Source organism: Rhodococcus sp. NPDC004095 (assembly GCF_053604015.1).
On record NZ_JBSGGS010000001.1, the window covers coordinates 1 to 57,671 of the forward strand.

General features: G+C 70.8%; 45 protein-coding genes and 1 pseudogene (1 of these 46 running past the window's edge). 22 read left to right on the forward strand and 24 right to left on the reverse strand.

Features of this window, described 5'->3' with window-relative positions; translation table 11 throughout:
* Positions 1 to 303: 303 nt before the first annotated feature.
* Positions 304 to 915, reverse strand: coding sequence for a hypothetical protein (locus tag ACWEPG_RS00005; protein ID WP_452593568.1), 612 nt, complete (start codon positions 913 to 915; stop codon positions 304 to 306).
* Positions 916 to 1,519: 604 nt separating this feature from the next.
* Here ACWEPG_RS00005 and ACWEPG_RS00010 point away from each other — a divergent pair.
* Positions 1,520 to 1,723 carry a cold-shock protein gene (locus tag ACWEPG_RS00010; RefSeq protein ID WP_050063916.1) on the forward strand — a complete coding sequence of 68 codons (204 nt, stop codon included), beginning with the start codon at positions 1,520 to 1,522 and terminating at the stop codon, positions 1,721 to 1,723.
* 159 nt (positions 1,724 to 1,882) lie between these two features.
* Positions 1,883 to 5,413: a protein kinase domain-containing protein gene (locus ACWEPG_RS00015; RefSeq protein ID WP_452593569.1), complete on the forward strand. Its 3,531-nt coding sequence runs from the start codon at positions 1,883 to 1,885 to the stop codon at positions 5,411 to 5,413.
* Positions 5,414 to 5,488: 75 nt separating this feature from the next.
* Here ACWEPG_RS00015 and ACWEPG_RS00020 read toward each other — a convergent pair whose 3' ends face one another.
* Entirely contained in the window at positions 5,489 to 6,505 is a 1,017-nt protein-coding gene (locus ACWEPG_RS00020) for a beta-ketoacyl-ACP synthase III (protein ID WP_450112035.1), read from the reverse strand.
* A 400-nt stretch (positions 6,506 to 6,905) separates the two neighbouring features.
* Between ACWEPG_RS00020 and ACWEPG_RS00025 the strand changes: the two genes are divergently transcribed.
* From ACWEPG_RS00025 to ACWEPG_RS00035, 3 genes are all read left to right on the forward strand, one after another.
* Positions 6,906 to 8,045, forward strand: a complete 1,140-nt coding sequence (locus ACWEPG_RS00025; protein ID WP_450112034.1) for a DUF4185 domain-containing protein — start codon at positions 6,906 to 6,908, stop codon at positions 8,043 to 8,045.
* Between the two features lie 40 nt (positions 8,046 to 8,085).
* Positions 8,086 to 8,703 carry a class I SAM-dependent methyltransferase gene (locus tag ACWEPG_RS00030; protein WP_452593570.1) on the forward strand — a complete coding sequence of 206 codons (618 nt, stop codon included), beginning with the start codon at positions 8,086 to 8,088 and terminating at the stop codon, positions 8,701 to 8,703.
* A 132-nt stretch (positions 8,704 to 8,835) separates the two neighbouring features.
* Positions 8,836 to 10,671 carry an acyl-CoA dehydrogenase gene (locus ACWEPG_RS00035; RefSeq protein WP_452593571.1) on the forward strand — a complete coding sequence of 612 codons (1,836 nt, stop codon included), beginning with the start codon at positions 8,836 to 8,838 and terminating at the stop codon, positions 10,669 to 10,671.
* 110 nt (positions 10,672 to 10,781) lie between these two features.
* Here the strand turns inward: ACWEPG_RS00035 and ACWEPG_RS00040 are convergent, their stop codons facing one another.
* Positions 10,782 to 11,102, reverse strand: coding sequence for a GYD domain-containing protein (locus ACWEPG_RS00040; RefSeq protein ID WP_450112031.1), 321 nt, complete (start codon positions 11,100 to 11,102; stop codon positions 10,782 to 10,784).
* A 90-nt stretch (positions 11,103 to 11,192) separates the two neighbouring features.
* Here ACWEPG_RS00040 and ACWEPG_RS00045 point away from each other — a divergent pair, with 90 nt between their 5' ends.
* Entirely contained in the window at positions 11,193 to 12,008 is an 816-nt protein-coding gene (locus ACWEPG_RS00045) for a DUF72 domain-containing protein (protein WP_452593572.1), read from the forward strand.
* Between the two features lie 60 nt (positions 12,009 to 12,068).
* A complete protein-coding gene (locus ACWEPG_RS00050; RefSeq protein ID WP_452593573.1) occupies positions 12,069 to 13,277 on the forward strand; it encodes an oxygenase MpaB family protein in 1,209 nt (402 codons plus the stop codon).
* 40 nt (positions 13,278 to 13,317) lie between these two features.
* On the opposite strand, the gene ACWEPG_RS00055 is transcribed toward ACWEPG_RS00050, so the two are convergent.
* The 8 genes from ACWEPG_RS00055 to ACWEPG_RS00090 all read right to left on the reverse strand — a co-directional run bounded on the left by ACWEPG_RS00055 (position 13,318) and on the right by ACWEPG_RS00090 (position 24,710).
* On the reverse strand, positions 13,318 to 16,002 hold the full coding sequence (locus ACWEPG_RS00055) for a VanW family protein (RefSeq protein ID WP_452593574.1): 2,685 nt from the start codon (positions 16,000 to 16,002) through the stop codon (positions 13,318 to 13,320).
* A gap of 359 nt (positions 16,003 to 16,361) precedes the next feature.
* A complete protein-coding gene (locus ACWEPG_RS00060; protein ID WP_452593575.1) occupies positions 16,362 to 18,077 on the reverse strand; it encodes a GMC oxidoreductase in 1,716 nt (571 codons plus the stop codon).
* The gene (locus ACWEPG_RS00065; protein WP_450112026.1) at positions 18,074 to 19,585 is read right to left on the reverse strand and encodes a flavin-containing monooxygenase; all 1,512 of its coding nucleotides are present in this window, start codon (positions 19,583 to 19,585) and stop codon (positions 18,074 to 18,076) included. The genes ACWEPG_RS00060 and ACWEPG_RS00065 overlap by 4 nt, the downstream gene beginning before the upstream one ends.
* The gene (locus ACWEPG_RS00070; protein WP_450112025.1) at positions 19,582 to 20,160 is read right to left on the reverse strand and encodes a TetR/AcrR family transcriptional regulator; all 579 of its coding nucleotides are present in this window, start codon (positions 20,158 to 20,160) and stop codon (positions 19,582 to 19,584) included. The genes ACWEPG_RS00065 and ACWEPG_RS00070 overlap by 4 nt, the downstream gene beginning before the upstream one ends.
* A gap of 63 nt (positions 20,161 to 20,223) precedes the next feature.
* Positions 20,224 to 21,165, reverse strand: coding sequence for a glycoside hydrolase family 19 protein (locus tag ACWEPG_RS00075; RefSeq protein WP_450112024.1), 942 nt, complete (start codon positions 21,163 to 21,165; stop codon positions 20,224 to 20,226).
* 614 nt (positions 21,166 to 21,779) lie between these two features.
* Positions 21,780 to 22,775: an aldo/keto reductase gene (locus ACWEPG_RS00080; RefSeq protein ID WP_452593576.1), complete on the reverse strand. Its 996-nt coding sequence runs from the start codon at positions 22,773 to 22,775 to the stop codon at positions 21,780 to 21,782.
* 79 nt (positions 22,776 to 22,854) lie between these two features.
* Positions 22,855 to 23,283, reverse strand: coding sequence for a nitroreductase family deazaflavin-dependent oxidoreductase (locus ACWEPG_RS00085; protein WP_452593577.1), 429 nt, complete (start codon positions 23,281 to 23,283; stop codon positions 22,855 to 22,857).
* 95 nt (positions 23,284 to 23,378) lie between these two features.
* Positions 23,379 to 24,710 carry an acetyl-CoA C-acetyltransferase gene (locus ACWEPG_RS00090; protein ID WP_452593578.1) on the reverse strand — a complete coding sequence of 444 codons (1,332 nt, stop codon included), beginning with the start codon at positions 24,708 to 24,710 and terminating at the stop codon, positions 23,379 to 23,381.
* Between the two features lie 130 nt (positions 24,711 to 24,840).
* Between ACWEPG_RS00090 and ACWEPG_RS00095 the strand changes: the two genes are divergently transcribed.
* Both ACWEPG_RS00095 and ACWEPG_RS00100 read left to right on the forward strand, forming a co-directional pair.
* Positions 24,841 to 26,187, forward strand: coding sequence for a 3-oxoacyl-ACP reductase (locus ACWEPG_RS00095; RefSeq protein WP_452593579.1), 1,347 nt, complete (start codon positions 24,841 to 24,843; stop codon positions 26,185 to 26,187).
* Positions 26,187 to 27,071, forward strand: coding sequence for a MaoC/PaaZ C-terminal domain-containing protein (locus tag ACWEPG_RS00100; protein WP_452593580.1), 885 nt, complete (start codon positions 26,187 to 26,189; stop codon positions 27,069 to 27,071). Before ACWEPG_RS00095 ends, ACWEPG_RS00100 begins: the two co-directional genes overlap by 1 nt.
* Before the next feature lie 91 nt (positions 27,072 to 27,162).
* Here ACWEPG_RS00100 and ACWEPG_RS00105 read toward each other — a convergent pair whose 3' ends face one another.
* Positions 27,163 to 27,756, reverse strand: coding sequence for a TetR/AcrR family transcriptional regulator (locus tag ACWEPG_RS00105; RefSeq protein WP_450112018.1), 594 nt, complete (start codon positions 27,754 to 27,756; stop codon positions 27,163 to 27,165).
* 129 nt (positions 27,757 to 27,885) lie between these two features.
* Positions 27,886 to 29,079 (reverse strand): glycoside hydrolase family 3 N-terminal domain-containing protein, encoded by a 1,194-nt coding sequence (locus ACWEPG_RS00110; protein ID WP_450112017.1) that lies wholly within the window; start codon positions 29,077 to 29,079, stop codon positions 27,886 to 27,888.
* A 275-nt stretch (positions 29,080 to 29,354) separates the two neighbouring features.
* On the opposite strand from ACWEPG_RS00110, the gene ACWEPG_RS00115 reads away from it, so the two are divergent.
* From ACWEPG_RS00115 to ACWEPG_RS00130, 4 genes are all read left to right on the forward strand, one after another.
* Positions 29,355 to 29,822 carry a universal stress protein gene (locus ACWEPG_RS00115; RefSeq protein WP_450112016.1) on the forward strand — a complete coding sequence of 156 codons (468 nt, stop codon included), beginning with the start codon at positions 29,355 to 29,357 and terminating at the stop codon, positions 29,820 to 29,822.
* Positions 29,823 to 29,834: 12 nt separating this feature from the next.
* Positions 29,835 to 30,917: an isochorismate synthase gene (locus ACWEPG_RS00120; RefSeq protein WP_452593581.1), complete on the forward strand. Its 1,083-nt coding sequence runs from the start codon at positions 29,835 to 29,837 to the stop codon at positions 30,915 to 30,917.
* Positions 30,918 to 31,003: 86 nt separating this feature from the next.
* Positions 31,004 to 31,174 (forward strand): DUF2613 domain-containing protein, encoded by a 171-nt coding sequence (locus ACWEPG_RS00125; protein WP_450112014.1) that lies wholly within the window; start codon positions 31,004 to 31,006, stop codon positions 31,172 to 31,174.
* Between the two features lie 43 nt (positions 31,175 to 31,217).
* Positions 31,218 to 35,627 carry an alpha-(1->3)-arabinofuranosyltransferase gene (locus tag ACWEPG_RS00130; RefSeq protein WP_452593856.1) on the forward strand — a complete coding sequence of 1,470 codons (4,410 nt, stop codon included), beginning with the start codon at positions 31,218 to 31,220 and terminating at the stop codon, positions 35,625 to 35,627.
* A 23-nt stretch (positions 35,628 to 35,650) separates the two neighbouring features.
* Here ACWEPG_RS00130 and ACWEPG_RS00135 read toward each other — a convergent pair.
* Positions 35,651 to 36,712, reverse strand: a pseudogene (locus ACWEPG_RS00135) (acyltransferase family protein); the annotation flags it as partial.
* Between the two features lie 225 nt (positions 36,713 to 36,937).
* Here ACWEPG_RS00135 and ACWEPG_RS00140 point away from each other — a divergent pair.
* Together ACWEPG_RS00140 and ACWEPG_RS00145 are read left to right on the forward strand one after the other, a co-directional pair.
* On the forward strand, positions 36,938 to 38,119 hold the full coding sequence (locus tag ACWEPG_RS00140; protein ID WP_450112013.1) for a DUF3068 domain-containing protein: 1,182 nt from the start codon (positions 36,938 to 36,940) through the stop codon (positions 38,117 to 38,119).
* A 151-nt stretch (positions 38,120 to 38,270) separates the two neighbouring features.
* Positions 38,271 to 39,026, forward strand: a complete 756-nt coding sequence (locus ACWEPG_RS00145) for a Mut7-C RNAse domain-containing protein (protein ID WP_452593582.1) — start codon at positions 38,271 to 38,273, stop codon at positions 39,024 to 39,026.
* Between the two features lie 33 nt (positions 39,027 to 39,059).
* Here the strand turns inward: ACWEPG_RS00145 and ACWEPG_RS00150 are convergent, their stop codons facing one another.
* On the reverse strand, positions 39,060 to 40,286 hold the full coding sequence (locus tag ACWEPG_RS00150) for a polysaccharide biosynthesis protein (RefSeq protein WP_450133364.1): 1,227 nt from the start codon (positions 40,284 to 40,286) through the stop codon (positions 39,060 to 39,062).
* A gap of 80 nt (positions 40,287 to 40,366) precedes the next feature.
* Here ACWEPG_RS00150 and ACWEPG_RS00155 point away from each other — a divergent pair, with 80 nt between their 5' ends.
* Positions 40,367 to 42,208: a hypothetical protein gene (locus ACWEPG_RS00155; RefSeq protein WP_452593583.1), complete on the forward strand. Its 1,842-nt coding sequence runs from the start codon at positions 40,367 to 40,369 to the stop codon at positions 42,206 to 42,208.
* Here the strand turns inward: ACWEPG_RS00155 and ACWEPG_RS00160 are convergent.
* Entirely contained in the window at positions 42,137 to 43,381 is a 1,245-nt protein-coding gene (locus tag ACWEPG_RS00160) for a glycosyltransferase family 4 protein (RefSeq protein ID WP_450112009.1), read from the reverse strand. The genes ACWEPG_RS00155 and ACWEPG_RS00160 overlap by 72 nt on opposite strands.
* Positions 43,382 to 43,519: 138 nt before the next feature.
* Between ACWEPG_RS00160 and ACWEPG_RS00165 the strand changes: the two genes are divergently transcribed.
* The 4 genes from ACWEPG_RS00165 to ACWEPG_RS00180 all read left to right on the forward strand — a co-directional run bounded on the left by ACWEPG_RS00165 (position 43,520) and on the right by ACWEPG_RS00180 (position 48,046).
* Positions 43,520 to 44,275 (forward strand): class I SAM-dependent methyltransferase, encoded by a 756-nt coding sequence (locus ACWEPG_RS00165; protein WP_450112060.1) that lies wholly within the window; start codon positions 43,520 to 43,522, stop codon positions 44,273 to 44,275.
* Positions 44,276 to 44,294: 19 nt separating this feature from the next.
* A complete protein-coding gene (locus tag ACWEPG_RS00170) occupies positions 44,295 to 45,182 on the forward strand; it encodes an ROK family protein (protein WP_450112008.1) in 888 nt (295 codons plus the stop codon).
* A gap of 150 nt (positions 45,183 to 45,332) precedes the next feature.
* Positions 45,333 to 46,505, forward strand: a complete 1,173-nt coding sequence (locus tag ACWEPG_RS00175) for a phosphotransferase family protein (RefSeq protein WP_452593584.1) — start codon at positions 45,333 to 45,335, stop codon at positions 46,503 to 46,505.
* Between the two features lie 92 nt (positions 46,506 to 46,597).
* Positions 46,598 to 48,046: an aldehyde dehydrogenase gene (locus ACWEPG_RS00180; RefSeq protein ID WP_450112006.1), complete on the forward strand. Its 1,449-nt coding sequence runs from the start codon at positions 46,598 to 46,600 to the stop codon at positions 48,044 to 48,046.
* A 64-nt stretch (positions 48,047 to 48,110) separates the two neighbouring features.
* On the opposite strand, the gene ACWEPG_RS00185 is transcribed toward ACWEPG_RS00180, so the two are convergent.
* Positions 48,111 to 48,683 carry a hypothetical protein gene (locus ACWEPG_RS00185; protein ID WP_450112005.1) on the reverse strand — a complete coding sequence of 191 codons (573 nt, stop codon included), beginning with the start codon at positions 48,681 to 48,683 and terminating at the stop codon, positions 48,111 to 48,113.
* Positions 48,684 to 48,881: 198 nt separating this feature from the next.
* On the opposite strand from ACWEPG_RS00185, the gene ACWEPG_RS00190 reads away from it, so the two are divergent.
* Positions 48,882 to 49,844: a cation diffusion facilitator family transporter gene (locus tag ACWEPG_RS00190; RefSeq protein ID WP_452593585.1), complete on the forward strand. Its 963-nt coding sequence runs from the start codon at positions 48,882 to 48,884 to the stop codon at positions 49,842 to 49,844.
* A 79-nt stretch (positions 49,845 to 49,923) separates the two neighbouring features.
* On the opposite strand, the gene epsC is transcribed toward ACWEPG_RS00190, so the two are convergent.
* From epsC to ACWEPG_RS00225, 7 genes are all read right to left on the reverse strand, one after another.
* Positions 49,924 to 50,508, reverse strand: a complete 585-nt coding sequence (epsC, locus tag ACWEPG_RS00195; RefSeq protein ID WP_450112003.1) for a serine O-acetyltransferase EpsC — start codon at positions 50,506 to 50,508, stop codon at positions 49,924 to 49,926.
* Between the two features lie 5 nt (positions 50,509 to 50,513).
* Positions 50,514 to 51,449 carry a cysteine synthase A gene (gene cysK / locus ACWEPG_RS00200; protein WP_450112002.1) on the reverse strand — a complete coding sequence of 312 codons (936 nt, stop codon included), beginning with the start codon at positions 51,447 to 51,449 and terminating at the stop codon, positions 50,514 to 50,516.
* Positions 51,450 to 51,611: 162 nt separating this feature from the next.
* Entirely contained in the window at positions 51,612 to 53,438 is a 1,827-nt protein-coding gene (locus tag ACWEPG_RS00205) for a phosphoenolpyruvate carboxykinase (GTP) (protein WP_450112001.1), read from the reverse strand.
* Between the two features lie 317 nt (positions 53,439 to 53,755).
* Positions 53,756 to 54,475: a hypothetical protein gene (locus ACWEPG_RS00210; RefSeq protein ID WP_450112000.1), complete on the reverse strand. Its 720-nt coding sequence runs from the start codon at positions 54,473 to 54,475 to the stop codon at positions 53,756 to 53,758.
* Between the two features lie 184 nt (positions 54,476 to 54,659).
* Entirely contained in the window at positions 54,660 to 54,962 is a 303-nt protein-coding gene (locus ACWEPG_RS00215) for a DUF6802 family protein (protein WP_452593586.1), read from the reverse strand.
* A 45-nt stretch (positions 54,963 to 55,007) separates the two neighbouring features.
* Positions 55,008 to 56,390: a hypothetical protein gene (locus ACWEPG_RS00220; RefSeq protein WP_452593587.1), complete on the reverse strand. Its 1,383-nt coding sequence runs from the start codon at positions 56,388 to 56,390 to the stop codon at positions 55,008 to 55,010.
* Positions 56,383 to 57,129 (reverse strand): hypothetical protein, encoded by a 747-nt coding sequence (locus tag ACWEPG_RS00225; RefSeq protein WP_452593588.1) that lies wholly within the window; start codon positions 57,127 to 57,129, stop codon positions 56,383 to 56,385. Before ACWEPG_RS00225 ends, ACWEPG_RS00220 begins: the two co-directional genes overlap by 8 nt.
* 211 nt (positions 57,130 to 57,340) lie before the next feature.
* Here ACWEPG_RS00225 and trmB point away from each other — a divergent pair, with 211 nt between their 5' ends.
* Positions 57,341 to 57,671, forward strand: partial view of a tRNA (guanosine(46)-N7)-methyltransferase TrmB gene (gene trmB / locus ACWEPG_RS00230; RefSeq protein ID WP_450112059.1) — the 5' end (the start) only. 449 nt of this gene lie beyond the right edge of the window; 331 of the gene's 780 nt are visible here — the first part of the coding sequence; it begins with the start codon at positions 57,341 to 57,343; its stop codon lies off the right edge, out of view.

Here is a 57,671-nt window from a genome sequence, read left to right on the forward strand (position 1 = left end):
CTGACGGCGATGCAGATCCGCGAGCTTCCCCGCGGTCGTGTGGATATCGGGGACATTCGACGCCGCGGTGGCGGCGGACTCCTGGACGCTGGTCACAGTGAAGTACCTCTCGGCTTCGCTCGGGTGTGGTGACGCGATCGAAGGGTCACGATACCTCAGGTCTCATAGTTAACTAAGTGAGATTTGTAATCGGATGAGGGGTAGCGTTCCCTGCGGAAACGCAATCATGCACGCAACAAACGACCCCGGCACACCGTTTCCGGAATACCGGGGCCGCCGGCCGGCCCGTCCGTCGGGCGGGTGTCACCCCTTCCGCGCGGACATCAACATCGGCTCGCGCAAGTCGTAGTACGAGACCTCCCCCATCAGTTCGGTTTCCTCCTCGAACAGCGAGCGCAGGTCGTCCGGAACCTCGACGTTCTCGTGCAGGCGCGCCTCCGACTCGGAGGTGAAGTAGACGGCCTCCACGTACCCGTCCTTGCCGTCGCTGCAGAGCGTGCCGCCGATGATCTCGGGTCGCATGTCGTGCACCCGGTCACCGACCTGCGACATCAGATCCACCATCCGGTGCGCGTCACTGGTGTGACCCTCCATCACCTGTACGAACCCGGCACTGTCGGATCCGCCGCCCATCCACTCGGTGACCTCCACGCAGTCCGTGAACGTCACCGGGCCGTCGAAGCAGCGCTCGGTCTCGGCCCACCAGGCGCCCTGCTCGGGGCGTTCGCTGTTGCGCCGGGCCGCGTCCTGCGACTCGAACCGGACCATGCAGATGAAGGTGCCGTCGGCGCACGTACCGCTCGTCGAGCCCAGGTACCCGGTCGCGCCCGCGGCCAACTCGTCGTTCCACCGGTCCAGGCACCGCAACAGGCCGGCCTCGTCGCCGACCTTGCCCTGAATCACTTGAATGAACATCGCCCTCTCCTCACGCGGGCGAGTCACCCGCCGCGAGTACACCGCCGGTGGCCGGCGAACGAGGTCCACCGCCGAAGCCGGGGCGCCCGCCGCTCACGTTCCGGCGGCCCGCGACCGCGACCACTGCGTACCCAATTTTTCGCGTACGGGAAGGGGGATGCAAGGCCGCCGTGCGAAGCGATCGGGCGACTGCCAGGCCGGTCGGCGGCGCCCGACCCGTGTGCGCCAGTCCGTTCTGCGGCCGGGTGTACCCACCACCCTGCATCGTGATTCGGCAGTCCCTGTGCGACGAACCCCTCGATCGCCGCCGTCGGTCGTGGTGCCGGGCTGCGGGACCACGACGTCCCTACGTGCCCACCTCCGAGTGCGCGGTGGTGCTCCCCATCAGCCGATTCTGTGCGTCCCCTCGGGCGCCGACGCGAGTAGTCCACTACCCGATTCGCGCGATCCGGGTCCACGCGACCCCACCGGGCCTCGCCCTCGCGACGCGCCGATGGACCGCGAAGTATAGACCCGCCGTCGACACGCACGGCTTCAGCTGGCAGTCTGTACACGAGACCAGCCCTCGTCCTGAGGGCCGGCTCGCAGTAACAGGAGCAATAACGTGGCACAAGGCACCGTCAAGTGGTTCAACGCGGAAAAGGGATTCGGCTTCATCGAGCAGGACGGTGACGGGCCCGACGTGTTCGTTCACTACTCCGAGATCCAGACGAACGGCTTCAAGACCCTCGACGAGGGCGCGCGCGTGGAGTTCGAGATCGGCCAGGGCCAGAAGGGCCCGCAGGCCACCGGAGTCCGCACCATCTAAGCGACTTCCTTACACCGAGGGGCGTCTCCGCATCGCGGAGGCGCCCTTCGGCGTTTCTCCGGGCACGCAGGGGGATTATCCTGGGGTTCTCGACCGCACCGCGAGGTGACCACATGACGAGAACGTGCCCGCCGAGCGGTGCGGGGACATGAGCGTGCGATGCCCGATCCCGACCCACCCCTCACCGAACGTGTGACTCCCTCCGGCGTCGCCGCCGAACTCGCTGCTGCCGGTTTCACCGACGGCGAGGAGATCGGCCGTGGCGGCTTCGGGGTGGTCTACCGGTGCACCCAACCCAGCCTCGACCGGACGGTGGCCGTCAAGGTGCTCAGCGGTGAGCTCGACGACGACAGCCGCGAGCGGTTCCTACGCGAGCAGCGCGCGATGGGGGCGGTCTCCGGGCATCCGAACATCTGCAACATCCTGCAGGTCGGGACGACCCGATCGGGACGGCCCTTCATCGTGATGCCGTACCATCGCCACGGCTCACTGCAGGAACTGATCCGTCGCGACGGCCCCCTCGACTGGCCCGAGGTGCTGCGGATCGGCGCGAAAATGTCCGGCGCCCTCGAGACCGCGCACCGGGCAGGCACCCTGCATCGCGATGTGAAACCGGCGAACATCCTGCTCACCGAGTACGGCGAGCCCCAACTGACCGACTTCGGTATCGCCCGCACCAGGGGTGGGTTCGAGACCGCCACCGGACAGATCACCGGCTCCCCCGCCTACACCGCCCCAGAGGTTCTCGAGGGCCGCTCGCCCAGCGTCCGATCCGACGTCTACAGTCTCGGCGCGACCCTGTTCTGCGCGGCCACCGGCCACGCAGCCTTCGAGCGGCGGGACGGAGAGCAGGTCGTCGCGCAGTTCCTCCGGGTCACCCAGAGCCCCATCCCGGACCTGCACGGCGAGGACATCCCCGCCGACGTGTGCGAGGCGCTCGAGTCGGCGATGGCGTCGGACCCGGACGACCGCCCGGCGAGCGCTGCCGAATTCGGAATGATCCTGCAGGACCTCACCATCGCGCACGGGTTCAGCGCGGTAGAGATTGCACTACCCGATGCAGCCGACGGGTCGGGGCCCGCCGAGATCTCCCCATTCCCCGGGCTCCCCACGGGCACCCAGCGACGCACCGGCACGCAGCGGATGACGGGCCGCGTCGGCCGGACCGGCACCCGCAGATCGACCACGACCACACCGCCCGCTCCCGCCACCCGGTTCCGCCCCCCGGTCACCGGGCGCGCACTCGTTGCGCGCGACCGGCTCGTCGACCGACTGTGGGCCGGCCAGCGCCGTCGTCTGGCCGTGATCCACGCACCCGCCGGATTCGGCAAGAGCACCCTCGCCGCCCAGTGGAGCGCAGCGCTCGTCGCGGACGGCGTCACCGTCGCATGGCTGTCCGTCGCCCCCGACGACGACAACGTCGTGTGGTTCCTCTCCCACCTGGTCGAGTCCGTCAGCCGGGTCGCTCCCGAACTCGCGGATGAACTCGGACAGGCACTCGAAGACCACGGCAAGGACGCGCAGGCCTACGTACTGACCACGCTGATCAACCGGATCCACACCGCCAAACGTCGCGTCGCCATCGTCATCGACGACTGGCATCGGGTGAGCAGCCCCGAATCACTCGAGGCCCTGGACTACCTGCTCGACAACGGGTGCCACCACATCCAGGTCATCGTGACCAGCCGGACCAACACCGGCCTGCCACTGGCACGGATGCGGGTACTCGACGAGCTCATCGAAATCGACTCGGCAGCACTGCGATTCGAAGAGGCGGAGTCACAGGAACTGCTCGTCGGACTCGGCGGCCTGCACCTGACGGACACCGACGTCGCGAGACTGTGCCGATCCACCGAGGGCTGGGCGGCCGCGCTGAAGCTCGCCTCGCTGTCGCTGCGGGGGCGTGAGAGCCCCACCGAACTGATCGAGCATCTGGCCGAGCACCAGGCGATCGGCGAGTTCCTCGCCGAGAACGTCCTCGACCTCCTGGAGCCCGACCTGCTCGACTTCCTGCTTGCCACGTCCGTCACCGAACGACTCACCGGATCCCTGGCCTCGGCACTGGCCGGCGTCCGCAACGGTCAGGCGCGGCTCGAGGAGGTCGCCGCCCGGGATCTGTTCCTGCTCCGGCTCAGCGACAGCGACAGCGAGGGGCCGACCTCGGCACCGAGCGAGACCTGGTACCGGTACCACCACCTGTTCGCCAAGTACCTGCGCCGTCGGCTCAACCGCGATCATTCCGAGCGGGTGCCGGAACTGCACCGCACCGCGTCCGCCTGGTTCGCCGAACACCACCTGCTGAGTGAGGCGGTCGACCACGCACTGCGCGCCGGGGATCCGGATGCAGCGGTGGCCCTCGTCGAACGGGACGGCACCTACCTGATCGAACACTCCCGGATGGTCACCCTGCTGGGACTGGTGGACAAACTGCCACCGACCGCTGTGGTCGGCCGGCCACGGCTACAGCTGATGCTGGCCTGGGCCAACGTCCTGCTGCAGCGGACCGGGGCCTGCCGGCGCATTCTGGCACTGGCCCGCAGCGCGCTCGAGGCCACACCGGATGCCGACCTGTCGGCGGAGGCCGATCTGCTCGAAGGAGTGGTCGCCGCATTCGCCGATCACCCGGCCGGTGTCGAACGGTTCACCGAGGGGTGCCTGAGCCGGCCTCAGAAGCACCGGCCGTGGGTGGTGACCGCCGTCGCCAACGTCCAGATCTTCGCGGCCCTGTACCGGTTCGACTTCGATGCCGCGTTCCGCTGGGTGGAGTGGGCGGCCCCGTACCACGAGGCGATGAGCGGCTCGTTCAACACCATGTACGGCTACTGCATGGTCGGGATGGCGGCGAACGAGCAGCTTGCCGTCGAGTCGGCCGAGGACTGGTTCCGTCGGGCGCTGCGCGTGGCGAGGGAATCGTCCGGTCCGCGTTCGCATTCGGCGCGGCTGGCCGCCGCAATCCTCGGCGAGCTGCTGTACGAGCAGAACCGGCTCGACGAGGCGGAACGGCTCCTCGACGAGGGATTCGAGCTCGGCGGCGAGGGCGGCATCGTCGAGCTGATGATCGCCCGCTACGTGACCGGCGCCCGGATCAAGGTGCGCCGCGGCGAGCCGGAAGCGGCTGCCGAGCGGCTGATGGAGGGGGCCCGTTGCGCAGATGCCCTCGACCTTCCGCGGCTGCGGGCACGCATCGACAACGAGCGCATCCGCCTTGGCTTTCCTGTCACCGCCCGCACCCGCACGCCGCGGTACCCGACGCTGCCGCCGGTCGATGCCGTGGTCGACGGCAGCGCGGAGATCACCGCGCAATTGGAGGACGCGACGACCGCCCGGATTCTGTTGCGCACCGGGGCGGCAGCGAACACCGCGCTCGCCTGTGAGATCGCCCAGGCCTGGGTGGACCGTCTCGCCGACACCCGCCGGACCCGAGCCCGGCTGCAGGCGGACCGACTGCTCGTTGCGTGCCTGTTCGCCGCCGGTCGCGACCAGGAGGCACTGGCCGTGCTCGCGAGCGTCGCGGCGAGCTGTGCCCGGCACTCGATGATCCTGTACCTGCTCGACGGTGGTCCGACCATTCGCCCCGGGCTCGAGAAGCTGCGGACCGCGACGGCCACAGGCGACTGGGATCCGACCTGGCCGGTGGTGCCGATCGAATTCCTCGACGACGCCCTCACGATCGCCACGGTTGAGCCGTGAACAGAGGGACACCGGAACGACCGAAGGCGCCGCCCGGTGGGGCGGCGCCTTCGGTGCGTTGTTCGGGGATGCGGGTCAGCTGGCGAGCACCGGCATCTTCACGACCTGGCCGGCGTACGCGAGACCGGCGCCGAACGCGAGGAGGAGGGTGGTGTCGCCGGGCTTGGCCTTACCGGTGCGCAGCATCTCCTCCATCGCCAGCGGGATGGAGGCGGCGGAGGTGTTGCCGGTCTCGGCGATGTCGTTCGACACCGCGACCGTCTCCGGCAGGTTCATGCTCCGGGCGATCACCTCGGTGATGCGGGCGTTGGCCTGGTGGGGAACGAACGCGTCGATGTCGTCGACGGTCAGGCCCGTCTTGTCGAGGGTCTGCTGGGCGATCTTGCCCATCTCGAACGCGGCCCAGCGGAACACGGAGGTGCCCTCCATGATGATCCACGGCCGCTTCTGCTCCGGGTTGGTGGCGAAGTCGACCCAGTCGGGCTCCTGGCGGATGGCACGCCCCTGGGCACCGTCCGAACCCCAGACGACCGGGCCGATACCGGTCTCCTCGCCGCGTCCGACGACGACGGCGCCGGCGCCGTCACCGAAAATGAAGCGCACCGAGCGGTCGGTGGGCTCGGTGGAGTCACTCATCCGCTCGACACCGATCACCAGCACGCGCTCCTCGGTTCCGGCCCGGACCAGGTCGGAGGCGACGCCGAGGGCGTAGCAGAACCCGGCGCATCCGGCGGCGATGTCGATCGCGCCTGCGCCGCCGGTGCCGAGCTCCTCGGCGACGAGCGCCGAGCAGGCGGGCGTCTGCACGGGGTAGGTCGAGGAGGCGACGATGACCGTTCCGATCTGCTCGCCGGTCAGGCCGGCCGCCTCGAGCGCCTTGCGGCCGGCTGCGATGGACATCTGCAGCACGCTCTCGTCGGGGCCGGCGAAACGGCGGGTCCTGATCCCGGACCGGGACTGGATCCACTCGTCGGTCGAGTCGATCTGCTGGCAGATCTCCTCGTTGGTCACGACCCGCTCGGGCCGGTACACGCCGAGCCCGAGAATTGCGGAATGACGAAGCTCAGTGGTGTTCGCGATCGCTGCACCCATCGACCTTTTTCTCCTTTTCTGACAATCGGATGCTCGGGCGAAACCACGAACTCCTCGTCTGACACCGTACTGTGCCCACTTCACGCATCGTGAGGCTCCGTTGGCGGACTGGACGGTCCACCATTTCGGCACAGGCGGTTCTTATCACCGCGGTGACCGGCCGTGGCACGAAAACGATCAATGCGGCATCGAAATCACCACATGCGCAACACACGTTTACATCCGTCCCACTCCTCCCGGAAATATGCGCGTGCGGTCACTACGATCGTCACCCGACATCCCTTACGCCATACGGGACCGTCACGGGTGCGAGACCTTCCCCGTGCTCCACGGCACGCCGGCTCTCGCCCCACTGTTTCCGCGGCACAGGACACGACAACAGTCGAAGGGTGAACGCGCCATGGGTGGACATGTACCGGGAAGACGCCGACCGGGGGTGGGCACCGCCGTGCGGACCTGCGCTCTCGCCGCGGCGACCGCGCTCGCGGTTGCCGCACCGGCTGCCGCGAATCCCAACGCGGTCAATCCGATTCCGGGACTGAATGGCACCAACGGCCTTCCCGACCTGCGCGGACGCACCAATGCGGTCGCCCAGGCCACCGGCCTGCTCAGCGCCAACCGCACCCAGGACACCAACGTGCTCGGCACGGACCTGGGCATAATGTGGGACAACGGCAACGGCGAGGTCCTCACCGCCTTCGGCGACTCGGCCGGTCTCGGCCTGCCGAACCTGCTCAACGGCAGCCTGTGGTCGTGGCGCAGCAACACGCTCTACCGCAGTGCCGACCACAATCTCGCCGACGGCATGGCCTTCGACAGCACCCCGCGCGACTTCCTGGGCCAGTCGAAGGAGCTGGTGCCCAGCCCGAAGATTCCGTACGTCGAGATCAGCCGGATCCCCACGGCGGGGGTCGCGGTCGACGGCGTCCAGTACATGTCGCTGATGTCGGTGAACCACTGGGGTGAACCCGGCAAGTGGGAAACCAACAACTCGACGCTCGCCTTCTCCACCGACAACGGCGAGAACTGGACGGTCGCGCCCGAAACGACCCGCCCGAACGTCGACGGCAACCGGAACTTCCAGATGAGCGCGTTCCTGAAGGACGGCGGCTACGTCTACCAGTACGGAACCCCGCCGGGGCGTGGCACGCTCGCCTACATCGCGCGGGTGCCCGAGAAGCAGATCAAGGATCTCGGGGCGTACGAGTACTGGAACGGCACCGAGTGGAAGAAGGGGGACGTGAACGCCGCCGCGCCGATCGTCTTCGGCGGCGTCGGCGAGATCTCCGTCCAGTACAACGAGTTCCTCGGCCAGTACCTGATGCTTACGACCGACAACTTCAACTCGGTGGTGATGCGTCGTTCCCCGTCCCCGACCGGACCGTGGGGGCCACCGGAGGTCCTGCTCGACACCCGGGAGCTGCCGACCGCCTACGGCGCGTACATCCACCCCTGGTCGAGCGGCCCGGACCTGTATTTCCTGACGACCGTGCACTCGAACTACAACGTGCTGCTGCTGCGCACCACGCTCAGCCACTGACGTCCACCGCGCCGCCACGACAGCGCCGTACGGTCACCGCATGGACGCACGCGACTGGGACCGCCGGTACACCGGGGAAGCACTGCTGTGGGGGTCGGCCCCGGACGCGGCGGTCGTCGAGTTCGTCGCGACACTGCCTGCGGGCCGGGCCCTGGACCTCGGCTGCGGCGAGGGCCGGAATGCGCTGTGGCTGGCGTTGCGCGCGTGGCAGGTGACCGCCGTGGACTTCTCGACGGTGGCGTTGACGAAGGCGGTCCATGCGTCCGCACCACTGCCCCGGGCGACGCGTGAGCGGCTGACCTGGGTGAACGCGGATGTGACCGAGATCGAGTATCGGCCGGAACATGACCTGGTCCTGTGCTGCCATCTGCAACTGTCGCCGGAATCACGCCGCCGCTTCCTCCGCCGCGCCGCCGGCGCGCTGCGCCCCGGCGGCACCCTGCTCGTCCTCGAACACGGCCCCGCAGGAGAGGAGATCGACAACGATCAGTTCCCTTGCACACCAGACGAACTCGCGGATGACGTGACCGGGGCCCTGACGGTGACCACGGCGCGGTGGATCGACGGCGACACCGCGGGCGCCGGCACCGGCCAGGCCACCGGCGAGCACCGCCGCGAGGCCCTGGTTGTCGGTTTTCGCGGTTCTGTTGGCACCTAACTGAATCACGAGTAACATCGGCTAAGTTACTGACGAGTAGCCGCTAGGGCGGTACCTCGACGCAGACTGGACAAGGCCAGAACGTGGGCATTACCAGGGGCTGGACCGCACCATCTCAGGGAGACAGAAGACATGGGGCATTACAAGAGCAACGTTCGTGACCTGGAGTTCAACCTCTTCGAGGTACTCGACCTCGAGAAGCCGCTGAGCGAGGGCACCTGGGGCGACCTGGACGTCGACACCATCAAGAACATGCTCAGCGAGGTCGCGCGACTGGCCGAGGGCCCGCTGGGCGAGGCCTACGCCGACGCCGACCGCAACCCGCCGGTCTTCGACCCGGAAACCCACGAGGCGACCCTGCCCGAGTCCTTCAAGAAGTCCTTCAAGGCGATGTGGGACGCCGAGTGGTACCGCATGGGCCTCGACGAGGAGATCGGCGGCGTGCCGGTCCCCCGCGCGCTGGTGTGGGCGATCGCCGAGATGATGCTCGGCGCGCAGCCGGCCGCCTTCATGTACCAGGCGGGCCCGTCGTTCGCGAACGTCCTGTTCAACAACGGCACCGACGAGCAGAAGCAGTGGGCCGCCACCTGCGTCGAGCGTGGCTGGGGCGCCACCATGGTGCTGACCGAGCCGGACGCCGGCTCGGACGTTGGCGCCGGCCGCACCAAGGCCATCAAGCAGGACGACGGCACCTGGCACATCGAGGGCGTCAAGCGGTTCATCACCTCCGCCACCTCCGACGACCTGTTCGAGAACATCTTCCACCTGGTGCTGGCCCGTCCCGAGGGCGCAGGCCCCGGCACCAAGGGTCTGTCGCTGTTCTTCGTGCCGAAGTTCCACTTCGACTTCGAGAAGAACGAACTCGGCGAGCGCAACGGCGCCTTCGTCACCAACGTCGAGCACAAGATGGGCCTGAAGGCCTCCGCCACCTGTGAGCTCACCTTCGGTGGCCACGGCGTCCCGGCCGTCGGCTGGCTGGTCGGCGAGGTGCACAACGGCATCGCGCAGATGTTCGACGTCATCGAGCACGCCCGCATGATGGTCGGCACCAAGGCCATCTCGACCCTGTCGACCGGCTACCTGAACGCGCTCGACTACGCCAAGCAGCGCGTCCAGGGCGCCGACCTGACCCAGATGACCGACAAGGCCGCCCCGCGCGTGACCATCACCCACCACCCGGACGTGCGCCGGGCGCTGGCGATGCAGAAGGCCTACGCGGAGGGCATGCGCGCGGTGTACCTGTACACCGCCGCACACCAGGACGTCGAGGTGGCCAAGTACGTCTCCGGCGCCGAGGGCGACCTCGTGCACCGCGTCAACGACCTGCTGCTTCCGATCGTCAAGGGCGTCGGCTCGGAGCGCGCGTACCAGTACCTGACCGACTCGCTGCAGACGCTCGGCGGCTCCGGCTTCCTGCAGGACTACCCGATCGAGCAGTACATCCGCGACGCCAAGATCGACTCCCTGTACGAGGGCACCACCGCGATCCAGGCGCAGGACTTCTTCTTCCGCAAGATCGCCCGTGACCGCGGCGTCGCCCTGGCGCACGTGGCCGGCGAGGTCAAGAAGTTCATCGACCGCGACGACGCCGACAACCGCCTCAAGTCGGAGCGGGCCCTGCTCGCCACCGCGCTCGAGGACGTGCAGGCGATGGTCGCGACGCTGACCGGATTCCTGATGGGCGCCCAGGAGCAGCCGACGGAGCTGTACAAGGTCGGCCTCGGCTCGGTCCGCTTCCTGATGGCGGTCGGCGACCTGCTGGTCGGCTGGAAGCTGCTCGAGGCGGCGGAGATCGCGCTCGGCAAGCTCGACGCCGGCGCCTCCGACAAGGACAAGCCGTTCTACGAGGGCAAGGTCGCGACCGCGTCCTTCTTCGCCAAGAACGTGCTCCCCGAGCTGACCGCGTCGCGCGGGATCGTCGCGAACGTCGACAACGACATCATGGAGATGGAAGAGGCCGCGTTCTAGGACTGCGACACGATTCGGGCGGAACCGCCCAGATCAGGACAACGGCGATGCCGCACACCGGGTTTCGGTGCGCGGCATCGCCGTTTTCGCCGGGGCGTCGACGCGAGGGGTCAGCGACCCGGGGGCCGGTAGTCGGCGGGGCGTTTCACGGCCTCGTCGATCTGCTCGGGCGTGAGCAGTGCGACCGTGTTCGTCCTCGCCGCGCCCGCGGCGGCGGTGCGAATGCTCATCGACGCCGCCGCGACCTCGTCGGGGACCTCGCCAATGACGTAGAGGTCGTCACCGCCGAACGCGAAGTGGCAGCTTTCCATGGTGCCGCCGACGCTCTCGATCGCGGTGCGGATCGCGTCGCGCCGCGCCGATCCCCCTTCGGCGAGCAGGCCGCCCGCGCCGTCCGTCGTGTAGCCGACCCGCCACAGATACTTGGGCATGATCCTCGTCCCTCGTTTCGGTCCGCCAGATGCATCCATCGTCCTCCGGCTCACCCGCGGGCGGGCCGGTTCCGGGGATAGCCTCGAAAGGTGGCACGGATCCGGGTCGGGATCTCCGGCTGGGTGTATCCCGGATGGCGCGGCGACTTCTATCCGAGTGGGCTGGCGCATCGACGCGAACTGGAGTTCGCCGCGGCCCGCATGTCGTCCATCGAGATCAACGCGTCCTTCTACGCCCTGCAGCAGCCACGAACCTACGCGCGGTGGCGGGACGAGACGCCGGCGAACTTCGTGTTCGCGGTCAAGGGCAGCCGGTACATCACGCACATGAAGCGGCTCACCGACGTGGGTGCCCCGCTCGCGAACTTCCTCGCCTCCGGTGTCCTCGCCCTGGAGTCGAAGCTGGGCCCGTTCCTGTGGCAGCTGCCCGCGACGCTGCCCTTCGACGCCGACCGCTTCGACGACTTCCTCGCCGCTCTGCCCCGCTCGACGGCCTCGATCGCCGACCTCGCGGCGCAGCACGACGCCAAGGTGCGGGCCGACCGGGCGGTGGTGCACCCGGACGCCGACCGGCCGGTCCGCCACGCCGTCGAGGTGCGCCACCCCTCGTTCACGACACCTGAGGTGCTGCGCGTGGCGGAGCATCGGGGCGTCGCGCTCGTGGTCGCGGACAGTGCCGGACGGTTTCCGGTGGTCGACACCCCGACGTGCGATTTCGTGTACGTCCGACTGCACGGTCACACGGAGCTGTACACGAGCGGCTACGCCGGCCGCAGCCTCGACGCCTGGGCCCACCGGATCGGTGACTGGGCCCGCACCGGCCTCGACGTGTACGTGTACTTCGACAACGACGCCCTCGGTCGCGCACCGTTCGACGCGATGGCCCTGCAGCGTCGCCTCGGATGATCGCCGATTCCCGCCCGCCCAGGTATTGACAACGTTCGTTGTCAGTTGCAGTGTGGGCCTGTGACGACCACCGCCGCCCGGCCCGCCCGGTACATGCGCGACCGCGCGCACTCCGCTCGGGTCACCGCGCCCCTGCGCCCCTTCGCCTGGCCCGCACCCGACGCGACCCCGCAGGAGGCCGACCACCTGCGGCGCGCACTGCTCGAACGCGACGAGCCGAGCGCCGCCCTGGTCCGGGCCATGCGCGAGGACCGCACCGTCACCCTCGCCCAGTTCCGGCAGGCACTCGCCGAGGGCGTCGACTCCGTCCCCGACGCACCGGCCCCACTTCGCGACTACTTCGCACTGATCGAGGACACGCCGGACTGGGTCGATCGCGACCTCGTCGCGTTGGGCGCGCGGACGCTGCGCCGGGTCGGGTCCGACGTCGGCGACGTGCTCGCGTACGGCTCACTGCTGGGTGGATACAACAACTCCGGGCCGCTGCCCGTACTGGTGGCGTCCGGGCGGCTCACCGGTGAGCGCACCCGCCGCCGGATCGCCGAAACCGGGACCTGGTGGAACGGGTGTGTCGCCGACGGGGGCCTGGACCGGTTCGGCGCAGGGTTCACGCTGTCGGTGCACGTGCGCCTGATGCACGCGTTCGTCGACTACCACCACGAGCACGAAACCGACTGGGACAGCGGCGAACGCGGCCTACCGGTGAACCAGTTCGACCAGGCCGGCACGCTGGGCCTGTTCTCGATCACGTTCCTGCTTCACACCCGGGTCCTCGGGGTGCGCTACACCAGGGAGGAGGCCGACGCGGTCCTGCACCTGTGGTGCTACGTGGGCTGGTTGATAGGCGTCGACCCGCGCTGGCTCCCGTTCGACGAGCGGGCCGGCCTGCGCATGATGTACCAGATCGGCTCGTCCTCGCCCGCGGCCGACGAGAACAGCTACGCGCTGGCCCGGTCACTCGTGGATCTGCCCCTGCACACCCGCTACGACCATTTCCAGTGGCTGCGGCGGCGGTACGAGTACGAACGCGGGCTGTCGCTGGCGACCACGCTCCTCGGCCCGGCCGGTGTACGGGCACTGAAGGTTCCGGTCCGGCCACCGTGGTATCCGATCGGCCGATTGGCCGTCAACATCGTCAAACACCATGTGGTGGGCCGATTCCCGGCCGGCAGAGTGCGATTGCAGCGGCTCGGCGAGCGGCAACTGCACGACACGCAGCGGCGCATTCTCGGTGGTGAGATCCCCGACGTCGCGCCGATTCCCCACTGAACCGCCGAACGCGATCACGAGGATCGCGCCGGCCCGGCCGTCACTCGTCTTCCGACTCTTCCCCGGACTCGTCCGACTCGTCCTCGGACGCGGCGGGACGGGCGGCGGCGGGACGGGCAGTGGCGGGACGGGCAGTGGCGGGAGCGGCGGCAGCGGGAGCAGCGGCAGGTGCAGCGGCGGGAGCGGGAGCAGCAGCGGCGGGAGCAGCAGCGGCGGGAGCGGGTTCCGCGCTGACGCAGCGGACGATCGGCACCGGGTCGTACTTCACGGTCCGGGTGTTGCGGGACAGCTCCCGACCCGACGCGTGGTCGCTGATGACGCGGGTGTCCGAGGTGGTGAACCCCTGCGCACCCGACGACGCGATGCAGCCGGCGCCGGCTGGCAACGTCACCGTGTTCGGGGACGTGTGGGCATAGCGCTCACCGGTGATCGATTCGACGTCAACGGTCTTGGTTCCCCACAGCCGGACCGTGATGTTGGAGCTGGTGCCGATCGTCTCGATGAGCACACCGGTGTCCGTGTTGTTCGTGAACTTCAGGTCGATCGCGCCCTCGTACACCGTGGCCTCCCGCGCCTCGGGGTACCGCGAAATGTAGTAGCTGTGCTCGGTGTGGCCGGCGTCCTCCATGCCCGCGAAGTAGGAGGCGTTGTACAACGTCGTCGCGAGCTGACTGATGCCGCCACCGACGGCCTTGTCCGGACGGCCGTTGTTGATGATCCCGGACTCGACGTAGCCCTGCGCGGAGCCGCGCGGACCCGTGTAGTCGTTGAGCGAGAACGTCGCGCCCGGTTTGACCAACGCACCGTCGATCTCGCTCGCGGCCAGCCGGATGTTCACGCCGGACGCGTATTCGAAGCCCCCGGTCGTGTACTCGGCGATCACCTCGGTGATGCCCAGCTTGTTCGCGGCCTCGGTGGTCAGTTCGGGCTGCTTCGGCTCGTACACGGCGTCGAGGGTGCGCGGCCCGGACTCGGTGAGCCGCGCGGCCAGCGACTCGAGGGTCTTGTGCCACTCGATCATCTCGCCGCTCACCGCCGGTACCACCTTCGGTGCCCCGCCGGACAGGCTGAACGACGCATCCTTCGGCTTGACCTCGGTGCCGGCCAGTTGCGGGCCGAGCACGCCGATCGCCGCGTCCACGTTGTATTGCGGGGCGAGACCCCCGTTGCCGTCCGGGGCGAACGTGAGCACCGACCCGATCCGGTCCCGGGTGAGGACCGCGGTGCCGCCGTCGCGACCGGTGATCACCAGGTCCGCGGACGCCGCCGGGGTCGCGACGTCGCGCAGTGCCCGCTCGACGCCGGACTGCGTGACCGAGACCGGCGAGGCCGTGACCGGAACCTCGACACCACCGGACGCGGCCCAGCCGTCGGCGAGCGCCTCCGCCGCGCCGGCCGAGTCGAGCGTCTGCCCCTGCAACGGTGACACCGCGACCGGCGTGACCCCGTCGAACACGACGGCTCCCTCGACGGGTGCACGGTCCGTTCGGGGGCGCAGTCCTTCGACCGCGGCGGCGAGGGCGGCCTCGTCGCGCGTCGAGGCGACCCCGACCTCGCGGTGCGTGAACAGTGAGGTCAGCCGGGTGATCGGGTTCAGCGGCTGGTCACCCGCGCGGTCCAGGGTGGCGGACCAGTCGACGGCGAGACCGGCTGCGGCGGGCACCACTTCGGTCGTCACGTCGCCCGCTCGCACCGGCACCGGATGCTGTGCGCGCGGGTCGATCGCGGCCCGCAGCACGGATTCGGCCTCGGCGTGGGACTTCCCGCCGACATCGACGCCGGCGACGGTCACGCCCCGCGGCACCCGATCCGAGGAAAGCGCCAGGTCCGCGGCGTACCAGATTGCACCGGCCGTCAGCACCCCGGCCGCCGCGGCGATCACGACACGGCGTCCGCCGCGGGAACCGGCGGTCGGGGTGGGCTCGGCCGGGTTGGAGGACGGATCGGCCGGTGCCGACGGCACGCCGGACGGCGGCTGCACCGAGACCGGTGCGGCAGCGGCGCTCGACCTCGCCGCGGGGGGCTGCTCCGGCCGCGGCCCGGCGGGCTGCTCGCGCGGGGTCGACACGTCCGACGGCGGCACCGCGCCGGGTCCCGGTGCGACGACAGGGGGCAGGGTCACCTTGGGCAGGACCGTGGTCGGCACGTCCTCCGGGCGCACGTACTCGGTTGCCACGGGCTGCTCGGCCGCGGTGAGGTCGATGGCCACCGTGTCTGCGGCGGCGTCCTCGGCGACGGCGGAGTCGGGGGCGACGGAGTCGGGGGCGACGGAGTCGGGGGCGACGGAGTCGGGGGCGACGGAAGCGGCGGCGGCAGGCTCGACCTCGGGGCCCGGGGCGTCGGGCTCGACCGCGGCGGCCGTGGTGTCGATGGCCACTGTCTCCTCGGCGACCACGGAGCCCGTGGTGTCCGGCTCGACCGCGGAGCCCGGGGTGTCGACGGCCGCCGTGTCCGCGGCGGCGTCCGCGGCAACGACGGAGTCAGGGCGGGTGGAGTCGGGGGCGACGGAGTCGGCGGCGGCGGGCTCGACCGCGGGGCCCGGGGCGTCGGGCCCGACCGCGGCGGCCGTGGTGTCGATGGCCACCGTCTCCTGGGCGTCCTCGGCGACGGGGGTCTCGGTGCGCTCTTCGACGGCGGCGGACTCGTCAACCGCCAGGTGCGCGGGCTCGTCGGGCAGCGGGGCTCCCCGCTCCGCACCCGAGCGCTTGTCGGTTCCTCCGGTCATGTCGAGGCCCTCCCGGTCGTGTCGTTCCGCTGGGCCAGGACCCGCTTCGAACGTCCAGGGTAGCGGGGGCGAACCGGGCCGCCTTTCGGTGGAGGTCACAAGGCGACGGTCTCGAGACGGCCAGAGACAAAGGTGTCCCGCGCTGCAACCGGGTCGGGGGTCTGGCTGCAACGCGGGACGACCTGACTATCGACCCTCCACAACAGGGCGTTACACACAATCAGAAAAAAGTTGTGAAAAGTTGTGATCGATCCCAGAAACCCCACAATGAGCTGGCCAAACAACGCGGCGTCGCCCACGGACGGCCGGGCCGCTCGCCGGGCGGATCCCGCGTGGGCCCGCGCCACCCGCGTGTGATGTCACGTTCCGCGCGGATCGACACTCTCGTTCGGTCGGATCACGGGTGTGGGCAGGACGAGGGCGGCCGGCGCGTGCCCGGGTACCGCCGGGTGGAGCGGCGGGGTGGGGTCGACGCGGCGATACGAGGACCCGAGCGGCGGACGCGGGTCCGGTTCGTCCCGGTTGGGCCACAGCGAGAAGGCGCGCTCGGCCAGAGCGGTGATCGTCAGCGACGGATTGACCCCGAGATTGGCGCTGACCACCGACCCGTCCGCAACGTGCAGCCCGGGCTGACCGTGGACGCGCTGGTAGGGGTCGACGACGCCGGTCTCGACGGATTCCCCGATCGGGCATCCACCGAGAAAGTGCGCGGTCATCGGAATGTTCGCCAGGTCGGCCAGCGATCCTCCCGGGTCGCCGCCGATCTTGTCGGCCACCGAGCGGATCAACTCGTGCCCCTGCGGAATCCAGGTCGGCGGCGCATCTCCCGGGCCACGCCGGCTGACCAGGCGGACGCGGCCGCGACGCCCCCGACGGACGCCGAGCTCGAGGGAGTTGTCCCCGGTCTGCATCACGAGCGCGATCACGGTCCGCTCGGACCAGTGGCGCACCGACAGGCCGCGGACGAACGCGATCGGGTGACGGGCGATCGCCGCGAGCGCCTTGACGGGTCGCGGCAGCCGCCCGCCCCCGTCGACGAGCAGGGTCTGCAGGAGCCCGATCGCGTTGCTGCCCTTGCCGTATCGGACCGGTTCGACATGGGTGCGACCGTCGGGGTGGAACGACGAGGTGATGGCCACACCGCGGTGGTACCCCGCGGGACGACGCGCGGTGGCCGCCAGTACCGCCTCCGAGTTGGTCCGGACCTGGGTGCCGAGCCGGGCCGAGAGCCCGGGCAGCGTGTCGCGGGTGCCCAGCAGCAGCCGCTGGGTGCCGTAGGTGCCCGCGGCGACGACCACCTGGTCCGCGGTCAGGGTCCGGGTGCGGCGGCGCACCCCGTCGGTGCGCCGGGTGTGCACGGCGAATCCGCCGCCGGGCAGCGGGTCCAGACCCGTGACCGTGGTCAACGGACGGATTTGCGCCCCTGCCTTCTCCGCGAGATACAGGTAGTTCTTCACCAGGGTGTTCTTCGCGCCGACACGGCAGCCGGTCATGCAGGCGCCGCATTCGGTGCAGCCCGTGCGTTCCGGTCCGGCGCCGCCGAAGAACGGATCCGCTTTCGTCCGGCCCGGCTCACCGAAGAACACGCCCACCGGGGTGGCGGTGAACGTGTCCCCCACGCCCATCTCGTCCGCGACCTGCCGGACGATGCGGTCCGCCGAAGTGAAGCCGGGATAGGTGACCACCCCGAGCATCCGCGCGGCCTGCCGGTAGTGCGGGTCGAGCTCGGCCTCCCAGTCGGTGATGTGGCCCCACTGCGGGTCGTCGAAGAACGGCCGCGGCGGCCGGTACAGGGTGTTGGCGTAGTTCAGCGACCCACCACCGACCCCTGCCCCGGCCATCACGAGCACGTCCGCGAGTAGGTGGATCCGTTGGATGCCGTAGCAGCCGAGGGCCGGCGCCCACAGGTATCTCCGCATCTTCCAGCTGGTCTCGGGCAGCTCGTCGTCGGCAAACCTGCGCCCCGCCTCGAGGACGCCGACCCGGTAGCCCTTCTCCGTCAGTCGCAGCGCCGCGACACTGCCTCCGAACCCGGAGCCGACCACGATCACGTCGTAGTCGCGCTCGGCACTCACGCCGCATCCTCGGCATCCGTGCGCGCCACCGTGCGGTAGTTCTCGGCGTCGAACCGGAGCATCTGCGCCCGGTACCGCCAGGTGAAGGTCGGCCACATCACCGAGTTGCGACCGCGCCTGTCCATGTACCAGCTCTTGCAGCCGCCCCGGTTCCACACCGTCGATCCGAGGGCCTCGCCGATTCGGGCGCTGTAGTCCTCCTGCGCCCGCGCCGACACCTCCAGTGCGGACAGACCGCGGGTACGCATGTGCGCCAGGGCCGCTCGGACGTACGCGGACTGGCTCTCGAGCATGTAGACGATCGAACTGTGCCCGAGGTTCGTGTTGGGCCCGTACATCAGGAACAGGTTCGGGAACCCGTGAACCGTCATTCCGCGATGCGCGCTGGGGCTCCCGTCCCAGTGCTCGGCCAGGGTGCGGCCGTCGGCGCCGCGCAGCATCCGTGCGATCGGCGGTTCGGTCGGGGTGAACCCGGTGCCGAAGATGATGGTGTCCACCTCGTGCTCGACGCCGTCCGCCCCGATCACCCCGGTGGGCGTCACTCGCATCAACCCGGACGGCACCACGTCGACGTCGTCGCGGTCGAGGGTGGCCAGCCAGTCGTTGGACAGCAGCATCCGCTTGCAACCGATGGTGAACGTCGGCGTCAGGTGGCGTCTCAGCGTCGGGTCCGACACCTGCGCCCGCAACTGCGCCTTGGACACCAGCGCGAACAGTGGCAGCAGCCAGGTCAGGTAGGCGAACACGACGACGAAACCCTCACGCAGGGCGTACACGAGACCGCGGACGAGCTTCTGCGTCAACGGAAATCGGCGGTACAGGCCCTTCTCCGCCGGCCCACGGGTGCGGTTGAACCGGGGGATCACCCAGGACGCGGTGCGCTGGAACACGGTCAGCCGCTGTGTGCGGTCGACGATCTGCGGGACGAACTGCACCGCCGACGCGCCGGTCCCGACCACCGCGACCCGCTCGCCGGTCAGGTCGTGATCGTGGTTCCACGATGCCGAGTGGAACACCGTGCCCCGGAACGAGTCCAGGCCCTCGATGTCCGGCAGGTTCGGTGCCGAGAGCGCACCTGTCGCAGCGATCAGGACCTCGGCGGTGACCTCACCGCGGCTGGTCCGTATCCGCCACAACGCGGCCGCCTGGTCCCAGTGCGCTTCCAGGAGTTCACAGTCGAACACCGTGCGTGCCCGGACGCCACTGCGGGTGGCCACGTCCTTGAGATAGTCGAAGATCTCCGGCTGTTCGGCGAAGGTGTGACTCCACTTCGGGCTGGGCGCGAAGGACAACGAGTACAGCGTCGTCGGCACATCGCAGGCGCAGCCGGGGTAGGTGTTCTCCCGCCAGGTGCCGCCGACCTCGCCGGCGCGCTCGACGACGACCACGTCCGCGGCCCGGCCGCCGCGGACCAGGTCGGCCGCCGCGGCGAGTCCGCCGAACCCGGTTCCGACGACGAGAACGCGGGTGTGCGAGGGAAGTTCGGTCAATGCGGTCGTGGTGCTCATCGCCCGGTCACCATCGCCTCCCACGCCGGCAACAGGCGCGCCCGGCGCTCGGACTCCTCGGCCGGGGTCCGGAACAACGCGGACACCGCGAAGCCACGGGCCAATTCGATGCTCAGCTCGATCCCGTCGGGTCCGAATCGTTCGCCCATCACCTCGGTGGCCCCGCCGGTCAGCGCGTCGCTGACGACCCGCTCGAGCGGCACCATCGCCTCGAACAGTTCGCGATCGGTGCGCGCGGCGACCCACAGTTCGAGAGCCGCGTAGAACAGCGGACCCGAGAACGCGTCGACGAGCACTTCGAGTCCGCGTTCCGGCGCGGGTCGGGTGGCGAGGATCTCGGCGAGCCGCTTCTCCACCAGGTACTCCACCGCGGCGACCACGAGGGAGACCTTGGTCGGGAACTGGTGTAGCTGCGCCCCGCGGGACACCCCGGCCCGCCGGGCGATGCCCTGGGTGCTGGTGCCGGCATAGCCCAGCTCGACGAGCGACTCGATCGTCGCGTCGAGCAGCCTCTGGCGGGTGTGCGCGCTGCGTTGCGCCTGCGTCCGTGTCGGACGTTCCGTGTCCTGGGTCACACCGGCACGATAGCAACAAACAGTCCAGACTGTCTGTAAATCTTCGAACCGATTCCGGCGCCCCTAGGGGCGGATCAGCACGTCCAGTCCACGCTGGAAGTCCTCGATGCGCCGGGTGAGGGCGTGATGGCCGCCGTTGACGAGCTCGGACACCCGGACGATCCCCGCGGTGTCCGCAACCTGGTTGAGGTTGCGCGACGTCCAGTACCACGCCGCGGTGGTGAACGCGTTCTCCGGCGCCGCCAGCAGCTCGGGGTGCGCGACGAAGTCGATGCCGGTGTACTGGCTCACCTTCTCGTAGTTGTGGCGGCCGGTGATCTGGATGGCACCACGCCCCTTGTACCGCTCACCATCCCCCGGCTGAGTGTTGCCGAGGTCGGCCCGGCCCTCGTAGGCGCGCCCGGAGGCGTACTCCTCGAAAGTGCGGAACCCGTCGGACTCGACGGCGAGCTGCGCGATGAACGCCGCCTGACGGACCGGGTTGTCGATGCCACCGTGCGCCATCGCGTCGTTGAGCGGGAGGATGTACTGCGCGATCTTCTCACCCGAGATGCCGGGCACGATCCGTGCGAACTCATCCGGGGTGACCGCGAGCGGCGGCGGAGGCGGCGGCGCCGGGGCCGGGGCCGGTTCCGCCGGAACGGGTGCGGAGGCCAGCTCGACGGTGGCCTGCTCCTCCGCGGGCGAGGACTTCGTCTGCACCCACCCCGCGGACGCCGACGCGAGCCACTCACCGGACGCAGGCTCGGCCTCACCCTCGGCCGCCGGCGTCTCCCCCGACGTGGACGCCGACCCGGCAGCGGTCAGCCCCGGGAGCTCCAGGTGCGCGAACAGGTCACCGGACTCGCGGTATCCGACCGTCACGGAGGCGACGGCGTCGGCGTTGGCGACGGGGCCGTCGCCGGTGCCGACGACCGCGGCCGCGGTTGCGATCACCGACGCGGCGGCGAGGGCGGCGCCGAAGTGGCGCGTGCGGACGAAGGACCGCGCATTCGAAACGAACATTGGTCGTGCTCCAGATTCGGCCGAGTGCGGTTTCGGCCTCCGAACGGGCGCGGGTGTCACACAGGGCGGCTTCGGCCCTCGCGAGTCACCATCACGCAGCGAAAAGGTCACGACCAGGTAACGCTGCAGGTGAAAGGATTTTCAATGAATAGTGAGCAGGGTCACATTGACAATGTATAAAAGTCCGCGCTCACATTCGCTGCCGATTCGCAGCTGCACGCCCCGACAAACACGACCGCACTCCGCCACCGCCACACCGGTCGGTATCCGACGCGGATCGGACGAGACCGGCAACCAGATCCAGAGCCGATCACACTGTACTGCAAGGTCATTCGACCGAAGACAGGCACCCCGACGCAACGAGGAGGGGCGGGAGGATCGCCTTCTCCGACCGCCCGCGCCCACGCATTCCGGGTCGGTTGCCCCCACAGACGCACCGCCGAGCGGGCAGGCCGTCGATGCGGGGCTCGTTGACCACTTCGTGATCTACACAACACAACGCCCACGGATGGCCGTGACCTTCGACGAGACGTCGGTCGCGGGCCCGTGACACTTTCCGGGCCCGCGACCGACGGCCGCGGGCCCGGAAAGCTCAGACGATCCCGGCAGACGTCCTACTCCCTGCCGAGGGACACCCAACTCGGGTCCGCCGAACGCGCCCCGACGGTGATCGCGGCCAGTTCGTCGAGCCGCGCGACACGGTCCGCGGGGAGGTCGAGTTCCACCGCCGCGGCGTTCTCCTCGACCCGGGCGGCGAAACGCGTGCCCGGGATCGGCACGACCGGCAGCGCGAACTCGCGGCCCTTGGCGTAGAGCCAGGCCAGCACCACCTGGGCGGGCGTCGCGTCGGACTCGCGGGCCACCTCGCCGATCACCTCGAGCACCTTCGCATTGCCGGCGAGCGCGTCGGCATCGAACCGGGGGAACCGGCGGCGCAGGTCGGACGCGCCGAGGGCGGCCGGGTCGTAGGTCCCGGCGAGGAAGCCACGGCCGACCGGCGAGTAGGGCACGAATCCGACCCCGAGTTCAGCCGCGGTCGGGACGACGTTGCGCTCGACGTCCCTGCTCCACACGCTCCACTCGCTCTGGATCGCGGCGATCGGGTGGACCGCGTGCGCCCGGCGCAGTTCGTCGCCCGTCGCCTCCGACAGACCCAGGTGCCGCACCTTGCCCGCGGCCACCAGCTCCGCCATCGCGCCGACCGTCTCCTCGATCGGAACGTTCGGATCGACCCGATGCAGGTAGTAGAGATCGACGCTGTCGACACCGAGGCGGCTCAGCGACGCGTCCAGGAAGCCCGCGACATGCTCGGGCCGCCCGTCGATCCCCCGCTGTCCGGCGGCGACGTTGCCGACGAGACCGAACTTGGTGGCCAACTGCACCTCGTCGCGCCGGGTGCGCAGCACCTCACCGACGGCCTTCTCGCTCGCACCCTCCCCGTACACGTTGGCGGTGTCGAGGAAGGTGACGCCGATGTCGATCGAGTGGTGAAGTGTGGCGAGGGCCTGCGCCGGGTCCACCGGCCCGTAGACCGGGGCGACCGACATGGCGCCGTAACCCTGGGCGCTGACCTCGAGTCCGTCGGCGAGTGCAATGGTGCGAACAGTCATGGTTCGCATCCTCACCCACCGCGCACCGGAACGCACGGTCTGAAATCAGCGTGATCGCAGCGAACCGCCGCGCGCCGGGTCAGATCCGCCGCAGCGCCAGCACCGGAATGGTGCGGACGCCCCTGGTCCGCTGCTCGTACTCGGCGAATCCCGGGTAGCGCCCGGCCTGCTCGGCGTAGATGCGGTCGCGGTCCGGGCCGGTCACCTCGGTGACGGTCACCCGGTACGTCTCGGTACCGCGCTCGATCTCGGCTTCGCCCGCCGCGGTCACGTTGAAATACCAGGCCGGGTTCTTCGGAGCACCCGCCAAGGTGGCGAAGACGTAGATCGTGTCCGGGTCCTGGTCGTCGGGCAGGCACATCACCGGATTCACCACGTGGCGGCCGCTCTTGCGACCACGGTGATGGAGCAACACCAGCGGCGCGCCCTCGAACTGCCCGCCGACCCGGCCATCGTTGGCCCGGAACTCGGCGATGATCTTCGTGTTCCAGTCGTCGTTGTCACTCATGACGTCCATCGTCGTCCAGCCGGCCCGCATTCGCGAGACACACGGCGGCGGGGCGGCACCGTCGTCCAGGTGCCGCCCCGCCGGGTTCCGCGCGGCTACCGCTCGATGATCGCGGTGACGCCCTGGCCGCCTGCCGCGCAGATGGAGACCAGACCGCGGCCGGATCCCTTCTCCGCCAACATCTTTGCCAGCGAGGCCACGATGCGTCCACCGGTCGCGGCGAACGGATGTCCGGCCGCGAGCGAGGAGCCGTTGACGTTGAGCTTGCTGCGGTCGATCTTGCCGAGCGCGCCGTCGAGACCGAGCCGCTCCTTGCAGTACTCGTCCGACTCCCACGCCTGCAGGGTCGCGAGGACGACCGAGGCGAACGCCTCATGAATCTCGTAGTAGTCGAAGTCCTGCAGCGTCAGACCGTTTCGGGCGAGCAGCCGCGGCACCGCGTAGGTGGGCGCCATCAGCAGTCCGTCGTCGCCGTGCACGTAGTCGACGGCCGCGGTCTCCGAGTCCACCAGGTGCGCGAGCACCGGCAGGTTGCGCTGCGCGGCCCACTCGTCGGTGGACAGCAGCACCGCCGAGGCGCCGTCGGTGAGCGGGGTGGAGTTGCCGGCCGTCATCGTCGCGTCGCCGAGCTTGGTGCCGAACACCGGCTTGAGTGTCGCCAGCTTCTCCACCGTCGACCCGGGGCGCAGGTTGTCGTCGCGGGTCAGGCCGAGGAACGGGGTGACCAGGTCGTCGAAGAAGCCGCGGTCGTACGCGGCGGCCATGTTCTTGTGGCTGGCGGCGGCCAGCTCGTCCTGGTCCTCGCGGCGGACGCCGAACTCCTTGGCGGTGATCGCGGCGTGCTCGCCCATCGACAGCCCGGTCCGCGGCTCACCGTTGCGGGGGATCTCGATGCCGACCATGGACGGGCGGACGTGTCCGAGCAGCTTGACGCGGTCCGCGGTGGTCCGGGCGCGGTTGACCGAGAGCAGGAACTCGCGCAGTTCGTTGTTCACCCCGATCGGGGCGTCGGAGGTGGTGTCGCTGCCGCCGCCGACACCGGCGTCGATGCGGCCGGCCGCGATCGCGTCGCCGACCGCGATGACCGACTGCAGACCGGTGCCGCACGCCTGCTGCAGGTCGTAGGCGGGAGTGTAGGGGCTCAACGCACTGCCGAGCACGGACTCGCGGATCAGGTTGAAGTCACGGCTGTGCTTGAGCACCGCGCCGCCGACGACCATGCCGAGCCGCTCGCCCTGCAGGTTGAACCGGCTGACCAGGCCGTCCAGCGTGGCGGTGAACATGTCCTGGTTGGACGCCTGCGCGTACGCCTTGTCCGAACGCGCGAACGGGATACGGTTGCCGCCGACGATGGCGACGGGGCGCAGCCCGCGCCCGCCGGTGGACGCGGCGGCCGGCTTCTTGGTGGAACGCGCTCTGGTGGTCACGGTGTCTCCATCTGGACGAGGTCTCGATGTCGAGGCTGTGCCTCGACACCAAACTTACTTCAGAGTAAGTTCATTGTCGACACCGCACCCGGTGCCCGGGTGCACGAAATACCGACCAAGAAGGTGGACCGTGGCAGCCAGCAAGGGCGCTCCCGACCTCTACTCCCAGTTCCTCAACTCCGCGCCGGGCGCGTTCATCGCCAAGCAGGCCGGGCTGCCGCAGCCGGAGCACCTGCGCCGCTACAAGGCGGGCGAGCCCGCCCTGGCGGGCCCGATCCTCATCGGCGGCAACGGCCGCCTCGTCGAGCCACTGCGCGAACTGCTCTCCGACTACCCCGCCTCGCAGCCGCACGACGACCGCCACGGCGCCCTCGTCTTCGACGCCACCGGCATCTCCCAGGTCACCGACCTGGTGCAGCTGTTCGAGTTCTACCAGCCGGTGATCCGCAATCTCGCGCCGTGCGCCCGCGTCGTCGTCCTGGGCACCACCCCCGAAGAGACCGGCGGCGTCGACGAGCACATCGCCCAGCGTGCACTCGAGGGCTTCACCCGCAGCATCGGCAAGGAGATCAAGCGCGGCGCCACCGCCCAGCTCGTGTACGTCTCCCCGAAGGCGTCCGCCGGGCTGTCCGGGGTCGAGTCCACCCTGCGCTTCCTGCTCTCGGCCAAGTCCGCATTCGTCTCCGGCCAGGTCATCCGGATCGGCGGCGCCGACGCGACGGCGCCGCAGTCCTGGGAGAAGCCCCTCGACGGCAAGGTCGCCGTCGTCACCGGCGCCGCCCGCGGCATCGGCGCGACCATCGCCGAGGTGCTGTCCCGCGACGGCGCGCACGTGGTGTGCGCGGACATCCCCGCCGCAGGCGAGGCGCTGTCCGAGACCGCGAACAAGGTCGGCGGCACGTCCCTGGCACTCGACGTCACCGCCGAGGACGCCGCCGACAAGCTCGCCACCCACCTGCTCGAGCGGCACGGCGGCGCGGACATCATCGTCCACAACGCAGGCATCACCCGGGACAAGACCCTCGCCAACATGGACGAGGCCCGCTGGAACATGGTGATCGGCGTGAACCTGCTTGCGCCGCAGAAGATCACCGACCACCTCGTCGCGAAGGGCGCACTCAAGGAGGGAGGCCGCGTGATCGACGTGTCCTCCATCGCCGGCATCGCGGGCAATCGCGGCCAGACCAACTACGGCACCTCCAAGGCCGGTGTCATCGGCCTGGTGCAGGCCACCGCGCCGGTGCTGGCGGAGAAGAACATCACCATCAACGCCGTCGCGCCCGGCTTCATCGAGACGGCGATGACCGCGGCGATCCCGTTCGCGACCCGTGAGGCCGGCCGCCGGATGTCCTCGCTGCTGCAGGGCGGGCAGACCGTCGACGTGGCCGAGACGGTCGCGTACTTCGCCAGCCCCGCGTCGAACGCCGTCACCGGTCAGATCGTCCGGGTCTGCGGCCAGTCCCTGCTGGGGGCGTGATGACCGGTCGCACAGTCGAACTCACACACCAGCCGGGCGCCCTCGACAACTACGTGCGCGCCGCTGTGAGCGCGCTACCGTTCGCGAAGCCGTCCGGGCGCCGGAGCCTGCCGAAACAGACGCTGGCACTGTCGGGTCTGCGAGTCGACCATGACAACCTGGCCGCGTACGCGAAGGTGTGCGGGCTGCGGTTCGGCGACACGCTGCCGATCACGTATCCGTTCACCCTCGTGTTCCCGACCGTGATGCGTCTGCTCACCTCACGCGAGTTCCCTTTCCCGGCAATCGGTTCCGTGCACATCGACAACGTGATCGAGCAGCTGCGGCCGATCTCGGTGAGCGAGCCGCTGGACATCGCGGTGCACGCCGAGAACCTGCGCCCGCATGCGAAGGGAACCCAGGTCGACCTCGTCAGCGAGGTCTCGGTGGGGCGTGAACTGGTGTGGCGCCAGGTCAGCACCTTCCTGAAGATGCACGCCACCGACGCACCCAAGGAACCGAAGACCGAGCACGAGGAGGAGGCACCGCCGCGGCCGATGCGCACCCTGCGGGTGGACCAGAAGACCGTCAGCCGCTACGCCGCGGTCTCCGGGGACCGCAACCCCATCCACGTCTCGTCGCTGGGCGCCAAGGCCTTCGGGTTCCCGGGCACCATCGCGCACGGAATGTGGAGCGCCGCCGCGATCCTCGGCGCCGTCGAGGGTCGCATCCCGGATTCCGTGACCTACCGCGTGAAGTTCGGCAAGCCGGTGGTGCTGCCTGCGACGGTGAACGTCTACGCCGAGCAGGTCGCGAGCTCCGCCGAATCTGCCGGCAGCGGATGGGACCTCGCGTTGCGGCACCCGAAGAAGGGCTACCCGCACCTGACTGCCACCCTGCGCTGACGGCGACCCGCCTGGTCAAGGGCACCTTCGTTCGGCCTGACCGCACGAGGGTGCCCTTCAGCCCGAAGGCGGGGGCAACAGCGGCGAGGGCCTATTTCTTCTTGCCGGCCAGGCCGCGCCAGGCGAGGGCCTCGAGCAGGTCCGCGGCCTTCTCGACTGCGATCTCGCCGCCGGCGACGCGGTCCGCGACCGCCTCGCCCGCGCCGACCAGAGCGACGGCCATGATGCCGAAATCGGTGTCGGGCTCGGGCTCCTTGGTGCTCGACTCGAGCAGTTTCGCGGTCAGTTCGATCAGCCGGTCGCGGCTGGTGCGGACCTGCGTCGCGAACGTCTGCTCCCCCATCGACTGGCGGTACAGCACCATCCAGGACGACCGGTGCTCGCCGACGAACCCGAGGAACCCGACCAGCGCGGCCCGCAGCTGCTCGCGGGGCGTCAGATTGGGGTCGGCGGCGGGCGTGATGGCCTCGACGAACCGCTGCCCCTCACGGGCGATGCAGGCGGAGAACAGTTCGTCCTTCGAGCCGTAGTACAGGTACAGCATCGGCTTGGAGATCTCGGCGGCCGCGGCGATCGCGTCCATCGAGGTGTCGTGGTAGCCCTTGGCGGAGAACACCTCGACGGCGGCGTCGAGCATCTGCTGCTCGCGCACCGCGCGCGGGAGCCGTTTGGTTCCGCCGGCCATCGTTCCTCCAGAGTCTGCGGCGCCGACCGTGGTCGGTCCCCAGGGGTCGATCTTACTCTAGAGTAAGAATGGGTGGGTCACCTGCCATTCTGCCCCGACACGCGGCGAGGGAAGTGCACCGCCCCACCGTCAGCAGTGCACGACACCCTTCGCAGTCGCCACCCGCAGCACCGACGCATCGACCTGCGCCTGCGGCAGCCGGCCCGCCGCGACCTCGCTCTCGAGATGGTCGAGAACCTCCGGCACCTCGGCCGTCGTCAACCACAGGGCGACGTCCGCGCCCGCCTCCAGAGCCGCCGCGACGGCCTGCGGCACACTGAGCCGGTCGGTGATCGCCTTCATCCCGGACAGGTCGTCGGTGAAGATCGGCCCGTCGAAAGCCGGTGCGCCGTACCCGGTGCCGGTCCGTAGCAGCGACATCGCCGCCGGACTGATGCTCGCAGGCACCCCCGGCGCGGTCAGACCGGGCACGTCCAGGTGCCCGACCATCACCCCGACCCCGGTGGTGACGAGCGTGCGGTACGGCACCAGGTCGTGGGTCTGCAACTCCGCCAGGGGCGGGGTGGTGACCGCGCCGGTGTGCGAATCCCCCGACGCCGACCCGTGGCCCGGGAAGTGCTTGATCACCGGCAGCACCCCGGCGTCGCGCAGGCCGCGGGCGTACTCCCCGGCGTACTGCGTCACCACGTCCGGATCGTCGGAGAACGACCGGTCCCCGATCACCGAGTTCGCGGGCTGGTCGCTCACGTCGACGACCGGGGCGAAATCGACGGTGATCCCGAGGCCGTGCAGGCCGCGGCCCCGTTCCAGCGCCATCTCGTAGGTCTGTTCGGGTGTCATCGTCTGTGCGACCGTCCGGGGTGCGGGGTCCTCGCCGAGCAGGTCCGCGACCCGCGACACCCGGCCACCCTCCTCGTCGATGCTCACCATCACCGGCACCTTCGCGACCGCCTGCACCTGCGGCACCTGACGGTTCGCCAGCATCGTCTCGTCGGTCCAGCTTCCGACGAAGACGCCACCGACCTGCTCGTCCCGCACGACCGCGACGGCGTCGGCGGTCCCCGCCACCCCGACGTTGAGCAGCTGCGCGAGCCGCTGCCGCGGCGTCAGCCCGGCCAGGAAGTCGGCGCCGCAGGGCGCGCCCGCGAGCGGCGCGGCGGCGGCGCTGCTCTGCGGGGCCGAGGTCGTGGTGAGGTCGGTCGTCTCCGCCGACTCCGCCGCCGGGGTCGTCGCCGTCGTCTCGGTTCCCGAGTCGCCGCAGCCCGCCACCAGCCCGAGGCCGAGCAGCAGCGGAAGAACACGGAACGAGCAGATGCGGGTCATGACAGCGAGCCTAGGGCGTGTCTCCTGAGCCCTCTCGGATGCATCTGGCGAAGCAATCGTCGTCCCGTAAGGCGGAGGAGAAGCCGATACCGCTGTTGTATCGGCGCCGACGACAACGCAACGGGGCGGCGATTGGGCGCCAGAGGCGCCGAAACGGGGATTGGGAGACATGCCCTGGGACCTGCCGACCGGACGCGTCCCGCGGCGACCGCGCTCGACCCGGCCCGACGGGTAGCCTGACAGCAGGATCGTCCCCCCGACTCCAGGAGGTCTCGATGCCCGCGGACCTGATACTCATCGCATACGACGGAACCGACAATTCCAAGCGCGCAATCGAATACGCCGGCCGTTTCCTCAGCGCCGACCGCGCGATCGTGATCACCGCGTGGGAACCGATGGTGCGCCAGGCCGCCCGGATGTCCGGGCTGTCGGGGGTCATGCAGCCCGAGTGGGTTCCCGACGAGGACACCGAGGACATCGCCCTCACCGACGCCAAGACCGTCAACAGCGAGGGCCTCGACCTGGCGCGCAGTGCGGGCCTGAACGCGGAGGGCCGCACCATCGAGTGCGTCACCACCGTCTGGACCACGATCGTCGAGGTCGCCGACCAACTCGACGCCGACATCATCGTCACCGGCACCCGCGGAACCACGGGGCTGAAATCGCTGCTGCAGTCCTCCGTCGCCGACCACGTGCTGCGGCACAGCCACCGGCCGGTGCTGATCGTCCCGCCCGGCAAATAACCTCGCACCCGAGTGAACGGATTCCTCCTCTCCCGCGCCGACCGGACCCTGCGCACCGCGGGAGGCCGAGCGCGCTTCGACACCGTCGACGCCGCCGTGGACGCGCTGGCCGCGGGCGACGTCCCGCTCGTGGTGGGGGCGCTTCCTTTCGATCCGGCCGGCCCGGCCGCGCTGACCGCCCCCGAGACCGCCCGGTTCGACGCCGGTCCGTGGCGTCCCGACGCGGTGCCCGCGCCGCCCCGCGCACGGATCACCGCCACGATTCCCGCACCCGACGAACACCGGAAGCGGGTTGCCGCGCTGGTGTCCCGGCTGCGGGCCGGTGAGCTGGACAAGGTGGTCGCGGCCCGCTCGGTGGTGGTCGAGACCGACACCGAGATGCGTCCGTGGCCGCTGCTGGCGCGGCTGGTCGCCCGCGACCCCGGCGGCAACGGCTTCGGCGTCGACCTGTCTGCCGCGGGGGGCGAGTACATCGGCCGGTCACTGGTCGGGGCCAGCCCGGAACTGCTGCTCGAACGCGTCGGCCGCGAGATCCGCTGCTTTCCGCTCGCGGGCACCGCGCCCCGCCACTCCGACCCCGATGTCGACCAGGCGGAGGGTGACCGTCTGCTCTCGTCGGCGAAGAACCTCGCCGAGCACGCGTTCGTCACCGACCGCATCCGCGCGGTCCTCGCACCGCTGTGCACCGAGCTGACGGTGCCGCGGCCACAACTGATCGGCACCGGCCAGGTGTGGCACCTGGGCACCCCCATCCGCGGCCTGCTCCGTGACCCCGCTCCCACCGCGCTGGAACTGGCCCGACTGCTCCACCCCACCCCGGCCGTGTGCGGCACCCCACTGCAAGCCGCACTGGACGTGATCCGCGAGGTGGAGGAGCCGCGCGGCTTCTACGGCGGCGCCGCGGGCTGGTGCGACGCCGACGGCGACGGGGTGTGGGTGGTCGCGATCCGCTGCGCCGAACTCGACGCCGACGGACGCCGGTTGCGGGCCTGGGCCGGCGGCGGAATCGTCGCCGCGTCCGATCCCGTGGGCGAACTGGCCGAGACCACCGCCAAGCTCGGCACCCTGCTGTCGGCGCTCGACATCACGATCTGAATTCGCCTGCCGCCCCGAAACGGACCGGGCGGGTGATACCTTGGCGCGAACGTTTCCGTCAGGCAGCAGCAATTGGGAGATCCGAGATGAAGTTCCTTGTCCCCGGTGTGGCAAGTGCAGTGATCGGCGCGGTCCTCGGACTGGCCACCGTCTTCGGCGTCACCGCAGCCGCCTCGGACAACACCCGCCCGGACATCGACCGGACCGGGAACGCGAACTCGTCGCTGCTGAACCAGGTGGAGTACGGCAGCCGTTAACAGCACCACTAAGGGCGAGTGGCAGGGTCACTCGCCGATCTCCATCCCCCACGACGCGATCACCGAGACGCCGACCACCGCACCGCTGACCCGGCGGTGGCTGGTCGGCGCCTCGGTCGTCGCGTTTCTGCTCGCATTCGCTCAGGCGCCGGGCCGACTGGTCGCCGACACCAAGTACGACCTGACGCAGAACCCGCTCGGCTTCCTCGAGCGGGCGTCGCACCAGTGGTCGTCGCTCGCACCCCTCGGGCAGGTGCAGAACCAGGCCTACGGCTACTTCTTCCCGCACGGCGCCTTCTTCGGCGTCGGACACGTCCTGCACGTCCCGCCGTGGATCACCCAGCGGATCTGGTGGGCACTGCTGCTCATCGCCGGATTCTGGGGCATCATCCGGCTCGCAGAGGCGCTCGGTGTCGGCTCCCGCAGCTCCCGCATCATCGCGGCGATCGCCTTCGTGCTCTCACCGCGCGTCCTGACCACCCTCGGCTCGATCTCCTCCGAGACGCTGCCGATGATGCTCGCCCCGTGGGTGCTGCTGCCGGTGGTCCTGGCCCTGCAGGCGCCTTCGGCGCTCGTGCGTGGTTCGGGGGTCTCTGGACCCGCAAACCACGCACGAGCAGCGCAGCTGCCACGCCTGGCGGCGCAGTCGGCGGTCGCGGTCGCGCTGATGGGCGCGGTGAACGCCGTCGCAACCGCGGCGGCGTGCCTTGTGACCGCCCTGTGGTGGATCGCGCACCGGCCGAACCGGCGCTGGTGGGTGTTCACCGCGTGGTGGCTTCCGCTGTGCGTGGTTGCCACGGTGTGGTGGATCGTGCCGCTGCTGCTGCTCGGCAAGGTCAGTCCGCCGTTCCTCGACTACATCGAGTCGTCCGGGGTGACGACGCAGTGGACCAGCCTGACCGAGGTGCTGCGCGGCACCGACAGCTGGACCCCGTTCGTCTCCCCCGAACGGATCGCAGGCGCCGTGCTCGTCACGCAGCCCGCCGCCGTCGTTGCGACCGGCGCGCTCGCCGCCGCCGGGATGGCCGGCCTGGCGATGCGGTCGATGCCCGCGAAGGGCCGGCTGACGCTGATCCTGTTCGTCGGTCTCGCCGGGCTCGGCGCCGGCTACGTCGGAGAACTCGGATCACCGATCGCCGACACCGTCCGCATCTTCCTGGACTCCGGCGGCGCGCCGCTGCGCAACGTGCACAAGCTCGAACCGCTCGTCCGGCTGCCGCTCGTGCTCGGGCTCGCACACCTGCTGGCGAAGGTGCCCCTCCCCGGATCGGTGCCGACGCGACGCTGGCGCAGCGCGTTCGCCCACCCCGAACGCGAACCGATGGTGGCGGTGACCAGCCTGATCCTGGTCGCGCTCACGCTCGCGACGTCGCTCGCGTGGACCGGCAAGCTCGCTCCCCGCGGCGCCTACGACGAGGTCCCCGCCTACTGGCACGAGGCCGCCGACTGGCTCGGCGACCACGCCGCCGGCGCCTCACCCGACGGGTCGGACGCCGCCCGCGCGCTGGTGGTGCCGGGGGCGCCGTTCGCCGCGCAGGTGTGGGGCCTGACCCGGGACGAGCCCCTGCAGGCCCTCGCGTCGACCCCGTGGGCGTCCCGCGACGCGGTGCCGCTGGTGCCGCCCGGCGCGATCCGCGCCCTCGACTCCGTCCAGCGCCTGATCGCCGACGGCAGCCCGTCCGCCGGGCTCGCGCAGACCCTGCTCGGGCAGGGCATCCGGTTCGTCGTGGTCCGCAACGACCTCGACCCCGAGTCGTCCCGGTCCACCCGGCCCCTGCTTGTGCATCGGGCGATCGAGGGCTCCCCCGGCCTGACCCGCGTCGCGACGTTCGGGGAGGACGTCGGCCCGGGCGAGGTGGAGGGCATCGTCGCCGACGGCGACCTGCGGCCCCGCTACCCGGCGATCGAGATCTTCCGGGTCGACGCCCCGGAGTCGGGCCCCGCCGCACCGCCCGCGGGCCCGTACACCGTCGACCTGGCCGATGTCCCGTTCGTGCAGGGCGGCCCCGAATCGCTCCAACGGCTGGCGGCCCGGCGCGCGCAGGACGGAGACGGGGTGCCCGCCGGTCCGGTGCTGCTTGCCGCGGACGCCGCCCGCGCCGGACTGCCGATGGACACCGTCACCGTCACCGACACCCCCACCGACCGGGAGACCGACTTCGGGCAGGTCGACAACCACAGCTCCGCGCTGCGCGACCCTGACGACGCGCGCCGGACCCACAACCTGGTCGCTGACTACCCCGTCGACGGAGCGGAGCTGGTCACCGGCCGGTGGGAGGGTGCCCGGATCACCGTGTCGAGTTCGGCGGCCGACGCCACCCAGCTCGGCGGGACGGCACCGGGCAGCGGACCGGCCGCGGTCGTGGACGGCGACCAGGCCACCGGCTGGTTCAGCAACGGCCTGGAAAGCGCTCTGGGGCAATGGCTTCGAATTGACTTCGACGAGCCGGTCACGAGCGCGCTGCTGCACCTGCGGACCAGCGCGGCCGCTCTCGGTGTGCCCGTCAAGCAGCTCGAGGTCACCACCGCCAACGGCAGCACCGCCGTCCGGGTTTCCGAACCCGGGGAGCCACTCAAGGTGTCGCTGCCGCCGGGCCGTACCGACTGGGTGAAGATCACCGCCACCCACACCGAGGACGGTTCCGTCGGAACGCAGTTCGGAATCAGCGAGCTGTCCGTCGACGACTTCACCGACCGCGACGATCCGGTGACGGTGCCGATCCGGCACCACACCGTCCTGCCGCCGACCCCCGCCGGCGCGACCGTCCTCGGCTGGGACCTCGGCCAGGAACTGCCCGGCCGCACCGCCTGCGTCGAGGCGGAGGACCAGGTGCGCTGCCACCCCGGACTCGCCCTGCAGCCGGAGGAGCCCGGCGTCTTCGAACGCACCCTGTCGGTGCCGCAGGACACCGCGGTGGCACCGCGCCTGCTGGTCCGCTCGCGCCAGGGCCCCGAACTCGAGGCGATCCTCGCCGACCCGGCCCGGCCGCGGGCGAGCGGCGACGCAGCCGTGTCGGACGTGCGCAGTTCCCCGGCCGCAGCCGTCGACGGCGACAGGCGGACCAGCTGGACCGCCTCCCGCGACAGCATCGACGGCAAGGGCCCGAAGCCGACGATCACACTGACCCTGCCGGCACCCGTGGAGGTCTCCGGGCTGGAACTGACCCCGAGTACCGGGGCACTTCCCGCCCGCGCCACCCGCGTCGCCGTCGACCTCGGCGCCGGCCCACAGGTGCGGGACCTGACCGACGGCGACCGGATCGCACTGACCCCGAGGGTCACCGACCGCATCGTGGTCAGCATCGTCGACTGGGACGACGTGCTGGACCAGACCGCGCTCGGCTTCGCGCAGCCGGCGCCGCCCGGATTTGCCGAGATCGGCGTGCTCGGCACCGACGCCGAGGGCGCGACCGTCACCGTCGCGGGCACCGGAATCTCGGACGTCCCGGCCGGTGACCGCACCGTCACGGTCGGGTGCGCGGACGGCCCGGTCGTCTCGTTCGCCGGGTCCGTGGTGCACACCACCGTCTCCGCGACCGCTCTGCAGTTGCGTTCCGGCGCACCCGTTCCCGCGACGGTGTGCGCGGTCGACGGGTCGTTCGGGCCGGCCGAGCCCACCGCACCGGTTCCGCTGCCCGCGGGATCACCGTCGGTGGTGGTGGCGCCCGGACCCGCGTTCACTGTCGACGGACTCCGCCTCGACGCCGCCGCGCCGACATCCACTCCGCTGCGCCTCGACCCCGTGTCGACCACCGCCTGGACGGCGAACCACCGCGAACTGACCGTCACGGCCGGCGCCGAGGACCGGCTCCTGGTGAACCCGGAGTCGCAGAACATCGGCTGGGTCGCCACCGCCCCGGACGGCACCGAACTGGCCCCGGTCGTGGTGGACGGCTGGCAGCAGGGCTGGATCGTGCCGGCCGGCACCGACGGCACCGTCACCCTCGAGTTCCCCACCGACCGCTGGTACCGGCTCGGCATCTTCGCCGGACTGCTCGCGCTGATCCCGCTGTTCGTGTTCGCGCTGTGGCCCCGGCGCCGGCCGGGACGCGATCCCGGGCCTGCGCCGCGCACCTGGCACAGCACCGCTGCCGGGGCCGCGGGCATGCTGGCCACCGCGACGGCGGTGGCCGGCTGGCCCGGCGCCCTGGTCGCGGTCGCGGTCCTCGCCGCGGTCGCGGGCATCGGCCGGGCACGCGGACCCGTGACCGCGGCCCGTGTCCTGGTCGGCGCCGCGGGGGTCGGCACCGCGGTCGGCGCCGCGCTGCTCTCGACCGGGCCGTGGCGGTTCCCCGGCGGCTACGTCGGGCACTCGTGGCTGGTTCAGCTGGCCGCGCTGGTCGCGGTCGTCGCGGTCGGATGGTCCGCGGTGCCGCTGTCAGCGACCGCCGCACGCCGCCTGGCCTCCCGCCGGGCCAGGGCGCGGCGCGCCGGCTCCTCGACCAGCGCGTAACTCGCGGACGCCACCGCCAGGCTCAGCACCACCGTCACCACGAGCACGAAGACGAAGTGCCCGTCGAACGGCAGGATGCCGAACACCGGGAACACGATGGAGAGCACCAGCAGGTGCCAGATGAACACGCCGTACGACCAGCGCCCGGCCGCCAGCGCGGCCGGGCCTGCGAGCAGCCGGTGCCGCACTCCGTCGCCGAGCACCAGCGGGGCGAGCAGCGCGAACGCCAGCACCGCACCGAGCGCGATCTTCACCGCGTACTGCCACGCCGCCGCGCGGACGAGGCCCTCCGGGCCGGCGAGGTCGGTGCAGGAGAGCCCGAACGCGACCACCGCGACCGCGGCCATCACCCCGCGGCGGCGGGCGAACCTGTGCACCGGGCCGTCCGAAAGCATGACGAGTTCGGCGAGCAGCATCCCGGCGCCGAACCACGGCAGGTAACCGGGCAGCCAGTTGTCGGAGTGGATGCCGTCGGGGGTGGGGATCGGCAGGAATCCCCAGCCCAGGCTCACCGCCATTGCCGTGAGCAGCACGGGGATCCGCCACCGCGCCGCCGCGCCGCGCAACCGGACCAGAGCAAACGCCAGCAGCGGCAGCACCAGATAGAACGCCACCTCCACCGACAGGCTCCACATCTGGGTCAAGCCATCGGTCAGTGTCAGCGGCACGAACACCTGCACCAGGCCCAGGTTCGCCGCCCACACCTTCCACCCGCCGCCCGCGGCAGGCAGGAAGATCAGTACCACCACGACGACGACCCAATAGGCGGGCAGGATGCGGACCGCGCGGTGCAGGAAGTACCGGCCGGTTCGGGGACGGGCGCCGAGGCCCCGCGCGGCCGCGGCATGCGGACGCCACAACAGGAACCCGGACAGGGCGAAGAACACCGCCACGGCCAGGTCGAATCGCCCCCACACCCGTCCGAGTACCGGTGTCGACACCGCCCCGGTCTGAAAAGCGACGTGGGTGAGCAGCACCCCGAGCGCGGCCAGTCCGCGCATGCCCTCGAGCGCGGGGACGAATCCGCGCGCCGCCAGGTGCGGGGCGGTCGACGGGGTGGCTGTGGGAGCTGCGGTGATATCCATTTCGCGTCCAGTGTGCCCGGCGTGGGACAGATCGGACGTACCGACGAGTTTCGTACCGCGTGCAATATCTGGCGTGCCAGCGCAATCGAGCGCTCGACACTGTTACTGTCTGGGCTCACTGGGTGTCGTTTTGCGACACTCTGCGATCGATGCGGCGCCAGTCACCGCATCACAGGGGCGGCTCATCGGAAGACGGGCTCATCAGGAGACGAAGGAGATTCACGGATGGCGGAACGCTCAGGGCCGAGCAGAACACTCGCCTGCATTCTGGTGGGGCTCGGCGCATTCCTACTGGCAGCCGCTCTGCTGATCCCGACGTACACCGTCGGCAAGCTCAAGAAGACCCCGCTCGACCTCGAGGTCACGACGATCGCCGAGGGCAAGGGTGAGGTCCTCGACTCCAAGTCGCTGACCGCGGGCAAGGCCGTCGTCAACACCGACGTGCCGCTCGTCGCGCAGCGCTACGTCACCGTCGTCGACCCGTCCGACGCCGACCGCATCACCGTCCAGGCCGGTCAGACGCTGCGCCGCACCGACAAGCAGGGCGACACCGGCCTGCTGACCGCGACCATCGACCGCGTCACCCTGGACCGCGTGAGCTCGATGCCGATCCAGGACCCGATCGGCACCATCCAGACCGACGCCAACAAGCCGGCCGAGGAGGTCGAGCACACCGGCCTGCAGTACAAGTGGCCGTTCGACGCCGAGCAGAAGGCGTACCCGTACTTCGACATCAACGCCCGCGAGTCCAAGGACATCGACTTCGTCGAGGAGACGGAGATCAACGGGATGAAGGTGTACCACTACAACCAGAAGGTCGGCCCGGTCGACCTGTCGAAGGTCGTCGCCTCGCCGACCAACAAGCTCTCGCTGCCCGCGGCCACCTGGGGCGTGGAGGGCGGCGACGCCCCCGTCACGATGACCCGCTTCTACGAGAACGAGCGCGACGTGTGGGTCGACCCGGTCACCGGCGTCGTCGTCAAGGGCCAGGAGCAGCTGTACCAGTACTACGCGCGCACCGCGGACAAGCCCGAGGTGACCGTGCTCAAGGCGACGCTGCCGTTCAACGAGGACACCATCGAGTACCAGATCGGGCAGGCCAAGGACGGCCAGGACAAGCTGGCGGTCTTCGGTCGCACCGTGCCGATCATCGCCGGCATCCTCGGCCTGATCTCGCTGATCGCCGGCATCTTCCTCGGCACCCGCGGTGGCCGCGGCGGCGCGAAGCCGGCCGTCGCCGGTGGCGCCCCGGTCGCCCCGGAGGGTGGCACCGCGCCGGACACCCACTCGGGCAACTACAACGAGCCCGACACCGAGCTGATCCCGCGCCACGACTACACCTCCGACGAGACCGTCGAGATCCCGCAGGTCAAGCCCGACCAGGATCCGCCGACCACCCGTCTGTAGACAGATGCAGCGAAGGGCCCGCACTCACCGAGTGCGGGCCCTTCGCGTTGCACCACCCCCGGTGTGACCGAATGGGCCATTCGGTCACTCAGACCGTCCAGGTGACCCATTCGGTCGGTCCCGGCGGGCGTAGGTTGAGGCCGGGGGCTGTATGGCTGCCACCGACCGGCACTGCGAGTTCCGCTTCTACGAGGAGCTGAACGAATTCCTCGCGCCGAGTCTGCGCAGGCGGACCTTCCGGCACGACTTCACCGGCACCCCCTCGGTGAAGGACCGCATCGAGGCGTTCGGGGTGCCGCACACCGAGGTGGACCTGATCCTCGTCGACGGTGCACCCGTCGGATTCGACCGGCTGCTGCGCGGCGGCGAACGGGTCGCGGTGTACCCGGTGTTCGAACGCTTCGACCTGTCGGGAACGACCCGGCTGCGGCCGCGACCACTGCGGCAACCCCGGTTCGTTGCCGACGTGCACCTGGGCCGGCTGGCGTCGTACCTGCGCCTGCTCGGCTTCGACTGCCGGTACCGCAACGACGCCGACGACGCCGACCTGGTCGCGGTGTCCGTCTCCGAGTCACGCACGCTGCTGACCCGCGACGTCGGGCTGCTGCGCCGGTCCGCGGTGACGCGGGGCGCGTTCGTGCACGCCACCGAGCCGCGCCTCCAGCTGCTGGAGGTGCTCGACCGGTTCGACCTGCACGGGCAGATCAGGGCGTTGACGAGGTGCGCGCGCTGCAATGGTGTGCTCGACCCGGTCGCGCGGGGTCGGGTGCGGGACCGGGTGCCCGGCAGCGTCGCCCGCGAACAGACCCGGTTCAGCCGGTGCCGCGACTGCGGTCGGGTGTACTGGCCCGGCGGGCACGTCACCCGGCTGCGGCGACGGCTCGCGGAGGTCGGGGTGCGGCTGTGAGCCCCCCCGGGACTTCCCCGATGGCCCGTTCGTTCAGTCGGAGCGATCCGATGGGACATTCGGGAACCCCGGGGAGGGCGGTTCGGCGCCGCGCAGTACCAGCAGGCTCGCGGCGGCCGCGGTGACGGCGGCGACGGTGGCCGCGACGGCAATCAGCTGCGACATGCTCGTCACCGCCGTGAGGACCACCGCCACCTCGACCGCCAGACCCAACCAGGCGACGCCCGCCAGCCACGTGCGTTCCCGCGCGATCGCCGACAGCAGCGCACCCTGCAGGACCGCCAGGCAGGCACCGGAGAGCGCGAACGCCCACAGCAGTCCCCGCACCGGAGCGTACGACTCCCCGAGCAGCGCGGGGACGAGCGGCGCGACGACCGCGGCCGCGACGACCGTGACGGCGCCGACCGCGACCAGCACGCCGAGCGCCGAGCGCACCGCCTGCGCCGAGTGCTCCGGGTTGGCCATCCGCGGGTACAGCACCACCCCGACCGCGGCGGGCAGCCAGAACGCGACCTTGGTGGCGACCGCGCCGAGTGCGTACTGCCCGGCCTGGTGCTCGTCGAGCACGATCCGCGCGAGCAGCACGTCCACCGACGAGAGCACGATCAACGCGAGCTGCACCTGCGAGGCCCGCAGCACGGCGGCGAGGGCGACCGCGGTCCGTGGGGTCGCGCGCGGCGGACCGTCTCCGGTGAGCAGCCGCGCGGCGACCGCGACCGCGCCGGTCCCGACCGCGGACGCGGTGAGGGCGGCCCCGGGACCGCCGCCGAGCACCAGCACGGCGACCGCGGGTGCCACCTTCCCGATGCCTGCCGCGGCGAGCACCACCGCCAGCGCCGCGAACCTCCCGGCGCCCTGCAGCAGGCCCTGCTCACCGGCCAGGAGCACCAGCATCGGCGCGGTGAGCAGCGCGGCCGCGGTGGCGGCGACCCCGGTGTCCAGGATCGTGGCGATGGGGACGACCAGCAGCGCCGCGAGGACCGCGACGATGGCCGTGGCGCGGGCGGCCAGGCGGCGCAGCGCGGCGTCGTCGCCGCCGAGCACCACCTCCCGCGCGATGACGGTCTGCAGGGCGAGGGCGGGCACCGCGAGGACCAGCTGCGCGGCGGTGAGCGCGGCGAACTCTCCGTACCCGGCCGGGCCGAGCCACCGGGCGGCGAGCAGCGCCAGCAGGTAGGACAGGGCGTTCGCGGTCATCGACCCGGCGGTCACCATCGTCATCCCGGCCACGGCGGAGCCGGCGGCGGGGCGAGGTGTCATCCGCCCATGATGGCACCCGGCCACGCGTGTCCCCCACCGCCGCCCGAATACGCCCGCACGTCCCCTATAACGTGTGGTCCATGATCGAGCGGCCCGTGGGGCTCACCCGGGCCCCCGGGCCCGCACGGCCGGCCCTGTTCCTGGTGCCCGGGTACAGCCTGGCGTTGACGTTGCTGATTCTGGGTCCGCTGCTCGGGCCCGGGTATCTGCTGCTGCGGGACGCGGTGAGCACTCCGCGGTCGTACCTGACGGATTCGGCGTTGGGGCTGTCGGACGCGGCGGCGCGGGCGGTGCCGCAGGACGCGGCGGTCGCGGCGGCGTCGACGGTCGTGGACGGCGGCATCGTGGTCAAGGCGATCCTGCTGCTCGCATTGTGGGCGGCCGGGTGGGGCGCGGCGCGCATGGTGGCGACCCTCCTGCCCTCCGCCGGAACCGCCGCCCGGCTGGTGGCGTCGACGGTGACGCTGTGGAACCCGTATGTCGCCGAGCGCCTGCTGCAGGGGCACTGGAGTCTGCTGGCCGGGTACGCGGCGCTGCCGTGGATCGTGGTGGCGGCGCAGAGGATTCGCCGCGCGCGCACGCTCCGCTCCCCACTGCTGTGGGCCCCGCTCGCCCTGCCGCTGGCCGCGGCCGGGCTGACCCCGACCGGCGCGGTGCTGGCATCGCTGCTGACGCTGGTGCTGCTCGCGGCACCGGGCGGCCGGGCTCCGCGCCTGCCTCGTGTCGGCGTCGGGGCGGCGCTCGCGGTCGCGGCGTCGGCGCCGTGGCTGGTCGCGACGGCGCTGTCGGGTGCGGGCGCGCAGGGGGCGGATGCGGCCGGGGCGGCGGCGTTCGCGGCCCGCGCGGAGCCGGGACTGGCCACGCTCGGCAGCCTCGCCGGCCTCGGCGGCATCTGGAACGCGGACGCGGTGCCGGGCAGCCGGACGACACCGTGGGCACTGGTCGGCACGGTCGTGCTGCTCGCGGTGGTCGGCTGCGGGCTGCCCGCGCTGTGGCGCAGGCGCGGCAACCCGGTGCTGGTCGCGCTGGCCGTACTCGCGGGGCTCGCGGTGGCGCTGCCCGCGCTCGCGGCGACCGGCCCCGGCCTGGTGGCCGGCGAGTGGGCAATGGTGCACGTGCCCGGGTACGGGTTGCTGCGCGACGCCCAGAAGTGGGTGGCCCTCGCGGTGCCGTTCTACGCGCTGGCCGCGGCCGCCGGCGTCGCGGCGGGCGCGCGTCTGGCACGTCGGGTGTTCGCGCCGGAGCGGACGGGCGGCCGGGAGCGGACCGGGGTCGCCGCCGGGGTCGTGATCGTCGCGGTGCTGCTGTCGCTGCCGGACCTGGCGTGGGGTGTGGGGGGTGCGCTGCGTCCGGTGCACTATCCGACGTCGTGGCAGCAGGTCGCGGCACTGCTCGACGGCGAGGACGGCGACGTCGCGGTGCTTCCGGTGGGCACGTTCCGCCGCTTCCCGTACTCCGGGCCTGCGCCGGTCCTGGATCCCGCGCCGCGGATGCTGCCACTCGACGTGCCGCAGACCGGGCGCCTCCTCGTCCTCCCTTCGGAGCCGACGTTCACCGGCGCCGGGTTCACCGAGATCACCGGGGAGGGTGGCCGGGCCGCGGAGGTCGAGCTCGTGCTGCTCGGCGGGGGCACCGCGGCGGACCTGTCCGCGCTCGGTGTCGGCTGGGTGCTCGTCGAGAAGGGCACCCCGGGCCTGCCCGGCGACCAGGAGTTGCTCGCCGGGCTGGATCACGTCTTCGGCGACGAGCACCTGACCCTCTATCGGGTGCCCGGCGACCCGGCGCCGCAATCGGAGCGCGGTGCGACGCGGATCGCGTTGGCCGCCGCCCACCTGGTGTGGGCGGCGCTGCTAGCGGGCGGCGGACTCGGCTGCGTACTCGGCGTCCGGCATCGCCGCCGGGTCCGCACCGATCAGCCCTGACACGTGGCGGCCGGCGGCGGATTCGGCGAGCACCCGGTGCACGCCGGCCGCGGTCTGCGACCACGAGAACTCCCGCGCCCGCGACCGCGCTTTCTCGCCCAGCTCGGTGCGGTGCTCCGCGTCCAGCAGCAGTTCCTCGACGGCGTCCGTCAGCGCGGTCACGTCCTCGGCGTTGTCGGCCGGATCGGCGACGTCGGCCCCGACCACCAGGCCGGTGACCCCGTCCACGATGGAATCGGTCAGGCCGCGGGAGCTTCGGTAGCCGACGGTCGGTACACCGTGCTGCGCCGCCTCGATCACCGCCAGGCCCCAGCCCTCCTTGCGGGACGGCATCACGTGCACCCAGGCCCGGGAGAGCAGTTCGTGCTTGCGGTGCTCGGACACGTGACCGTGGAAGGTCACCGCGTCCGCGATGCCGAGGTCGGCCGCGCAGGCCCGCAGGTTCTCCTCCCACCAGCCGCCGCCGATGACGTCCAGGTGCAGCGCGGGGATGCGGTCCCGCAACGTCGCGACCGCGGTGAGCGCGTCCTCGATCTGCTTGTGCGGCACCAGCCGTGACAACACGCAGATGCTCGGGTGCGCCGTGCGGGTGCCCGCGTCCCCGACCGGCGCGGTCGCGGGCACCGGGTCGACGCCGTTGCGGACCACGGCGACGCGGCCGCGATCGACGCCGAGCGCGTCGAGCTCCTCCGCGGACGGCAGCGACACCGTCAGGTACTGGTTGCCGCGGTGCAGCCGCGGCGAGAGCCGGGACTCGACCCACCAGCCGATCCGTCCGACCAGCCGGCCGGCCACGGGCCACTGCTCGCGGTGGCAGTGGTGCACGAGCACGGTGCTCGGGGCGCCGGCCACCAGCCGAGCGAAGAAGGGGATGCCGTTCTGGGTGTCGATGACGGCGTCCGGCGCGAGGCCCCTGAGCGGTCCGAAACCGAACCGGCCGGCGGCGATCGCGGCGAGGGCACGCGGATAGACGGTGAACCGGCCACCACCCCGGCTGATCCGGATACCGTCGACGACTTCCTCGCGCGGGGCGCCCGGATAGGAGGCCGTGCGGAGTGTCACCGAGATGCCGCGCGCGGCCAGACCGGCGCCGACCTGCTCGAGATAGCGTTCGCTGCCGCCGCCCTGGGGATGCCCGGTGTCGCGCCAGCACAACAACAGAACCTCGCGCACGGCACTACTCCTGGACCTCGGGCGTGTCGACCGCGGCGGCGGCCGGTGCACACCTTATCGGCTCAGCCCGGCCTGATGGTGCGGTCCGACCGCACCGTTTCCGGACCGATAGGCTGGCGCCTCGTGACCGCGCTCCCCGTGACCCGCATCTTCGCCCGTCGGGCCACCCTCCGCCGGTCGGTGCACCTGCTGTCGACCTTCAAGTACGAGCAGACCGACCCCGACGTCTTCTACGGCGCCCTGGCCACCGATTCGCTGGAACTGATCGCCGACCTCCACGCGGGAGCGACCGGCCGGACGCTGGACGGGTTGACGGTCCTCGACGTCGGTGGCGGTCCCGGCTACTTCGCCGACGCATTCCGCGGCGCGGGCGCGACCTACGTTCCGGTGGAGCCGGATCCGACGGAGATGCACGCGGCCGGGCTGCCCGCGCACGGCGGCATCCGCGGGTCGGGGATGGCACTGCCGGTCCGGGACGCGTCCGTCGACATCTGCTTCTCGTCGAACGTCGCCGAGCACGTGCCGGAACCGTGGACGATGGCGGACGAGATGCTGCGGGTCACCCGACCCGGTGGGCTGATGGTGCTGTCGTACACGCTGTGGTGGGGCCCGTTCGGTGGGCACGAGACCGGGCCGTGGCACGCGTTCGGCGGCGAGTACGCGGCCCGCCGTTACGCCCGCAAGCACGGCAGGGAGCCGAAGAACCGGTTCGGGGTGTCGCTGTTCGACGTCGGGGCGGCCGACGGGTTGCGCTGGGCGCGTTCGACTCCGGACGGCGAACTGCTCGCCGCGTTCCCCCGCTACCACCCCCGCTGGGCGTGGTGGCTGGTCAAGGTGCCGTGGGTGCGCGAGATCCTGGTGTCGAACCTCGTCGTCGTCCTGCGCAGGCGCTGACGCACTCTATGGTCGCAGGATGACCGCGCTCGCCCTGGACATCGGTGGCACCAAGTTCGCGGCTGCGCGGGTGCAGCCGGACGGAACGCTGGTCGCCGAGCGCCGCGTCGCGACACCGGGGTCCGACGTGTGGGCGGTCGCCGAGAAGCTGCTGACCGAGGTCGCGGGCGGGCACCGCGTGCGACGGATCGGGATCGGCTCGGCCGGCCCGGTCGACGTCGCGGCCGGCACGGTCGGGCCGCTGAACATCCCCGAGTGGCGCGGCGGCTTCGGACTCGTCGACGCCGTCCGCGGACTGTTCCCCGAAGCGGAGGTCACCCTCGCCATCGACGGCGCCTGCTGCACCCTCGCCGAATACCGGTTCGGCGCGGGGCGCGGGACCGGGAACCAGATCGGGATGATCGTCTCGACCGGGGTCGGCGGCGGGGTCCTGATCGGCGGCCGGATCGCGGGCGGGCGGACCGGCAACGCCGGCCACATCGGGCACGCCGTGGTGCCGGGCGCCGAGGACGTCGCGTGTGCCTGCGGCGGATTCGGCTGCCTCGAGGCGGTCGCCTCGGGACCGTCGGCGGTGCGCTGGGCGAACGCCCGCGGCTGGTCGGGGTCGACGGGGCTGGAGCTGTCGCGGGCGGCGGACGCGGGTGACGGGGTGGCGCTCGCGGCACTGCACCGGGCGGGAACCGCGGTCGGGACGGCGATCGCATCGGCGGCGGCCCTGCTGGACCTGGACCTCGCGGTGGTCGGCGGCGGGTTCGGTCAGGCCGGCGCCCCGCTGTGGGAGCCGATGCGGGCGGCCGCGCGGCGACATGCGCGGTTGTCGTTCAGCCGCGGGCTGCGGATCGTCCCGGCGGCGCTCGGCGGACGCGCGACGCTGATCGGCGCGGGCGCGTTGACGCTGGTCGACTGACCTTTCGCAATTTCGTTACAGGTCCAACCGAAATGGGGGCTGAATTCACGTCCGGAACTCTGTAACGTGTTCTAGTGTGCTTCTCACCACACTCTGCCTCGACGGCCGGGCGCACCGCCCTGCCCGCGGGGACGACGGAACGAGGGCACCGTGAGCGCAGCAGAAACCGCGTTTGGCGAAGGTGAGAACTTCTCGGAGGTCGCGCGTCCGAGCGATTCGAGACGCGATCCCGAGCAACTTCGCACCGCACTCCAGTCCTGGCTGACCGGCCGCCTACCCGACGGCGCCGATCCGCGCGTGTGCGAGGTGCACCTCCCCGACGCCAACGGCATGTCGAGCGAGACCATCCTGTTCGACGCCGAGTGGACCGAGGACGGCACGCGCCGCACCCACGATCTGGTCGCCCGCATCGAGCCGGGCGCCACCTCGATGCCGGTGTTCCCGAGCTACGACATGGGCACCCAGTTCGACGTGATGAAGGCGGTCGGTGAACTGTCCGCGGTGCCGGTGCCGGCCACCTACTGGTCCGAACCCGACCCCGCCGCGCTCGGTGCGCCGTTCTTCGTGATGCAGCGCATCCAGGGCGAGGTGCCGCCGGACGTGATGCCCTACAACTTCGGGTCGTGGCTGTCCGAGGCCACCCCCGAGCAGCGACGGGCGCTGCAGGACGCGTCCGTCGAGGTGCTCGCGCAACTGCACGCGATTCCCGACCCGGTTCGGCACTTCGGGTTCCTGCGCCTGCACGACGCGGGATCGAGTGCGGAGGAGTCGTTCCGGGCGCACCTGGCCCGCCAGCGCGGCTACTACGAGTGGGCGACCGCGGACGGACCCCGGTCGCCACTGATCGAACGGGCCCTGGGCTGGCTCGAGGCGAACGTGCCCGCCGACCCGTCGCCCGCCGTCCTGTGCTGGGGCGACTCGCGGATCGGCAACATCATGTATCGCGACTTCGCGCCGGTCGCGGTCCTCGACTGGGAGATGGCCGCGCTCGGCCCCCGCGAAATGGACGTCGCGTGGATGGTGTTCCTGCACAGGTTCTTCGAGGATCTCGCCACCCTGGCCGGGCTGCCGGGCCTGCCGGACTTCATGCGCCGCGAGGACGTCACCGCCCGGTACGCGACCCTGACCGGACACACTCCCGAGAACCTCGACTACTACAGCGTCTACGCGGCGCTGCGGCACGCGACGATCATGTTCCGCGTGCAGAGCCGGGCGATCGCGTTCGGCCAGTCCGCCCGACCCGACGACCCGGACGACATGATCCTGCACCGCAAGACGCTCGAAGACATGCTCGACGGCACCTACTGGGCCAGGGTGTCGTGACACCCGCCGCCGGCGAGGAGGCCCGCACCGCTCCCTAGACGCCGCACCACCGACCAGCGTTCCACGAAATCCGCACCAGCAAGGAAGAACTCATGACCGACTACGACAAGCTCTACATCGGCGGCCAGTGGGTGGCGCCGTCCACCGACGAACGCCTCGAGGTGTTCTCCCCCGCCACCGAGGAGCGGGTCGGCAGCGTGCCGGTCGCCGCCCCGGCCGACATCGACGCCGCGATCGCCGCCGCGCGCACCACCCTGGAGTCCGGCGCCTGGCCGCAGACGTCGCCCGCGCAGCGTGCCGAGATCCTCACCAAGGCAGCCAAACTCATCGAGGAGCGCTCCGACGAGCTGTGCTCGCTGATCTCGGCCGAGATGGGTGCGCCGCGGGCCGGGGTCGAACTGATGCAGAAGACCCCGTCGCTGGCCGCGCTGAACGCGTACGCGGGATTCGCGGAGTCGTTCCCGTGGGAGGAGGAGCGCACCGGCGTCTTCGGCACCACCAAGGTCTTCCGTGAGCCGGTCGGCGTCGTCGCCGCGGTCATCGCGTGGAACGTGCCGCTGTTCCTGCTGATCAACAAGCTCGCTCCGGCCGTCCTCGCCGGCTGCACCATGGTGCTCAAGCCCGCACCCGAGACCCCGATGAGCGCGAACCTCGTCGCGGAGATCTTCGCGGAGGCCGGCCTGCCCGAGGGCGTGCTGTCCATCGTTCCCGGCGGCGCGGAGACGGGCGAATACCTGATCTCGCACCCCGACGTCGACAAGGTCACCTTCACCGGCAGCACCGCCGTCGGCCGCAAGATCGGCGCGATCGCCGCGCAGAACCTCAAGCGCTGTTCGCTGGAGCTCGGCGGCAAGTCCGCCGCGATCCTGCTGGAGGACATGGACGTCCCCGCGACCATTCCGATGCTCGTGCTGTCGGGCCTGATGAACTCCGGCCAGGCGTGCGTCGGCCAGACCCGCATCCTGGCGCCGCGCTCGCGCTACGACGAGATCGTCGACGCGATGGTGAACTTCGCCCCGTTCCTGCCGATGGGCATGCCGGACGACCCGGCCGCCCAGCTCGGCCCGATCATCACCGCCAAGCAGCGCGACAAGATCCTCGGCTACATCGAGAAGGGCAAGGCCGAGGGTGCGCGCCTCGTTCTCGGTGGCGGTGTCCCGGCCGGCCTGGAGAAGGGCTACTTCGTCGAGCCGACCATCTTCGCCGACGTCGACAACTCGATGACCATCGCGCGCGAGGAGATCTTCGGCCCCGTCCTGTCGGTGATCCCCTACGACAGCCTCGACGAGGCCATCAAGATCGCCAACGACTCCGACTACGGCCTCGCCGGCTCGGTGTACACCACCGATGTCGAGAAGGGCCTGGAGGTCGCCAAGCAGATCCGTACCGGCACCTACGGAATCAACTGGTACGCCTTCGATCCCGGCGCCCCGTTCGGCGGCTACAAGAACTCCGGCATCGGCCGCGAGAACGGCCCCGAGGGCCTCGACGCCTACTGCGAGCTCAAGTCCGTCCTGATGCCCGCCGGCTACGGCATGTAGTCACGACCTCCACACGCGAACGCGCGCCGCACCGAAAGGTACGGCGCGCGTTCGCGTCTCTGGATCAGCTGCCGCTGCTGCCGCTGCTGCCCTGCGACACGCCGGCCAGGGTGAGGAGGACCGGGATCGCCTCCGGGTTCTCGAGCACCGTGCTCCCGAAGTCGAGAACACCACTGACACTGCCGATGCCGGACGGGACGATCACCGGCTTCATCGCCGTCGCGGCGTCCTTGGTGATCCCGGCGCACGCGCCGACCACGGCGTACACGCCGTCGGGCAGGTTCGAGACCGTCACCGTCACGGACCGATCCAGGATCGTGGTGACCGCCGGCGAGCCCTTGATGACCCCCGAGTTGAGGATCCCGAGGAAGTTGGCCGGGTTGGTGATGTCCGCCAGCATGGCTGAGATCTCGATCGCCCGGCCCGCGTCGACCAGGCCGGCCGCGCACCCGTCGAGCACGCCGGTGTTGGGGTCGGTGAGAGTGAAGGTGACGTCCCCGCCGCTGACCGACGCACTGAGCTCGGGCGCGGTCGCGGTCGCGGCCGACGCCGTCGCAGGCATCGCCAGGGCAAGCGCGGCGGTGGCGGCGGTGATCGCGGCGCCGCCGGCGATCCTCTTCATGGTGGTACTCGGCATCATGGCCCCTTCTCGGTGGTACACACGGAAAGCCGCGGCCACACCGTGTGGCCGCGGCAGCGGTAGAACGTCAGCAGGGTATGCATCCCGTGCCGGAAATAGGCGGAATACGCGGTTGATCGTTAGCAATTCAAGATCAAACTCGTTGCGCGGTGTCGGTCGGACCCGCCGAGTGCATCCGGTCGTATCGTTCGTTCCATGACCGAACGCGACACCGCGGCGGACGCGGACCAGGAGAGCACCCTGACCGTACTGCTCGCCTTCGGGGCGAATCTGGCCATCGCCGTGGCGAAGTCGGTCGCCGCCGCGGTGACCGGATCGGCGTCGATGGTCGCCGAGGCCACCCACTCCTGGGCCGACACCGGCAACGAGGTGCTGCTGCTGATCGCGAACCGGCGGTCCCGGCATGCCGCCGACCGGGCGCACCCGCTCGGCTACGGTCGCGAGGCGTACATCTGGTCGATGTTCGCCGCGCTCGGTCTCTTCGCGCTCGGCTCGGGCGTCTCGATCACGCACGGCGTCCAGGAACTGTTCCACGCGGAGCCGGCCACCGACTTCGGCATCGCCTACGCGGTGCTGGGCATCTCGTTCGTGCTGGAGGCGATCTCGTTCCGGCAGGCGTTCCGGCAGGTGCGTGCCGAGGCGGCGACCGCGGACCGAGACCTGTTCGAGCACGCCCTCAAGACGTCCGATCCCACGGTGCGCGCGGTGTTCGCGGAGGACGCGGCCGCGCTGATCGGACTGGTGATCGCGTTCGGCGGCGTGCTGTTGCACCAGCTGACCGGCTCCCCGGTGCCCGACGCCATCGGTTCGATTCTCGTCGGCATTCTCCTCGGCGTGATCGCGGTGATCCTGATCGACCGCAACCGGCGCTTCCTGGTCGGCGAGGAGGCGTCCCCGCAGCTCCGTGAGGCCGGCCTGCGGGCACTGCTCGACCTGCCCGAGGTGGACCGGGTGACGATGCTGCGAATGGAGTACCTCGGACCGCGGCAGGTGTATCTCGTGGCGGCCGTCGACCTGGTCGGCGACGACGTCGAGCACACCGTCGCGGAGCTTCTCGACCGCTGCGAGAAGGCACTCGAGCGGCATCAGCACATCCGCAAGGCGGTGCTGTCGCTGTCCACCCCCGACGAGCCGGCACTCACGCCCGACAACGCCTGAGAGCCCCCGATCCCGAAATGGCCCACCCGTTCGGTCGGACCGAACGGGTGGGCCATTCAGGAAGTCGCCGGGACGGGGATCAGATGTACATCGCGGGATCGATGTACATGTTCGGGTCGACCAGCTGCTCGTGCTGGCGTCCGCTGCGGTGCCGGACCGTCGCGGGAATCCCCGTCGCGATCGAGTCGGCCGGGACATCGCGGGTGACAACGGCATTCGCCCCGATCGCGCTGTCGTCCCCGATCACCACCGGGCCGAGCACCTTCGCGCCCGCGCCGATCGTGACCCGGTTGCCGATCGTCGGATGCCGCTTGGTCTTCGCCAGCGAACGACCGCCCAGGGTGACGCCGTGGTAGAGCATCACGTCGTCACCGATCTCGGTGGTCTCCCCGATCACCACACCCATGCCGTGGTCGATGAAGAACCGCCGGCCGATCGTCGCACCGGGATGGATCTCGATGCCGGTCAGGAACCGGGTGAACTGCGCCAGCACCCGCGACGGACCGCGAAGCGCGGGCACGGCCCACATGCGGTGCGCGACCCGGTGCGACCAGATGGCGTGCAGCCCCGAGTAGACGAGCGCGTTCTCGGCGTTGCTGCGCGCGGCCGGGTCCTGTCCGCGCGCGGCGTTCAGGTCCTCCCGAACCGTGCGCAGCACTCCCATACCGCTCAGTCCCGGATGTGCTCGAAGAGCGGCGTCGAGATGTAGCGCTCACCGAAGTCCGGGATGACCACGACGATCAGCTTGCCTGCGTTCTCCGGACGCTTGGCCAGCTCCAGCGCACCCCAGACGTTGGCGCCTGCGGAGATGCCGCCGAGGATGCCCTCGTCGGTGCCGAGGCTGCGGGCGGTGGTGATGGCGTCGTCGAACTTGACGTCGATGATCTCGTCGTAGACCTCGCGGTCGAGGATGTCGGGCACGAAGTTCGGGCCAAGGCCCTGGATCTTGTGCGGGCCGGGCTGGCCGCCGGTCAGGATCGGCGAGTCGGCAGGCTCGACACCGACGATCTGCACTCCGGGCTTGCGCTCGCGCAGCACCTGGCCGACACCGGTCAGGGTGCCGCCGGTACCGATGCCCGCGACGAAGATGTCGACCGCACCGTCGGTGTCGGCCCAGACCTCCTCGGCGGTGGTGGCCCGGTGGATCGCCGGGTTGGCCGGATTCGCGAACTGGCGGGCGAGGATCGCGTTGTCGGTCTGCCCGACGATCTCCTCGGCCTTCTTCACGGCGCCGGCCATGCCCTCGGCGCCCGGGGTGAGCACGATCTCGGCACCGTACGCGCGCAGCATCACGCGACGCTCGGTGGACATGGTCTCCGGCATCGTCAGGATCACCTTGTAGCCGCGGGCCGCCGCGACCATCGCCAGCGCGATACCGGTGTTGCCGGAGGTGCCCTCGACGATGGTGCCGCCGGGCTTGAGCTCGCCCGACTTCTCGGCGGCGTCGATGATCGCGACACCGATCCGGTCCTTGACGCTGTTGGCAGGGTTGTAGAACTCCAGCTTCGCGACGACCTGCGCCTGCGTGCCGTCCGTCAGTCGGTTCAGGCGGACGAGCGGCGTGCGCCCGACCAGCTCGGTGACGTTGTTGTAGATCTGGCTCATCGCTGATCCTCTCCCCGTGCGTATACGCCGGGCGTCGCTGTTCGTTGCATGTATTCCACCACTGCCACTCGAACCGACCCACACCGGCTCCCGAAACAACCGAAGGGAGCCCCCGATCGGTCGGACCGATCGAAGACTCCCTTCAACGTGAAGCGGCGTGACTCAGCCGAGGCGCTGCTTGAGTGCCTCGAACTCGTCGCGGACACCGGACGGCACCTTCTCACCGAGGAACTCGAACCACTCCTCGATCAGCGGCAGCTCCGCCTTCCACTCGTCGACGCTCACCGCGAGGGCCTCGTCGACGTCGGCGGCGACGACATCGAGACCGTCCAGCTCGAGATCCGCCGCGGTCGGCACGAAGCCGATCGGGGTGGTCTGCGCGCCGGCCTTGTGCTCGATGCGGTCCACGATCCACTTGAGGACGCGGGAGTTCTCACCGAACCCGGGCCACAGGAACCGGCCGTCCTCACCGCGACGGAACCAGTTCACGTAGAAGATCTTCGGCAGCTTGTCGGCGTCGGCGTTCTTGCCGAGGGTGATCCAGTGGTTGATGTAGTCACCGGCGTTGTAGCCGATGAACGGGATCATCGCCATCGGGTCACGGCGGACCGAACCGACCTTGCCCTCGGCCGCGGCGGTCTGCTCGGACGACAGGGTCGCGCCGAGGAAGGTGCCGTGCTGCCAGTCGAAGGACTCGCTGACCAGCGGGACCGTCGTCTTGCGGCGGCCACCGAACAGGATCGCCGAGATCGGCACACCCTGCGGGTCGTCCCACTCGGGGGCCAGGATCGGGCACTGCGACATCGGGGTGCAGTAGCGCGAGTTCGGGTGGGCGGCCTTCTCGCCGGACTCGGGGGTCCAGTCGTTGCCCTTCCAGTCGATCAGGTGCTGCGGGTCGCCCTCGAGGCCCTCCCACCAGACGTCGCCGTCGTCGGTCAGCGCCACGTTGGTGTACAGCGTGTTGCCGGCCTCGACCGTCTTCATCGCGTTCGGGTTCGAGCCGTGGTTGGTGCCCGGCGCGACGCCGAAGAAGCCGAACTCCGGGTTCACCGCGTACAGGCGGCCGTCCTCACCGAACCGCATCCACGCGATGTCGTCGCCGAGGGTCTCGGCACGCCAGCCGGGGATGGTCGGCTGGATCATCGCGAGGTTCGTCTTGCCACACGCGGACGGGAACGCGGCCGCGATGTAGTAGTTCTTGTTCTCCGGCGAGATCAGCTTGAGGATGAGCATGTGCTCGGCCAGCCAGCCCTCGTCGTGGGCCATCGCCGACGCGATGCGCAGGGAGTAGCACTTCTTGCCGAGCAGGGCGTTGCCGCCGTAGCCGGACCCGTAGGACCAGATCTCCCGGTCCTCGGGGAAGTGGGTGATGTACTTGGTGTCGTTGCACGGCCACGGCACGTCGGCCTGACCCTCGGCCAGCGGCGCACCCACCGAGTGCAGCGCCTTCACGAACGGCTTGTCGGTGCCGAGCTTGTCCAGGGCGGCCTGACCCATGCGGGTCATGATGCGCATCGAGACGACGACGTACTCGGAGTCGGTGATCTCGACTCCCAGCTTCGGGTCCTCGGCGCCGAGCGGGCCCATGCAGAACGGCACCACGTACATGGTGCGGCCGCGCATGCTGCCGCGGTACAGGTCGGTCATCAGGCCGCGCATCTCGGCCGGATCCATCCAGTTGTTGGTGGGGCCGGCGTCGATCTCTTCGCGCGAGCAGATGTAGGTGCGGGACTCGACGCGCGCCACGTCGGACGGGTCGGAGTTGCCGAGGAACGAGTTCGGCTTCTTCTCGTCGTTGAGACGGGTGAAGGTGCCGGCCTCGACCAGCTTGGTGGTCAGCCGGTCCCACTCCTCGTCCGAACCGTCGGCGAAGACGACGCTGTCGGGCTGCGTCAGCTCCGCCACCTCACGAACCCAGGCGAGAAGTTCGCCGTGCGAGGTGGGCGCGGGGTCGGTGCCATTCAGACCGGGAATGGTCGCTGAGGTCATCAAACTCTCCCTGGGGTGTTCCGGAATCGATTCACCGCGCCCCGCCCTCCGGCGGTGCTCGATGTAGCGCGATTGACCCCTCTCGGCGGGGCACTACCCGCTGTTCCGTCTCCGTGTGCGAGTGGTTTCACACGGTCGACGACGACGCGGGCGCCGGGTGTCCTGGTAAGAGGTTAGCGCTGCAGGTCCGCGTGGTGGGAATCGGGTCACGTCCGATCGGTCACAGGACCGATTCAGTGATCTGGCACGGCCGTCACACGACTCCGGCGGTGACGACCGAAGTCGTCACCGCCGGAGTCGGTTGTGGTGCTCTCGGATCAGCTGAGGCTGCCCTCGATCACCTTCAGAATGGTGTCGCCGAGGACGTCGCTGATCGAACCGGTCGAGGACAGCTGTCCCTCGGCCGAACCGGTTCCGGTCTCGTCCGCGACGCTGAGCACGGTCTCACCGGCGTTGGGCAGGCGGACCTTGAAGCACGCCGTCAGGTCCGGCAGCTCGTTGCTGACGCCGACGGTGCCCGCGACGCCGACGCCACCGCTGGTGATCGCCGTGCCGGGGGTCGAGTCCTTCGGAACCACGTAGGTCGTCTCGAGAGTGACCGGGTTACCGGAGTTGACGAACCACCCGGTGCTGGTGAACTTGTAGCCGGCTCCGTTCGGGGTCGCGGTCACCTCCTCGGGCTGCTGACCGCCGATTGCGTTGAAGGCGGTGATGACCGACTTGACGGGCGCACCGAATCCGGTGGGCGGGAACTCGGTGATGGTGTTGACGTACGGGTTGCCGATGCTGGTGGTACCGATCACCGTCTTGTAGGTGACCTGGGTGCCACCCGCGGCCTCCGTGACGTTGACCGAGCGGTCGTAGGTGTGGGTGATCCACACGGTGCTGGCGTTGTTCTTCTCGGCGTGGCTGGACTGGTTGCAGTCGGCGGCGCTGGCGACACCGGTTCCGAGGCCGAGGCCGACGACCGCGCCTGCGGCGACGAGGGCACCGGAGGCGGCGACAGCAGTGATCCGGCGCATCGAGGATCGGGACATGTAGATCTCCGTTTCGATCAGGTACAGGCCCCGCGCATCCCACCGCGGTCGGCCCGGTGAAGGTGTGACATGTGCGTGATCGTCGTTACGCACCCGACCTTTATACGGACATCCGTCCAGTTTGCTGAGCGTTTTCGGAAATTCCGATATGCATCCGCTCGTATACGACGCCGCGCGGCCGCGCTCACAGCTGTCCGAGGTCGGTGCGGTCCCAGCGCACCGTGCCGTCGGCGTCCCGCCGTGGCTCCCACGCCGCGTACCCGCCGTCCCCCTCGACCCTGGTCAGGTGGTCCGCGCGGCCGTCGCCGTCGAGGTCGGACACGACCGTCACCCCGTCCGCATCCGCGAACGCCCGGGTGTCGAGGATCCCGTCGCCGTCGAGGTCGACGGTCGGATCGACCAGGACGATGTCCCCGTCCGCCGGACCCGACTCCACCGACACGGAGTGTTCTCCGAGCAACCCCATCATCAGCATCTCGTCCTGCATCGCCGCCACCCTCCCTCGATCACACCGGCCCGTCCCCGAGACCGGTCACTGCCGACTTGGACGCACCACTCCGTCCCCCGGTTCCGCCAGCGCCCGGTCGATCACCGCGAGGTCCCGCTCCACAGCAGCCACCCGGCCCGAGGTGCGGGCCAGGTTCTCCCTCAGCGCCCGGTCCAGGTCGGCGAGCGCCGGCTCGGTCGCCGCGACCCGCTGCCGGTGGGCGCGGCCGATCGCCTCGCCGATCTCGGCCTCGGTGTCGACGAGGCGGGTCAGCACCCGCTGTTCGAGCCCGGAACGCACCTGCGCCATCGCCTCCGCGATCCACTGCCGCAGGTGTGCACGATCGGCAGCCACGCGGCGCATCCGCGTCAGCCACCAGGCGGCGAGTGCGCCGAGGAGCAGGGTCACCGGGACGGCGATCAGGTCGAACACCGCACTGCCCGCCATCGGGGACATGACCAGCCTGCCCAGGCCCGCCCCCGCGGATGCCCCGACGACGATCACCATCCGCTCCTCGACGCCCCGGTGCCGCGGCTGCGGATCCACCACGGCCGGCGGCGGCCGGTTCGGACCGGCCACCGGGTGCGTCTCTCCCAGCACCAGGGTTCCCAGCCCGGTCAGCGCGACGCTCGTCGCCGCGTCCAGTTCGACGGTCAACGCCGCGACCTCGTCGCGCAACCGTTGCGGGACCTCGCGGAGTGAGTCCTCGTCGGACCGGTCGAGTCCGGCGCGCAGCGTGGTCGCGGCCGCGCGCACCCGGTCGCCGACCAGATGTGTGAGGTCGACGCGGGCCAGCGCGGTCAGCCGGCGCAGCGCGGCGAGGCCCTCGGCGCGGACGTCGTCACGGTCCGCGATCAGGGCAGTGCGCCGTTCCCGCAGCCGCGGCGTGTCGTCGTCACGCCGCAGGTCGGCGGCGGCCTCGGCCACGATCGCGCGGGTCCGTTCGAGGACGGCGCGGCGCGGGTGCCCGGGATCGGCGCCGCACAGGGCCTCGTCGACCGCGGCCCGTAGTTCCGGCAGCCCGCGGCCGGTCACGGCGGACACCGGCAGGATCGGGTGCCGCGCGACCGCGGGCATGTGTTCGGAAAGCAGCGCGGCGTCGCGGCCGAGCACCGACGGCCAGTCCCGGTGCGCGTCGACCCGAGTCAGCGCGCACACCACCGTCGTCCCGCTCGCCGCGACCGATTCGAGCAGCGAAAGTTCCTCCCGTCCGAGCGGGGCCGCGGCGTCGAACACCGTCACCGTCACGGTCGCCACGGGATCCGGGCCGTCGACGACCCGGAGGTCGGGCAGCAATTCGCCGAGCCGCGTGGACAGGGTGCTGCGACCGGTTCCGGGCAGGCCGGCGACAGCGACAACCGGCGCGGACGACTCGTGGACGCCGGGATGCCACCGGCGCAGGACCCGGTCGATCTCCCCGTCAGGCACGACGCACCAACCGGCGAACGGCCGCGCGGTGCCCGGCAAGGGCGGCACGGGCCGAGTCCCCGTCGGACGCGGTGTTCAGCCGGACCCGCCAGCGCGACGCCTCGTCGCCGGCGTCCCCGTCCTCGGCGGACACACCGGTTGCGGAGGCCGCGAGCCACACGGCGTCGTCGGAGGCGAGGAGGTCCTCGACCGCGTCGCGCAGGCCCGCCACCCCGGCCAGCGACCGCAGGAGCGTCAGCAGGGCCGCCGCCCGATCGGCCCGGACCGCGGCGACCCGCACCGCGAGCACGTCGCGGACCTCGCCGAGGCCGCGGACGGCACCGACCGCCGTCACCGGCAGGCACGGCGCGCCGAGCGCGACCGCCGCCCGGGACGCGGCCCCGGCCGGGTCGGTCAGCGTGTCCGCCTTCGTGAGCACCACCACCAGTCGCCCACCGGCGGCATCCGCGGCGGCCCGGTCGGCACCTCGCGGCGGGTCGAGCACGGTCAGGACCACGACGTCCCCGGTGAGGACAGGATCGGCCGCCCCCGGGCGGTCCCACGCCTCGGACTCGACCACCTCCGCACCGGGTACCGGCCCCAGCGCGGCGACGAGGGCGGACCGGCCGACGCCGGCACGGCCGGTCACCTCGATCCGCATCGGCGCACACACGGTTCCGACGAGCCTGTCGAGGTCCGCTGCGGCGCCCGTGTCGAGTGCCGACCGCACCCGGTGCAGGATCGTTTTCGTCGACGCCATCGCGTCACCCCCAGTGCTGAAACACCCGTGCGCGCCTCCCCGACGCGCGTGGCGATAATCGCAGCCGGCGAACGAAAACGACAGTCGATTCGCGGAGCGAACTGGCAAACATCCGGCGAACGTGCAGGTCGTGGACCATTAGCGCGCGCAAGGCAGCGAAAGCCGTGATGACACGCCGGGGCCAAAGTCTCAACCAGCCCTTAAGACCCAGCTGCCAGAATCCGGGGTCATGCGTGACAATGGTGCGGTGAATGACGCCGAACCCCGGGTGGAGGGTGCTCCCGAACGGGGCTCCCGCCTGTATCCCCGGGTGACCAGTTTCCGCTCCCGCCGCGGCGCCCTGACCGATTCCCAGCAGCAATCCTGGGACCGGATGTGGCCGACCATCGGTGCCGACGTATCGGACACCCCGCTCGACATCGACGGGTGGTTCGGCCGGAAGGCACCGACCATCATCGAGATCGGATGTGGAACCGGCACGGCGACCACCGCGATGGCCAAGGCCGAGCCGCACACGAACCTGCTTGCGGTGGAGGTGTACC

Bases quoted from the DNA above. Each gene is read 5' to 3' on its own strand.
- ACWEPG_RS00005 (WP_452593568.1), bottom strand. From the start codon at position 915: ATGTTCATTCAAGTGATTCAGGGCAAGGTCGGCGACGAGGCCGGCCTG.
- ACWEPG_RS00015 (WP_452593569.1), top strand. From the start codon at position 1,883: ATGCCCGATCCCGACCCACCCCTCACCGAACGTGTGACTCCCTCCGGC.
- ACWEPG_RS00020 (WP_450112035.1), bottom strand. From the start codon at position 6,505: ATGGGTGCAGCGATCGCGAACACCACTGAGCTTCGTCATTCCGCAATT.
- ACWEPG_RS00025 (WP_450112034.1), top strand. From the start codon at position 6,906: ATGGGTGGACATGTACCGGGAAGACGCCGACCGGGGGTGGGCACCGCC.
- ACWEPG_RS00030 (WP_452593570.1), top strand. From the start codon at position 8,086: ATGGACGCACGCGACTGGGACCGCCGGTACACCGGGGAAGCACTGCTG.
- ACWEPG_RS00035 (WP_452593571.1), top strand. From the start codon at position 8,836: ATGGGGCATTACAAGAGCAACGTTCGTGACCTGGAGTTCAACCTCTTC.
- ACWEPG_RS00040 (WP_450112031.1), bottom strand. From the start codon at position 11,102: ATGCCCAAGTATCTGTGGCGGGTCGGCTACACGACGGACGGCGCGGGC.
- ACWEPG_RS00055 (WP_452593574.1), bottom strand. From the start codon at position 16,002: ATGACCGGAGGAACCGACAAGCGCTCGGGTGCGGAGCGGGGAGCCCCG.
- ACWEPG_RS00065 (WP_450112026.1), bottom strand. From the start codon at position 19,585: ATGAGCACCACGACCGCATTGACCGAACTTCCCTCGCACACCCGCGTT.
- ACWEPG_RS00075 (WP_450112024.1), bottom strand. From the start codon at position 21,165: ATGTTCGTTTCGAATGCGCGGTCCTTCGTCCGCACGCGCCACTTCGGC.
- ACWEPG_RS00080 (WP_452593576.1), bottom strand. From the start codon at position 22,775: ATGACTGTTCGCACCATTGCACTCGCCGACGGACTCGAGGTCAGCGCC.
- ACWEPG_RS00085 (WP_452593577.1), bottom strand. From the start codon at position 23,283: ATGAGTGACAACGACGACTGGAACACGAAGATCATCGCCGAGTTCCGG.
- ACWEPG_RS00100 (WP_452593580.1), top strand. From the start codon at position 26,187: ATGACCGGTCGCACAGTCGAACTCACACACCAGCCGGGCGCCCTCGAC.
- ACWEPG_RS00105 (WP_450112018.1), bottom strand. From the start codon at position 27,756: ATGGCCGGCGGAACCAAACGGCTCCCGCGCGCGGTGCGCGAGCAGCAG.
- ACWEPG_RS00110 (WP_450112017.1), bottom strand. From the start codon at position 29,079: ATGACCCGCATCTGCTCGTTCCGTGTTCTTCCGCTGCTGCTCGGCCTC.
- ACWEPG_RS00115 (WP_450112016.1), top strand. From the start codon at position 29,355: ATGCCCGCGGACCTGATACTCATCGCATACGACGGAACCGACAATTCC.
- ACWEPG_RS00125 (WP_450112014.1), top strand. From the start codon at position 31,004: ATGAAGTTCCTTGTCCCCGGTGTGGCAAGTGCAGTGATCGGCGCGGTC.
- ACWEPG_RS00140 (WP_450112013.1), top strand. From the start codon at position 36,938: ATGGCGGAACGCTCAGGGCCGAGCAGAACACTCGCCTGCATTCTGGTG.
- ACWEPG_RS00145 (WP_452593582.1), top strand. From the start codon at position 38,271: ATGGCTGCCACCGACCGGCACTGCGAGTTCCGCTTCTACGAGGAGCTG.
- ACWEPG_RS00150 (WP_450133364.1), bottom strand. From the start codon at position 40,286: ATGACACCTCGCCCCGCCGCCGGCTCCGCCGTGGCCGGGATGACGATG.
- ACWEPG_RS00155 (WP_452593583.1), top strand. From the start codon at position 40,367: ATGATCGAGCGGCCCGTGGGGCTCACCCGGGCCCCCGGGCCCGCACGG.
- ACWEPG_RS00170 (WP_450112008.1), top strand. From the start codon at position 44,295: ATGACCGCGCTCGCCCTGGACATCGGTGGCACCAAGTTCGCGGCTGCG.
- ACWEPG_RS00180 (WP_450112006.1), top strand. From the start codon at position 46,598: ATGACCGACTACGACAAGCTCTACATCGGCGGCCAGTGGGTGGCGCCG.
- ACWEPG_RS00185 (WP_450112005.1), bottom strand. From the start codon at position 48,683: ATGCCGAGTACCACCATGAAGAGGATCGCCGGCGGCGCCGCGATCACC.
- ACWEPG_RS00190 (WP_452593585.1), top strand. From the start codon at position 48,882: ATGACCGAACGCGACACCGCGGCGGACGCGGACCAGGAGAGCACCCTG.
- epsC (WP_450112003.1), bottom strand. From the start codon at position 50,508: ATGGGAGTGCTGCGCACGGTTCGGGAGGACCTGAACGCCGCGCGCGGA.
- cysK (WP_450112002.1), bottom strand. From the start codon at position 51,449: ATGAGCCAGATCTACAACAACGTCACCGAGCTGGTCGGGCGCACGCCG.
- ACWEPG_RS00205 (WP_450112001.1), bottom strand. From the start codon at position 53,438: ATGACCTCAGCGACCATTCCCGGTCTGAATGGCACCGACCCCGCGCCC.
- ACWEPG_RS00210 (WP_450112000.1), bottom strand. From the start codon at position 54,475: ATGTCCCGATCCTCGATGCGCCGGATCACTGCTGTCGCCGCCTCCGGT.
- ACWEPG_RS00215 (WP_452593586.1), bottom strand. From the start codon at position 54,962: ATGCAGGACGAGATGCTGATGATGGGGTTGCTCGGAGAACACTCCGTG.
- ACWEPG_RS00225 (WP_452593588.1), bottom strand. From the start codon at position 57,129: ATGGCGTCGACGAAAACGATCCTGCACCGGGTGCGGTCGGCACTCGAC.